At 59.5% G+C, this 55,735-nt stretch carries 56 protein-coding genes (1 of these 56 running past the window's edge); 36 read left to right on the forward strand and 20 right to left on the reverse strand.

Annotated features, from left to right (window positions below; all coding sequences use genetic code 11):
* The first annotated feature begins 187 nt into the window (after positions 1–187).
* Positions 188–4,252 carry a pullulanase-type alpha-1,6-glucosidase gene (pulA, locus tag G5332_RS08730; protein ID WP_421249521.1) on the forward strand — a complete coding sequence of 1,355 codons (4,065 nt, stop codon included), beginning with the start codon at positions 188–190 and terminating at the stop codon, positions 4,250–4,252.
* Positions 4,253–4,462: 210 nt separating this feature from the next.
* Here the strand turns inward: pulA and G5332_RS08735 are convergent, their stop codons facing one another.
* Positions 4,463–6,910, reverse strand: a complete 2,448-nt coding sequence (locus tag G5332_RS08735; RefSeq protein ID WP_421259345.1) for a zinc/cadmium/mercury/lead-transporting ATPase — start codon at positions 6,908–6,910, stop codon at positions 4,463–4,465.
* A 184-nt stretch (positions 6,911–7,094) separates the two neighbouring features.
* Here G5332_RS08735 and tpx point away from each other — a divergent pair, with 184 nt between their 5' ends.
* Positions 7,095–7,595 (forward strand): thiol peroxidase, encoded by a 501-nt coding sequence (gene tpx / locus G5332_RS08740; RefSeq protein ID WP_421249523.1) that lies wholly within the window; start codon positions 7,095–7,097, stop codon positions 7,593–7,595.
* A 58-nt stretch (positions 7,596–7,653) separates the two neighbouring features.
* Here tpx and G5332_RS08745 read toward each other — a convergent pair whose 3' ends face one another.
* Positions 7,654–8,481, reverse strand: a complete 828-nt coding sequence (locus tag G5332_RS08745; RefSeq protein ID WP_421249524.1) for an ABC transporter substrate-binding protein — start codon at positions 8,479–8,481, stop codon at positions 7,654–7,656.
* A gap of 144 nt (positions 8,482–8,625) precedes the next feature.
* On the opposite strand from G5332_RS08745, the gene G5332_RS08750 reads away from it, so the two are divergent.
* Positions 8,626–9,846: a DEAD/DEAH box helicase gene (locus tag G5332_RS08750; RefSeq protein ID WP_421249525.1), complete on the forward strand. Its 1,221-nt coding sequence runs from the start codon at positions 8,626–8,628 to the stop codon at positions 9,844–9,846.
* A 2-nt stretch (positions 9,847–9,848) separates the two neighbouring features.
* On the opposite strand, the gene G5332_RS08755 is transcribed toward G5332_RS08750, so the two are convergent.
* The 3 genes from G5332_RS08755 to G5332_RS08765 all read right to left on the reverse strand — a co-directional run bounded on the left by G5332_RS08755 (position 9,849) and on the right by G5332_RS08765 (position 12,976).
* The gene (locus G5332_RS08755; RefSeq protein WP_421249526.1) at positions 9,849–10,634 is read right to left on the reverse strand and encodes a hypothetical protein; all 786 of its coding nucleotides are present in this window, start codon (positions 10,632–10,634) and stop codon (positions 9,849–9,851) included.
* Positions 10,631–11,947 (reverse strand): sphingomyelin phosphodiesterase, encoded by a 1,317-nt coding sequence (locus G5332_RS08760; RefSeq protein WP_421249527.1) that lies wholly within the window; start codon positions 11,945–11,947, stop codon positions 10,631–10,633. Before G5332_RS08760 ends, G5332_RS08755 begins: the two co-directional genes overlap by 4 nt.
* Before the next feature lie 198 nt (positions 11,948–12,145).
* Positions 12,146–12,976, reverse strand: a complete 831-nt coding sequence (locus tag G5332_RS08765) for a CPBP family intramembrane glutamic endopeptidase (protein WP_421249528.1) — start codon at positions 12,974–12,976, stop codon at positions 12,146–12,148.
* Positions 12,977–13,096: 120 nt separating this feature from the next.
* Between G5332_RS08765 and G5332_RS08770 the strand changes: the two genes are divergently transcribed.
* Complete coding sequence (locus G5332_RS08770) at positions 13,097–13,834, forward strand: substrate-binding periplasmic protein (protein WP_201974995.1); 738 nt, start codon at positions 13,097–13,099, stop codon at positions 13,832–13,834.
* 67 nt (positions 13,835–13,901) lie between these two features.
* Here G5332_RS08770 and G5332_RS08775 read toward each other — a convergent pair whose 3' ends face one another.
* Together G5332_RS08775 and G5332_RS08780 are read right to left on the reverse strand one after the other, a co-directional pair.
* Entirely contained in the window at positions 13,902–14,198 is a 297-nt protein-coding gene (locus G5332_RS08775; RefSeq protein WP_005348860.1) for a hypothetical protein, read from the reverse strand.
* 66 nt (positions 14,199–14,264) lie between these two features.
* Positions 14,265–14,639, reverse strand: coding sequence for a YacL family protein (locus tag G5332_RS08780; protein ID WP_031227767.1), 375 nt, complete (start codon positions 14,637–14,639; stop codon positions 14,265–14,267).
* Positions 14,640–14,848: 209 nt separating this feature from the next.
* On the opposite strand from G5332_RS08780, the gene G5332_RS08785 reads away from it, so the two are divergent.
* The 7 genes from G5332_RS08785 (at position 14,849) to G5332_RS08815 (ending at position 22,276) form a co-directional block, all read left to right on the forward strand.
* Positions 14,849–15,964 (forward strand): sugar diacid recognition domain-containing protein, encoded by a 1,116-nt coding sequence (locus G5332_RS08785; RefSeq protein WP_127006978.1) that lies wholly within the window; start codon positions 14,849–14,851, stop codon positions 15,962–15,964.
* 118 nt (positions 15,965–16,082) lie between these two features.
* Positions 16,083–17,345, forward strand: a complete 1,263-nt coding sequence (locus G5332_RS08790; RefSeq protein WP_005340326.1) for a GntP family permease — start codon at positions 16,083–16,085, stop codon at positions 17,343–17,345.
* A gap of 9 nt (positions 17,346–17,354) precedes the next feature.
* The gene (locus tag G5332_RS08795; protein ID WP_368152914.1) at positions 17,355–18,488 is read left to right on the forward strand and encodes a glycerate kinase; all 1,134 of its coding nucleotides are present in this window, start codon (positions 17,355–17,357) and stop codon (positions 18,486–18,488) included.
* Positions 18,489–18,720: 232 nt separating this feature from the next.
* Entirely contained in the window at positions 18,721–19,284 is a 564-nt protein-coding gene (locus tag G5332_RS08800; protein WP_042084306.1) for an NnrU family protein, read from the forward strand.
* A gap of 58 nt (positions 19,285–19,342) precedes the next feature.
* Entirely contained in the window at positions 19,343–19,879 is a 537-nt protein-coding gene (locus G5332_RS08805; RefSeq protein ID WP_227341895.1) for a glutathione peroxidase, read from the forward strand.
* Positions 19,880–19,961: 82 nt separating this feature from the next.
* Positions 19,962–20,897 carry a LysR family transcriptional regulator gene (locus tag G5332_RS08810; protein ID WP_042053315.1) on the forward strand — a complete coding sequence of 312 codons (936 nt, stop codon included), beginning with the start codon at positions 19,962–19,964 and terminating at the stop codon, positions 20,895–20,897.
* Positions 20,898–21,079: 182 nt separating this feature from the next.
* Positions 21,080–22,276, forward strand: coding sequence for a NupC/NupG family nucleoside CNT transporter (locus G5332_RS08815; RefSeq protein WP_227341896.1), 1,197 nt, complete (start codon positions 21,080–21,082; stop codon positions 22,274–22,276).
* 101 nt (positions 22,277–22,377) lie between these two features.
* Here G5332_RS08815 and G5332_RS08820 read toward each other — a convergent pair whose 3' ends face one another.
* The 5 genes from G5332_RS08820 to G5332_RS08840 all read right to left on the reverse strand — a co-directional run bounded on the left by G5332_RS08820 (position 22,378) and on the right by G5332_RS08840 (position 25,373).
* The gene (locus G5332_RS08820) at positions 22,378–22,797 is read right to left on the reverse strand and encodes a DUF4426 domain-containing protein (RefSeq protein WP_005340339.1); all 420 of its coding nucleotides are present in this window, start codon (positions 22,795–22,797) and stop codon (positions 22,378–22,380) included.
* A 43-nt stretch (positions 22,798–22,840) separates the two neighbouring features.
* Positions 22,841–23,143 (reverse strand): DUF167 family protein YggU, encoded by a 303-nt coding sequence (gene yggU, locus G5332_RS08825; RefSeq protein ID WP_005340341.1) that lies wholly within the window; start codon positions 23,141–23,143, stop codon positions 22,841–22,843.
* On the reverse strand, positions 23,143–23,694 hold the full coding sequence (locus tag G5332_RS08830) for a YggT family protein (protein ID WP_421249529.1): 552 nt from the start codon (positions 23,692–23,694) through the stop codon (positions 23,143–23,145). The genes yggU and G5332_RS08830 overlap by 1 nt, the downstream gene beginning before the upstream one ends.
* Before the next feature lie 11 nt (positions 23,695–23,705).
* Positions 23,706–24,530 (reverse strand): pyrroline-5-carboxylate reductase, encoded by an 825-nt coding sequence (proC, locus tag G5332_RS08835; RefSeq protein WP_421249530.1) that lies wholly within the window; start codon positions 24,528–24,530, stop codon positions 23,706–23,708.
* A gap of 141 nt (positions 24,531–24,671) precedes the next feature.
* Positions 24,672–25,373, reverse strand: coding sequence for a YggS family pyridoxal phosphate-dependent enzyme (locus tag G5332_RS08840; RefSeq protein WP_100654584.1), 702 nt, complete (start codon positions 25,371–25,373; stop codon positions 24,672–24,674).
* A gap of 39 nt (positions 25,374–25,412) precedes the next feature.
* Here G5332_RS08840 and tapT point away from each other — a divergent pair, with 39 nt between their 5' ends.
* The 4 genes from tapT (at position 25,413) to G5332_RS08860 (ending at position 29,026) form a co-directional block, all read left to right on the forward strand.
* Positions 25,413–26,447 carry a type IVa pilus ATPase TapT gene (gene tapT / locus G5332_RS08845; RefSeq protein ID WP_005340354.1) on the forward strand — a complete coding sequence of 345 codons (1,035 nt, stop codon included), beginning with the start codon at positions 25,413–25,415 and terminating at the stop codon, positions 26,445–26,447.
* Between the two features lie 28 nt (positions 26,448–26,475).
* A complete protein-coding gene (tapU, locus tag G5332_RS08850; RefSeq protein WP_227342977.1) occupies positions 26,476–27,585 on the forward strand; it encodes a type IVa pilus ATPase TapU in 1,110 nt (369 codons plus the stop codon).
* 47 nt (positions 27,586–27,632) lie between these two features.
* Entirely contained in the window at positions 27,633–28,406 is a 774-nt protein-coding gene (yaaA, locus tag G5332_RS08855) for a peroxide stress protein YaaA (protein WP_201937767.1), read from the forward strand.
* A gap of 194 nt (positions 28,407–28,600) precedes the next feature.
* Positions 28,601–29,026, forward strand: a complete 426-nt coding sequence (locus G5332_RS08860) for a hypothetical protein (RefSeq protein ID WP_005340360.1) — start codon at positions 28,601–28,603, stop codon at positions 29,024–29,026.
* A 359-nt stretch (positions 29,027–29,385) separates the two neighbouring features.
* Here G5332_RS08860 and G5332_RS08865 read toward each other — a convergent pair whose 3' ends face one another.
* Both G5332_RS08865 and arfB read right to left on the reverse strand, forming a co-directional pair.
* The gene (locus G5332_RS08865; RefSeq protein ID WP_227341897.1) at positions 29,386–29,877 is read right to left on the reverse strand and encodes a methylated-DNA--[protein]-cysteine S-methyltransferase; all 492 of its coding nucleotides are present in this window, start codon (positions 29,875–29,877) and stop codon (positions 29,386–29,388) included.
* A 25-nt stretch (positions 29,878–29,902) separates the two neighbouring features.
* A complete protein-coding gene (gene arfB / locus G5332_RS08870; RefSeq protein ID WP_139430011.1) occupies positions 29,903–30,319 on the reverse strand; it encodes an alternative ribosome rescue aminoacyl-tRNA hydrolase ArfB in 417 nt (138 codons plus the stop codon).
* Between the two features lie 201 nt (positions 30,320–30,520).
* Between arfB and glnK the strand changes: the two genes are divergently transcribed.
* The 5 genes from glnK (at position 30,521) to G5332_RS08895 (ending at position 35,916) form a co-directional block, all read left to right on the forward strand.
* Positions 30,521–30,859 carry a P-II family nitrogen regulator gene (glnK, locus tag G5332_RS08875; protein ID WP_005341406.1) on the forward strand — a complete coding sequence of 113 codons (339 nt, stop codon included), beginning with the start codon at positions 30,521–30,523 and terminating at the stop codon, positions 30,857–30,859.
* Positions 30,860–31,117: 258 nt separating this feature from the next.
* Positions 31,118–32,125: a Fe(3+) ABC transporter substrate-binding protein gene (locus tag G5332_RS08880; RefSeq protein ID WP_021230948.1), complete on the forward strand. Its 1,008-nt coding sequence runs from the start codon at positions 31,118–31,120 to the stop codon at positions 32,123–32,125.
* Positions 32,126–32,164: 39 nt separating this feature from the next.
* The gene (locus tag G5332_RS08885; RefSeq protein WP_421172264.1) at positions 32,165–33,790 is read left to right on the forward strand and encodes an ABC transporter permease; all 1,626 of its coding nucleotides are present in this window, start codon (positions 32,165–32,167) and stop codon (positions 33,788–33,790) included.
* Positions 33,791–33,872: 82 nt separating this feature from the next.
* The gene (locus G5332_RS08890; RefSeq protein ID WP_421311231.1) at positions 33,873–34,907 is read left to right on the forward strand and encodes an ABC transporter ATP-binding protein; all 1,035 of its coding nucleotides are present in this window, start codon (positions 33,873–33,875) and stop codon (positions 34,905–34,907) included.
* 103 nt (positions 34,908–35,010) lie between these two features.
* A complete protein-coding gene (locus G5332_RS08895; protein WP_201990763.1) occupies positions 35,011–35,916 on the forward strand; it encodes a Dyp-type peroxidase in 906 nt (301 codons plus the stop codon).
* A gap of 89 nt (positions 35,917–36,005) precedes the next feature.
* On the opposite strand, the gene argR is transcribed toward G5332_RS08895, so the two are convergent.
* Positions 36,006–36,476 carry a transcriptional regulator ArgR gene (gene argR, locus G5332_RS08900; RefSeq protein WP_005340378.1) on the reverse strand — a complete coding sequence of 157 codons (471 nt, stop codon included), beginning with the start codon at positions 36,474–36,476 and terminating at the stop codon, positions 36,006–36,008.
* Positions 36,477–36,677: 201 nt separating this feature from the next.
* On the opposite strand from argR, the gene G5332_RS08905 reads away from it, so the two are divergent.
* From G5332_RS08905 to G5332_RS08930, 6 genes are all read left to right on the forward strand, one after another.
* Entirely contained in the window at positions 36,678–37,418 is a 741-nt protein-coding gene (locus G5332_RS08905) for an ATP-binding cassette domain-containing protein (RefSeq protein WP_160881760.1), read from the forward strand.
* A 24-nt stretch (positions 37,419–37,442) separates the two neighbouring features.
* Complete coding sequence (locus tag G5332_RS08910) at positions 37,443–38,180, forward strand: transporter substrate-binding domain-containing protein (RefSeq protein ID WP_019445594.1); 738 nt, start codon at positions 37,443–37,445, stop codon at positions 38,178–38,180.
* Positions 38,181–38,183: 3 nt separating this feature from the next.
* A complete protein-coding gene (gene artQ, locus G5332_RS08915; RefSeq protein WP_139741551.1) occupies positions 38,184–38,834 on the forward strand; it encodes an arginine ABC transporter permease ArtQ in 651 nt (216 codons plus the stop codon).
* A 3-nt stretch (positions 38,835–38,837) separates the two neighbouring features.
* Positions 38,838–39,500, forward strand: a complete 663-nt coding sequence (gene artM / locus G5332_RS08920) for an arginine ABC transporter permease ArtM (RefSeq protein WP_005348902.1) — start codon at positions 38,838–38,840, stop codon at positions 39,498–39,500.
* Between the two features lie 221 nt (positions 39,501–39,721).
* A complete protein-coding gene (gene mdh, locus G5332_RS08925; RefSeq protein ID WP_005340384.1) occupies positions 39,722–40,657 on the forward strand; it encodes a malate dehydrogenase in 936 nt (311 codons plus the stop codon).
* 395 nt (positions 40,658–41,052) lie between these two features.
* On the forward strand, positions 41,053–41,637 hold the full coding sequence (locus tag G5332_RS08930; protein ID WP_103251390.1) for a tetratricopeptide repeat protein: 585 nt from the start codon (positions 41,053–41,055) through the stop codon (positions 41,635–41,637).
* A gap of 99 nt (positions 41,638–41,736) precedes the next feature.
* Here the strand turns inward: G5332_RS08930 and hmpA are convergent, their stop codons facing one another.
* Positions 41,737–42,930, reverse strand: a complete 1,194-nt coding sequence (gene hmpA, locus G5332_RS08935) for an NO-inducible flavohemoprotein (RefSeq protein ID WP_201990764.1) — start codon at positions 42,928–42,930, stop codon at positions 41,737–41,739.
* A gap of 111 nt (positions 42,931–43,041) precedes the next feature.
* Here hmpA and G5332_RS08940 point away from each other — a divergent pair, with 111 nt between their 5' ends.
* On the forward strand, positions 43,042–43,512 hold the full coding sequence (locus tag G5332_RS08940) for an Rrf2 family transcriptional regulator (protein WP_005340388.1): 471 nt from the start codon (positions 43,042–43,044) through the stop codon (positions 43,510–43,512).
* Between the two features lie 40 nt (positions 43,513–43,552).
* On the opposite strand, the gene G5332_RS08945 is transcribed toward G5332_RS08940, so the two are convergent.
* Both G5332_RS08945 and G5332_RS08950 read right to left on the reverse strand, forming a co-directional pair.
* Complete coding sequence (locus tag G5332_RS08945; protein ID WP_005348906.1) at positions 43,553–44,833, reverse strand: HlyC/CorC family transporter; 1,281 nt, start codon at positions 44,831–44,833, stop codon at positions 43,553–43,555.
* Positions 44,834–44,875: 42 nt separating this feature from the next.
* On the reverse strand, positions 44,876–45,667 hold the full coding sequence (locus G5332_RS08950; RefSeq protein ID WP_227341902.1) for a cytochrome C assembly family protein: 792 nt from the start codon (positions 45,665–45,667) through the stop codon (positions 44,876–44,878).
* A gap of 205 nt (positions 45,668–45,872) precedes the next feature.
* Between G5332_RS08950 and ffh the strand changes: the two genes are divergently transcribed.
* From ffh to rplS, 5 genes are all read left to right on the forward strand, one after another.
* Positions 45,873–47,249 carry a signal recognition particle protein gene (gene ffh, locus G5332_RS08955; RefSeq protein WP_005341384.1) on the forward strand — a complete coding sequence of 459 codons (1,377 nt, stop codon included), beginning with the start codon at positions 45,873–45,875 and terminating at the stop codon, positions 47,247–47,249.
* A gap of 182 nt (positions 47,250–47,431) precedes the next feature.
* Positions 47,432–47,680: a 30S ribosomal protein S16 gene (gene rpsP / locus G5332_RS08960; protein WP_216952849.1), complete on the forward strand. Its 249-nt coding sequence runs from the start codon at positions 47,432–47,434 to the stop codon at positions 47,678–47,680.
* Positions 47,681–47,704: 24 nt separating this feature from the next.
* A complete protein-coding gene (gene rimM, locus G5332_RS08965; protein ID WP_005340394.1) occupies positions 47,705–48,226 on the forward strand; it encodes a ribosome maturation factor RimM in 522 nt (173 codons plus the stop codon).
* A gap of 34 nt (positions 48,227–48,260) precedes the next feature.
* On the forward strand, positions 48,261–49,010 hold the full coding sequence (gene trmD, locus G5332_RS08970) for a tRNA (guanosine(37)-N1)-methyltransferase TrmD (protein WP_005308699.1): 750 nt from the start codon (positions 48,261–48,263) through the stop codon (positions 49,008–49,010).
* 32 nt (positions 49,011–49,042) lie between these two features.
* Complete coding sequence (gene rplS, locus G5332_RS08975; protein ID WP_005308701.1) at positions 49,043–49,390, forward strand: 50S ribosomal protein L19; 348 nt, start codon at positions 49,043–49,045, stop codon at positions 49,388–49,390.
* 101 nt (positions 49,391–49,491) lie between these two features.
* Here the strand turns inward: rplS and G5332_RS08980 are convergent, their stop codons facing one another.
* Complete coding sequence (locus G5332_RS08980) at positions 49,492–49,815, reverse strand: isoamylase early set domain-containing protein (protein ID WP_227341903.1); 324 nt, start codon at positions 49,813–49,815, stop codon at positions 49,492–49,494.
* An 80-nt stretch (positions 49,816–49,895) separates the two neighbouring features.
* On the reverse strand, positions 49,896–50,570 hold the full coding sequence (gene mutH, locus G5332_RS08985) for a DNA mismatch repair endonuclease MutH (RefSeq protein ID WP_421172262.1): 675 nt from the start codon (positions 50,568–50,570) through the stop codon (positions 49,896–49,898).
* A gap of 733 nt (positions 50,571–51,303) precedes the next feature.
* On the opposite strand from mutH, the gene rppH reads away from it, so the two are divergent.
* The 4 genes from rppH to thyA form a co-directional block, all read left to right on the forward strand.
* Positions 51,304–51,831 carry an RNA pyrophosphohydrolase gene (gene rppH / locus G5332_RS08990; RefSeq protein ID WP_005340421.1) on the forward strand — a complete coding sequence of 176 codons (528 nt, stop codon included), beginning with the start codon at positions 51,304–51,306 and terminating at the stop codon, positions 51,829–51,831.
* A gap of 14 nt (positions 51,832–51,845) precedes the next feature.
* Entirely contained in the window at positions 51,846–54,125 is a 2,280-nt protein-coding gene (ptsP, locus tag G5332_RS08995; RefSeq protein ID WP_005340422.1) for a phosphoenolpyruvate--protein phosphotransferase, read from the forward strand.
* A gap of 67 nt (positions 54,126–54,192) precedes the next feature.
* On the forward strand, positions 54,193–55,017 hold the full coding sequence (lgt, locus tag G5332_RS09000) for a prolipoprotein diacylglyceryl transferase (protein WP_031227775.1): 825 nt from the start codon (positions 54,193–54,195) through the stop codon (positions 55,015–55,017).
* Positions 55,017–55,735, forward strand: the 5' portion of a protein-coding gene (gene thyA, locus G5332_RS09005) for a thymidylate synthase (protein ID WP_421172261.1). It continues 76 nt past the right edge of the window; the window shows 719 of its 795 coding nt (coding positions 1–719); its start codon is at positions 55,017–55,019; its stop codon lies off the right edge, out of view. Before lgt ends, thyA begins: the two co-directional genes overlap by 1 nt.

A 55,735-nucleotide genomic window follows, 5' to 3' on the forward strand; every position in this document is an offset into this window, starting at 1 on the left:
CCAAATGGCCGCGAGGTCTGTGAGCCGGATCGAAGTTTCAGTCTGAAAACGTTATCTTGTTGAAACTGGATGGTTTTTTTGCCCTCTCGCTCACATTTGAATCGATTGCCGCTGATTAATATGGCACCGCCTGGCAATGACCGGGTGCTCGACTATCGAGACTAACTACAGCGGGAATTATAAAAATATGGATATGAAAAAGACCAAAGTGGCGCTGGTAACAGCCTCACTGCTCGCGCTTTTGTCTGGCTGTAATGACAACAGCTCTGATGCCTCCGGTGTGAACCCCGTCCCCCCTACACCGCCTACACCTGAAGTCACCGATGGGCCTGTCGCTCGTCTGCCCAAGATGGATCCCCCGAAAGAGTTGCTGGTTGCCGGCGACAATCAGGTGGTCATTGCACTGGTGGATACCCAGTCGGCAGCCAAAGGCGCCAAGGCACCGTTTGACAGCTACAGCCTGCACCTTTGGAACAACGACGCCTGCCAGGCAACGGCAGATAGCGGCCTGAATACCGGGTGGGATGACAAGAGCAAGACACCGGCCACCGCCGACAGCTTTGGTCCGGCCTGGGTCGTTCCGCTCAACAAGGTGGAAGGGTGCATCAACTTTATCGCCCGCAACGGCGATCTGGCCAACCTGACCGGCAGCGATATGAAGGTGATCTTCAGTGAGCACCCGGATCGCACCGTGGCCATTGTCGCGGGCAAGAAAGATCTGTTTGGCAGCCGTGCCGAAGCCTTTACCGCCGCCTTTGGCGTGGCGGGGGCCAGCGCTCATTTGATCGATGGCAATACCCTGATTTGGCAAGGGGGCAAGGACAAGCCCCACGTTCGCCTCTATTACACCGACTCGGGCACCATCAAGGCCAATGCCGATGGGGTGTTCGATTTCCCCTATATCAGCCTGACCGCGACCAGCCTGACTGCCGAGCAGCAGGCCAAATATCCGCACCTCAAGGATGCGGCCGCCTTTGCCCTGCCTGCCGGGAAAGATCTCAAGCCCCTGCTCAAGGGTGAGCTGGTGGCTATCGGCACCGATGCCGACGGTATCCTGCAGGGGGCGACCCTGGTGCAGAGCGCCGGCGCCCTCGATGCGCTCTATGCTCCCGAGGCGACCAAGCTGAGCTATGGCGCCGTGGTGGAGGGTAACCGGGTGACCTTCCGCCTCTGGGCGCCGACCGCCAAGTCGGTCAAGCTGGCCCTCTACAACGCCAGCCACCAGAAGAGTGGTGAAGTGGCGATGACCTTCGACAGCGCCAGCGGCAGCTGGAGTTACGAAGGGGGCAGCGAGCTGATCGGCCAGTTCTACCGCTACGACATGGAGGTCTACCACCCGCTGAGCCGCAAGGTCGAGCACTACGAGGTGACCGATCCCTACTCCCTGAGTCTGGCGATGAACTCCGAGTTCAGTCAGGTAGTGGATCTCGACGATCCGGCCCTGAAACCGGAAGGATGGGACAGCCTCAAGGCGCCCCACAGCCAGCAGAACCCCGCCGATATCACCATCTATGAGGCCCATGTTCGTGACCTGACCGGTAACGATGCCTCCACCGATGAAGAGAAGCGCGGCAAGTTTGTCGGCCTGACCCAGCCCGACTCTGTACCGGTCAACCATCTGAAAGCGCTGGCAAAGAGCGGCGTCAGCCACCTGCACCTGCTGCCGGTGTTCGATATCGCCACCGTCAACGAGGATCCGGCCAAGGTGGCCAATCTCGGCGATGACTTCAGCAAGCTCTGTCAGGTCAATCCGGATGTGAAAACATCCAGATTTGGCGGCTACTGTGGTGGCGGTCAGACCGTGGGAGATGTGCTGGCCGACCTGCAAGGGGGCGACAGCAAGGATAATCCGCAGGTGCAGGAGCTATCCGGTTACCTGCGCGGCGTCGACTCCTTCAACTGGGGTTATGATCCCTACCACTACACCACGCCGGAAGGCTCCTACGCCACCAACGCCGAGGGCACCAAACGTATTCTGGAGTTCCGCGAGATGGTCAAGGCCATCAAGCAGAACATCGGCATGAACGTGGTGATGGATGTGGTCTACAACCATACCAACGAATCCGGGCTCGGCCCCAAGTCGGTGCTCGACAAGATAGTGCCTTGGTACTATCAGCGCCTCAATCCGGAGACCGGCTCGGTGGAGAACTCCACTTGCTGCTCCAACACGGCGCCGGAACACGCCATGTTTGCCAAGCTGATGGATGACTCCCTGGTCACCTGGGCGCGCGACTACAAGATCGACGCCTTCCGCTTCGACCTGATGGGCCACCATCCGAAAGATCAGATGGTGCAGGCGCTGGCCGCGGTGAAGAAGGTCAATCCCGAGATGTACTTCTACGGCGAGGGGTGGAACTTCGGCGAAGTGCAGGATGACAAGCGCTTCGTGCAGGCTACCCAGAAGCATCTGGGCGGTACCGGTATCGGCTCCTTCTCCGATCGCTTGCGCGATGCGGTGCGCGGCGGCAGTCCGTTCGACGGTGGCGATACCATTCGCAAGACCCAGGGCTTTGGCAACGGTGCCTTCGTCGATCCTAACGAAATGAGCAAGGTGGATCTGGCGACGGCCTTGCACCAGTCCGATCTGGTGCGGCTCGGCATGGCGGGCAACCTCAAGGAGTTCGTGCTGACCGACAAGGATGGCATGCCGAAGAAAGGCGCCGAGATCGACTACAACGGTCAGCCTGCCGGTTATGCCCAGGATCCGGTGGAAGTGCAGAACTATGTCGACAAGCACGACAACCAGACCCTGTTCGACAACCTGATCTACAAGGCGCCTGCCGGAGCCGATCTGGTGCGGATGCAGGGGGTCTCGCTGGCGACTGCCATGCTGGGTCAGGGCATTCCCTTCACCCACGCCGGTGTCGAGCTGCTGCGTTCCAAATCCATGGAGCGGGACAGCTATGACTCGGGCGACTGGTACAACAAGGTCGACTACACCCTGGGCGACAACAACTTCGACAAGGGGTTGCCGCGCAAGGACAAGGATGGCGACAACTATCCGCTGATTGAGCAGGTGCTCGGCAAGCATGCCAAGCCGGGCTCGGCCGAGATGGCGCAGATGGTGAGCTTCTATCAGGAGCTGGCGGAGCTGCGCAACTCCTCCCGCCTGCTGCGTCTGGGCAGTGGCGCCGAGGTGATCAAGCGGGTCGACTTCCGCAATACCGGCCCGGATCAGGTGCCCGGCCTTATCGTCATGACGGTGGATGATGGCGTCAGGGCCGGGGCGGATCTGGATCCGGCCATCGACGGCCTGGTGGTGATGATCAACGCCAGCAACCAGAGCCAGAGCATCGGTGACTTCCGTGACGGTAACGATCAGCCGATCGATCTGAGCGGTATGGTGCTAAGCAGCAAGCATCGCGCAGTCGACAGCATCGCCAGCGGCGCCGCCTATGATAACGGCCAGCTGACGCTGGGGGCCTGGTCTGCCGCTGTGTTCGTCAAGCCGCAGTCTGGTGCACAGGGCGCGGGCCTGCCGGTCAGCAAGAAGACCGACCTGAGCACCCTGCCACCGTTTGGCGACACCGATGTTTATCTGAAGGGGTTCCTCGATGAGTGGGGCAACACCAACCAGATGACCTTCAGCGGCAACTTTATGTACGAGTTCACTACCGAGGTGAGCACCGACAAGCTGGGTACCACCAACGTCAAGATCGCTGACGCCAGCTGGGGGCCGGTCAACTACGGCAGCTGTAACGCCGGTGACAAGCTGGTGGTTGGCACTCCGCTGACCCTTTGCAAGGGGGGAGAAACCGGCAATATCGGTGTCGATCTGGCCAAGGCAGGCAGCTACAAGTTTGTCTTTACCGCCATGAACAAGGACAAACCGACCCTGAGCGTCAGCTTCACCGAGCCTGTGCAGAGCTGCAAGGTGCTGGATACGGTGGCGGGCAATCCGCTTGGCTACAACCTCTTCGTCAAGGGTGAGCTCTCCGGCTGGGGAGCCCAACCTCAGTACCAGCTGAGCTACAAGGGGATGGACGGCGATCTCGCCATCTATCAGGCGGCGTTCAACTACGCTGGCAGCACCGAGTTCAAGGTCGCCAACGAGGACTGGAGCAAGGAGTACCTGCTCAACGGTGGCGGCGCGGTGAACGCTGAAACCGGCTATTCGTTCGCCTTCTCCAAGGGGGGCAGTGCCAATAACAGCATCACCTTGCCGCAGGGGCTGTGGAGTGTGCTGGTGAAGGTTGACCCGGCTGGCGTCAAGGCAGGTACTGCCGTCATTCAGGAGTGCAGCGTCAAGTAAGCAAGCCATTGAGTCCGGGGGATGGCTCGGCGCCCCCGGGTTGAATTCCACCTTGCCAAGGGTGGGATAACTCCGAGAGAGTAAGCAAAGCGCGACTGCCGACCGGCAGGCGCGCTTTTTCTTTTACGGGGTGCCGTGAGAGAAATGAGAGGAAAAAGAAAAGCCGTCCCGGTTGGGGGACGGCTTTTGGCTGGGATGCCATTGGCTGGCTTAACGCTTGCGCAGCAGCCGCAAGGCGTTGGCGGTCACCAGCGCGGTGGCGCCGGTATCGGCCAGCACCGCAATCCACAGTCCGGTGATGCCGAGCAGGCTGGTGACCAGGAAGATGGCTTTAAGCCCCAGCGCCAGCGCAATATTCTGGTGAATATTGGCCAGTGCCGCCCGCGACAGCCGGATCATCGCGGCAATACCGCCGAGCTGGTTGTGGGTCAGCGCCGCATCGGCGGTCTCCAGCGCCACATCGGTGCCGCCCCCCATGGCGATGCCGATACTGGCCCGCTTCATGGCGGGGGCATCGTTGATGCCATCGCCGATCATGGCAACCTTCCGGGTGCTGGCCAGCTTGGCGATCTCTTCTACCTTGTTCTCCGGCAGCAGACCGGCGCGCCAGCCCATGCCCAGCTCGGTGGCGATCGCCTCGGCGGCACGGGGGTTATCGCCGGTCAACATAATGCTGTTGAGCCCGAGCCGGTTGAGCTCTTGCAGCGCAGCCGCCGCCTCCGGCCGGATCTGATCCCGCAGCGCCAGCAGGGCGACCGGCAGCGCCTGGTCGCCGCTGCTCTGGCATAGCACGACCACCGTCTTGCCCTGTTGCTCCAGCGAAGCAATCCGGGTTTGCTGTTCCATATTCAGGGCCGCCACCCGGCTCGGTGCCAGCAGTTGCCACAGTTCACCGTTGATGCGTCCCTCAACCCCCATGCCCGGCAGTGCGCGCAGGTCGCGGGCCTCCGCCAGCGTCAGCCCCTGTTCGGTCGCGTTGGCGACCACGGCGCGGGCCAGCGGGTGGTGGGAGCCCTGCTCGATGGCAGCCGCCAGTGCCAGCAACTCGGTCTCCGGTTGGCCATTGAGGCTGACCAGCTCGGTCAGTTGCGGCTTGCCCAGGGTCAGGGTGCCGGTCTTGTCAAACGCCACGGTATCGATATGGGCCAATCGCTCCAGCGCGGCCCCCCCTTTGATCAGCGCCCCCTGACGGGTGGCGGCGGCCAGTGCCGAGGTAACCGCTGCCGGGGTGGAGATGACCAGCGCGCAGGGGCAACCAATGAGCAGCAGTGCTAGGCCACGATAGATCCACTCGTCCCAGCTCTGGCCGAAGGCAAGGGGCGGCACCAGCACCACCAGCAGGGCGACCAGCATCATGGCCGGGGTATACCAGCGGCTGAAGCGGCCGATAAAGCGCTCGATGGGCGCGCGCTGGCTTTCGGCCTCCTCGATGAGGTGCAGAATGCGGTCGATGGCGTTGTTGCCGGGTTCGGACACCACCTCAAGGCGCAGCACTCGATCGGCAGCCAGACTGCCGGCCGGCACCTTGTCCCCCTGGCGACGTTCCACCGGAATGGATTCGCCAGTCAGGGCGCTCTCGTCAAACGCACCGAGCTCATCGAGCAGGCGGGCGTCGGCAGGCAAGCGGGCACCCGGAGCGATTTCGATAATGTCGCCGGGACGCAGCTCATCGGCGCCGACCTCTTCCCGCACCTCGCCCTCGGCAGTGGCACAGATCCGCAGCGCCTTCTCAGGCACCAGCGCCATCAGCGCGGTCACTCCGGCCCGGGCGCGTCCGGCGGCGTAGGCCTCCAGATGTTCACCCAGCATAAAGAGCAGCAGCACCATGGCCGCTTCGGCGGTTTCGCCGAGGAACAGGGCGCCCACGGCGGCGACCGTCATCAGGGTCTCGATGGCGAAGGGGGAGCCGCTCTTGGTCAGCGCCCACGCCTTGCGGGAGATGGGCCACAGACCCCAGAGGGTCGCCAGGGTAAAGAGTGGCTGACCGAGCTCTTTCGGCAGCAGGGCGGCAACCAGCATCAGACCCGCCAGTGACAGGGGTTGCCAATATTTGCCCAACAAGTTACCGAATAGATTTCCTTGCAGGGGCTGTTGTGAAGCTTGCTTACGGCCAGCTGCCTGCTTGTCAGCACTTTCCCCCTTGAGCTGGAAACCTGCGGCCAGCACGGCGGCGGTGACGGGATCGGGGGAGAGGCCGGGGGCCAGATCCACCACCAGCTTCTCGGTGGCAAACAGCACGCGCGCCTGCTGCACGCCGCTCACCCGGCTGACGGCTGTCTCGATCTTGCGGGCGCAGCTGGGGCAATCCATCCCCAACACCTGCCAGCTGTGGCGGCTGTTGCCTTGCGCAGGCGCAACCAACGGGTCTGCAGGTGGCATATCGTGCTCGTGATCATGTTCATGATCGTGAGCCGGCGATAAGGGGGCGCTGCAGCACGCTTGATCGTGACAGCTTTCTCGGGGAGGCTCTTCATCCCCGGGGGATTCATTGCCGTCACGGGATGCGTGCTCATGAGGCGTCGGGGTTGAACCGCAACTGACGGGCGTGGTGTTGTCGCAGCAGTGGCTATCGTGGTGATGTTCACTCTGGCCGGGGGCCGCCTTGCTGACGGCCTTGATGGGGGCAGCGTGCTGATGATTGCAGCAGGATTTGCTCATGATGAGTCCCTCTTGATGGATCCCGCCCCTGCGAGATCCCTGATTACCGAGAAGGAGTCTAAACCTTGGTGTTAAGTCCAAGGTCAACCCCTTTATATCCCTTGTCTTCGCGGGTGTTTGTCTGGTCCCGCCGCCCCTATACTGATCACCCGGATTTTTACTACACCAATAAAGGACATAACACATGAGCAACTCAGTCACTCTGCAAGGCAACCCGGTTTCCGTCGCTGGTCACTTCCCGGTCGCCGGTGAGCAAGCCAAGCCCTTCTCCCTGGTGGCCAAGGATCTCTCCGACGTGACCCTGGCAAGCTTTGCCGGTCAGCGCAAAATCCTGAACATCTTCCCGAGCGTCGATACCCCGACCTGCGCGACCTCTGTGCGCAAGTTCAACAAGCAGGCCAGCGCGCTGGATAACACAGTTGTACTGTGCATTTCCGCCGATCTGCCGTTCGCCCAGTCCCGCTTCTGCGGCGCCGAAGGTCTGGACAAGGTTGTGACCCTCTCCACCCTGCGCGGTGCGGCCTTCATGGAAGATTACGGCGTTGCCTTCTCTTCCGGTCCGCTGGTCGGTCTGACCGCTCGCGCCATCGTGGTGCTGGATGGTGACAACAAGGTGCTGCACAGCGAGCTGGTCGCCGAAGTGGCCGACGAGCCGAACTACGCTGCGGCGCTGGCCGTGCTGTAAGGCAGCAAGCCATAAAAAATCCCGCTTCGGCGGGATTTTTTATGCGGGAATTGTCCGTTCAGGGCGTAGCTGGCGGGGTGGTCGCCGGTTCAGCCTTGGCGGTTGGGGAGGGTTGCCACTCCACATAGGGGCGGTGGATCTTCTCGTAGATCTCGGCCAGTTTGCCGGTGGCGGCCAGCTTATCGATGGCTTGCCGGAGAAATTCGTCCATCTCATCACCTGCTGCCCCTTTCTGGATGATGAAGACATCCTCGAAATCTCCGAAAAATTCTCGCCTGATATTGGTCAGCCCCAGCTGCTTGAGCATCAGGTCAGCCTCCTCTTGCGCCCAGACAAAGGCGTCGATACGGCCGCGTGAGAGCTTGCGCAGTGACTGCTCGATACTCATCGATCGCTGCACCGGGAAGGGCATATAGTCGGGAACCGCCTCGATTAGCAGGTCCCGTTTGGTGGGCACTATGCCGTAGGCCATATCTGTGGTGACCGGATAGGCGGTATTGCTGTAAATCACATGGGCAACTTTGCCAAAACTGCGGGTGCTGAAGCGATAAGCCAGCATATCGATATCCTTTAGGTTGCGGATGGCGGGCAGCCCCAGATCAGCCTTGCCGGAGATCACCCCAGCCATGGCACGGGCGATGGGGTAGATGGTGATCTTGATGGTCACATCGGGGTAGAGATCATCGATGGCGTGCACCAGGTCGACAAAGGGGCCTGTCTTGTCGGCATTGATCAGCCCCGGAAGCTCGCCAAGGTGGGCATTGAGGATGCGCGCCGGTTTAGGCGGCTCGGGGGCAGCGTCGTTCTTCGGAGTCTGCGACAGGCCGAGGGTGGCGCTGCCGAGCAGGGTGACCACGAGCAGCAGAAGGGGGATGTGTCTGGTCATGGCGGGTCTCTCTTGGTGATGGGTCAGCTAAAGTGTAGTCAGCCGGTCGCCAGCGTCCCTCGGCCAGGCCATCATGGATAGGGTTTTACTTCTCGGCCCCCGCTCACTAGACTTCGCCTCCCACTTCTTTGTTGACGTAGCGCCATGACCTTTAGCGAACTTGCCCTTCATCCCGCTCTGCTTGCCTCTTTGCCCGTCACCTTGCAGACGCCGACCCGCATCCAGCAGCTGGCCATTCCGGCGGCGCTGGCGGGGCAGGATCTGCTGGCACTGGCCCAGACCGGCAGCGGCAAGACCCTGGCGTTTGGCTTGCCGCTGCTGCAACGGCTGGATCCTGCCTCCAGTCAGGTGCAGGGTCTGGTGCTGGTGCCAACCCGCGAGCTGGCGACTCAGGTCACTGCCGCGCTTGAAGAGGGCGCCGAGGCGCTGGGGCTGCGCATCGTGACGTTGTGTGGGGGCGTTGTGCAGGAGCGGCAACAGGCCGAGCTGGCGCTGGGGCCACAGCTGCTGGTGGCGACGCCGGGGCGGCTGCGGGATCTGCTGACCCAACAGGTGCTGGGGCTGGATGGTTTGCAACTCTTGGCGCTGGATGAGGCGGATCGCCTGCTGGAGATGGGCTTTGCTCCCGACATCAAGGCGCTGCTCGGCTTTATTCCGGCGGATCGCCAAACCCTGCTCTTCTCCGCCACCTTGCCTGCCGAGCTGGAGGCGCTGGCCAACGGCCTGCTGTGCGAGCCCACCCGTATCGAGGCCAATCCCCTCAACAGCGTGGTGAACGAGATCGAAGAGCGACTCTATCTGGTCAACAAGAGCAGCAAGGTGCCAGCGCTCATAAGCCTGCTCAAGGAGCAGGAATGGCCGCAGGTGCTGGTCTTTATCAGTGCGCGGGATGATGCCGACGGGGTGGCCAGAAAGCTGGCCAAGGCGGGCATTGCGGTGGCCGCCCTTCATGGCGAGAAGGAGCAGGCGGTTCGCGAGCAGGCGCTCGGCGATTTCAAAGAGGGCAAAATTCGGGTGCTGGTGGCCACCGACCTGATGGCGCGCGGCATCCATGTGGAGGCGCTGCCGGTGGTGATCAATCTGGATCTGCCCGCCAGCGCCCCTGTCTATGTACACCGCATTGGTCGTACCGCCCGGGCTGGCCGCGAGGGGCTGGCCATCTCGCTGGTTTGTCATGGCGAGAGTGACATGCTGCAAGCCATTCGCACCCTGACCGGCCGCGAGCTGTCGTTGGGCGATCTGGCGGGATTCCCGGTCACTGACCAGCCTGCCAGTGGGGGGGGCAAGCGCCCCCCTCGTGACAAGCAGGCCAATCGCCGTACTCAGGCCAAACGCAGCGTCAAGCAGTTCAAGGGCAAGCGCTGACCTCAGGGTTTGCCTTGCTCCCGCGCGAAGAAGTCACGACGCCACTGGCTCAACACCTCCTCCTTGTGTTGTTGCCACAGCGCAGGATCCATCTGCTGTTGGCTGGTCGCCAGTTGCTGCTCCAGCTCGGCCAGCTCTCGCTGGTAGCGGCTGCGTTGAGCCAGCTGTTGCTGGCGCGCCCCGGCAAACGCCAGCGTGGCTTCGGCCTGCTCTGCGGGCAGGAAGTGATGGGCCAGGGTGGCCAGCTCCTCATCTCCCCAAAGCTGACGAGCTTGCTGCAGGCGGGCATCCGGGTTGAACAGATCCACCGCCAAATCCGGATGATCCGCCGCCCACCGATCCTGCAAGCGGCTGAGGGCGTCCAGCCGCTCGGCCAGCGGTAACTGCTCGCTCTCCTGTGCCAACTGATCCAGCGCCAGGGCATAGCGCCCCTGTAACCGGATCAGACTCTCCCCCTCGCTCAGCCACCCGGCCTCTGTTGCTTCCAGATTGCTCACGCGCTGCGCCAGCGGCAACTCGCTGTCGCTGATCTCGCTGGCAAGCTGGTTGATCAGTTCATCCGGCATCGCCTGCCAGCTGCTGGGCACTTCTTTGCTTTTGCCATCCATCCCCTCAGCGTTTGGTATGCGGGGAGGCGGGCTCCCCGGTTCTGCTGGCAACTGCACATCGGCCGGAGAGGGCGTCTCCGACCGTTCTGGTGATATCGGGGACGGCTCTTCCTGCCAGCCCAGATTCACCAGCAAAAGGGTCAGGATAGCCAGCGCCAGTATCCCGTAACGGCGAGTCATCGGCTGATCTCTCCCTTGACCGGGAAGTGGTCTGAGAGGTTACTGGCGGGCCAGAGGCTGCCATCGCTGCTTCGCGGGATCCAGACCGTGTTGAGGTTGTGGCTGGCGCTGCCGTATTCCCGGCTTACTACCAGATAGTCCAGATACTCGACGTTGGCGCCACCGGAGAGCGGGCCACCGGCATAGGGGTTGATCCTGGGATCGAAGGTGGCTTCGGTATAGCCGCCATAGGCGGGTTCATGGGCGTTCAGATTGGCCAGCATGTTGGCGTAGTCATCGGCAAACTTGCGTTTGTTGACGTTGAAGTCACCGCCGTAGATGACGGTGTCGCTGGCGGGGATCTTGAGGCTGGCTGCCAGAGAGCGGATCTGACCGAACTGGATCTGCCGCAGCTTGCGCGCTTCGTCGGTGTCAAAGCTGGCGGTGTGGGTGGCGAACAGGTGCCACGCCTTGCCCCCCTTGATCACCTCGGCGTACATCACTCCCTTGTCGGCGAAGCAGTCGGTACCGGTGCATTGGGGATAGACCAGCTGGGCCTCCCGCACTATGGGATAGCGGCTAACGATCACCACGCCGCCGTCATGAATGTTGACCCCGGGCTTGTCGAGTACCTTGGTCTGGTAGGGGTACTCTTTCGCCAGCGCCTGCAAAAAGCCCTCGCGGCGGCCATCGAATACCTCTTGCAGCAGCAGGGCGTCATAACCCTTGAGATAATCAGGCAGCAAGGTCAATCGCTCGCCGATGCTGGAGGCGATCACCGGCAGCGCCCAGACGTTGTAGCTGGCCACCTTGAGCCTGTGTTCTGCCGGTTCCGGTTGCTCCCGTTTTGGGGGGGGCGTGATCATATAGTGCAGATCGTCGTAGCGGCCGGTGAATTTGGCGGCAAAGGCCAGCTCCTGTGGCCCGGCAACGCGGTGGATCGCCCGATCGTTTTGCCAGCCGGATGCGCTGGTCGGCGTTTCGCCACCGTGCTGCAAGGTGGTGTTCCACCAGGTTCCCTCCATCAGCTGGTTGAGCCGATAGACGTCGCCACCCGTTGTGGTCACGCGGGTTTCGAACAGATAGCTCTTGCCCGCCTTGACCCCCTCATAGCGATTGAAGCTGAGTACCATGGCGCTCTCCCACGGGCCCAGCTCGGTGCGGTGCTGGCTCCACTGACTGCCGGGTTGCAACTGGCCGCTGCCGCTTTGGCGGATGTCGATCTGAAGCGGTTCAGGACTGTTGTTGGTGAGATAGACATCGGTATCGGCCAGTGCAAGTTGCGGGAACTGGCTGACCAGCAGCAGGGCGGCATAACTGAGGGTTTTCTGCATCACAGGATCCTTTTGGTTGCAGGGCAATGGAAAGTGACTGTTATGGCGAATGCAGAGGTCAGCTTGTTTACATTTTGGTTACAAGTAAATGAATTGGTTTTGTTTGGAGCTTTGTGGAGGTGTAAAGCGAGCGAGGCAGCACGCTTAAAGAGAGAGGGAAGAGCGAGGGAAGGCGCCCGTGTCAGGCGCCTTCAGGAGTTAGCGGTGGGCCAGCGGGTAGGTGAAGAGCGCCAGATGAGCGAAGTTGAAGGCGAAGTGGATCAGGATGGCCACGGAGAGCCGCCCACTGAGCTGGAATGCCAAGCCATAGCAGCAGCCTGCCAGGGTCGCAAACAGCGCCAGCAGCGGGCCACCGGGCAGGTGGATGGCTCCGAACAGTAGCGCAGCCACGACGATGCCAATCCAGGGGCGGTAACGTTCGGTCAGCCCCTGCTGGATCGTGCCGCGAAACAGCGCCTCTTCCGCCACGCAGGTGAACAGCAGGTTGTTGAGTGCAAACAGCCACCACCAGTGGGGCAGACCCACTTCCGGTTTCAGTGCCCCCAACTGCCAGGCGATGACCAGCAGGGCACCCAGCGGCAGCAGCAACAGGGCCAGCGGGCGCCAGCGGATGGCACCCCCCTTACCCAGCAGCATCGGGCAGGCCAGCAGCAAGCCAAAGAGCAGCAGCGGCTTGTCGAGGTTCAGATACATGTTGAACGGCACGCTGGCGGGGCCTGCCAGCGCCTGATCCAGCACCTTGAGATTGCTGAAGCCGGGGATGAGGTGCAGGGTCAGCGCAATCGCCCAGAGGATCAGCACCACTCTGGCCGCCATCGCCCAGCGGGCGGGGAGGGTTGGCGTACGCCACGCAAGCAGTAATCCTGCGACCGAGACCAGCAGGGCGGGTAGCGTCATTCGCTCAAGCCACAGTGCCAGCAGCAGGGAGAGTCCCAGCAGAGCAAAGGCGGGAAGACGCTGGCGGAAGAGGGCAAGCAGCACGGCCAGCGCCAGCGCGCCCCAGATAAATGAGTCGGGGAGGGGTAACATTGGATCTCCTTGATCGAGGCAGGCGGCAACCTTAACAAGTGGGCGTCAGCAGGACAACCGCGCAGGAGGTGGTCGGATCCCTTCTCTATACTCATCAACAGGGTAAAGGGAGAGCAGCTGATGAAGCACTGTCTGTGGTTGTTGTGTTGTTGGTGTGTCTGGCTGCAGGCGGCACCCTTGCTGCTGGTGACCGGTGAGTTCACCCCCTATACCGGCAAGGCCCTGCCTGAAGGCGGCGAGAGCACCCGGCTGGTGACGACCCTGCTGCAAGAGGCCGGGTATCGGGAGATCCAGGTCGACTACCTGCCCTGGCCCCGCGGCTATCAGTTGACCCGTAATGGGTTGGTCGCGGCCACCTTCCCCTACGCCTGGACTGCCGAGCGGGCCAAGCTCTTCCACTACAGCGCTCCCATTCATATAGATCGCCTCTCCTGGTTTACCTATCGGGGGAGCGAGGCTATTCAGGCTGGCCGCTGGCAAGGGTTGCGTGTCTGTATTCCGCTGGGGTGGAGTACCAGCCATGCCGACGGGGTGATCAAGCGTTTCGGGCTGGATCTGCAGCGCCCCAAGACCCTGGCACAGTGTCTGCAATTGCTGGATCGCAAACGGATCGATCTGCTGCCGATGAACGAGACGGTGACCCGGGATGCCAGCCGTCAGCTGTTTGGCGACCCCTGCCATCTGCAGGCATTGCCCCACTTTCGTCAGAGCGACACCTTTTACCTGATCATTTCACGGCAGTACCCGGAGGCCGCGAACCTGCTTGAGCGCTTCAATCATGCGCTGGCTGCCGCCCGTGCCGATGGTCGCTATGACCAACTGGTCTCCCGAGCCGGAAAGGGGATCGATTGCCGTTGAGAGTACCTAGGCGGAAAACAAAAAGCCGGAGCAGTGGCTCCGGCTTTCTTTATGCCTTCAGGGGCGATTAGCGGCCTGATTCTGCGATCACGCGGGCGATGATATCGGCGCGCTTGCCGGCTTCCAGTTCGCCCAGGGCGATCAGGCCAGCCTTGAAGATGACGTTCTTCGGCAGGCTGACGTCGTCCAGCGTGGCGATCGCTTCAACGTGCATGCCGTTCAGACGGCTGGCATCGCGCGGGCTCAGGTTGACCTGAGTGTTCATCACCTGCTTGCCTTTCTTCTTGGCAGGTGCAGCCGCTTTCTTGGTGGATTCCTGTTCTTCGTCTTCCGGCAGTTCGTCATCAAAATCGTAAATAGACATAGTCAATCCTGTTGAGTTAGGCAAAAGGGCACGTTTGCCCGACATAGTAATCCGACATTGGGTCAATCAGCCCATATCCTCGTTACGGATAAAGGCGCGCCAGGAGCCGAGCACCTGGGCAAAATCTTCCAGCCCGCACATGGCCAGCTGTTCATCATCGTAGTAGGCGAGATCGTCAAGATCCTCACCCAGCTCGATATTGAGGGCGTTGGCTTTCACCTCCGCCTCTTCATGGGTCAGCAGCAGGGAGTAGTCACCGCCGTTGAGCCGGTATTCGACTCGGGTGCGGTTGGAGAGCTGATCAATGATGGAGAAGAGCTCGTCGAGCTTCTCTTCATCCTTGCCAACCTCGTCGATCAGCCACTGACCGATGGCTTCATGGCCCATGGAGAACCGGGCGCGATAGCCACCAAACGGGTCGCGGCGAAATTCATAATCCATAGCACAGTCCAGATCGGAGGGATGGGCCATCACGGGCAGGCGGGTGCAAGCACGCAATTCCTGCTCCATGGCGGGGCACACATCGGGTAAAGTGGCCTATTCTAGCGATCCCCCTCTCGCTTGTCTTGATGATGTGGCATCTTTGCGCCCATGTGCTCTGAATCGACCCATGGTGGCGCCGCCAGTTCAGCCCCTTGTCCGGAGATGTTATGCAGCTAAACGATAACCTTGCCCGCCAGATCGTCGCACGGGCGATGAAGATCCTCTCCTTTTCGGTCAACGTGATGGACGAACACGGCCTCATCATTGCGTCCGGCAATCCGGAGCGGATCCATCAGCGTCACGAAGGGGCCGTGCTGGCATTGACAGAAAACCGGGTGGTGGAGATCAGCGAAGCGACAGCCTTGCAGCTCAAAGGGGTGCGACCCGGCATCAATTTGCCCATCTCCTATCAGGGGGAGCTGATCGGGGTGATCGGCATCTCCGGCGATCCGGAGGAAGTGCGCGCTTACGCCGAACTGGTGCGGATGACCGCCGAGCTGATCCTGGAGCAGGCGGCGCTTACCGAGCAGTTGCAGTGGGACAAGCGCCACAAGGAGGAGTTGGTGTTGCAGCTCATTCGTGGTGAGGGGCGAGTCGATCAATTGCAGCAGGCGGCCCGTTTTCTCGGGCTGGACTTGGCCCAGCCCAGGGTGGTGGCCGTGCTTGCGCTGGAGGAGGCCGATCCGGCGCGTCTGCGAGAGCTGGTTCATCAGCTGGAAAATCCGGAGCGGGACAATCTGGTCGCCATCAACGGGCTCGACGAGATAGTGGTGCTCAAACCGGCACAATTGAGTGATGGCGTCTGGCAATCGGCGCAGGAGCGCAGCCGGATCAAGCAGTTGCTGGCGCGTATTCCTCACTTCAAGGTGCATATCGCGGTGGGCGATTACTTCGCCGGGATCGACGGGCTGGCGCGCTCTTACCAGACGGCGCGAGATACCCTGCGCCGTGGCATGCGGCAGGCGCCGCGCAAACAGGTCTACTTCTTTGAGGACTACCGTTTGCCAGTGCTGCTGGGCAGTCTGGCGGACTCCTGGCAGGCGGATCAGCTGCGCACACCGCTGCAGAAACTAGCCCGGGAAGATGGCAAGGGGGCGCTGCAGAAGACCCTGCGCCACTATTTCTTGCAGGATTGTGATCTGCATCGCTGTGCCGAAGCACTGTTCATTCACCCCAATACCTTGCGCTACCGGCTGGGGCGAATAGAGCAGATAACCGGGTTGAATTTCAACAAGTTAGACGACAAATTTTTGCTCTATCTCGGCCTTAATCTCGACTTGTGATTGTAATTTTAGACAGAAAACCACTTTTACATGACGTGATTTTTGGCTATTCAGCCAAAGCATTCTGATTGCAGATCTCCATAATGGCGGCCATTCACTCCCATTGAAGGTGTCCGTCATGATCCCGGTTACAGCCCTTGGCGCCATCGCGGCGCTCTCCATCGCCATCATCCTCATTTTGAAGAAGGTGCCGCCCGCTTACGGCATGATCGTGGGGGCTTTGGCCGGTGGCCTGATTGGCGGTGCCGATCTGACCCAGACCGTCGCCCTGATGATCGGCGGTGCCCAGGGGATCACCACTGCTGTGATGCGGATCCTGGCTGCCGGTGTGCTGGCAGGCGTACTGATCGAATCGGGTGCCGCCACCACTATCGCCGAGACCATCGTCAAGAAACTCGGTGAAACCCGCGCCCTGCTGGCGCTGGCGCTGGCAACCCTGATCCTGACTGCGGTCGGCGTGTTCGTGGATGTGGCCGTTATCACGGTCGCCCCCATCGCGCTGGCCATTGCCCGCCGTGCCGACCTCTCCAAGGCGGCCATCCTGCTGGCGATGATCGGCGGCGGCAAGGCGGGTAACGTCATGTCCCCCAACCCCAACGCCATTGCCGCGGCTGATGCCTTCCATTTACCCCTGACCTCTGTGATGGCGGCGGGCATCATTCCGGGCCTGTTCGGTCTGGTGATGGCCTACTGGCTGGCCAAGCGGCTGAACAACAAGGGCAGCAAGGTTGCTGCTGATGAAGTGGTGAGCTTTGCCGGTGCCAAGTTGCCGGGCTTTGCCGCCGCCATCAGCGCACCTCTGGTCGCCATCCTGCTGCTGGCTCTGCGGCCGGTCGCCGGTATTGTGGTGGATCCGCTGATTGCACTGCCCCTCGGTGGTCTGGTCGGTGCCCTGATGATGGGTAAATTCAGCAAGGTGAACCAGTTTGCTGTCTCCGGCCTCGCCCGCATGGCGCCGGTCGCCATCATGCTGCTGGGTACCGGTACCCTGGCAGGCATCATCGCCAACTCCGGCCTGAAAGATGTGCTGATCAGCGGCCTGACCGCCTCCGGTCTGCCCTCCTACCTGCTGGCGCCCATCTCCGGTGCCCTGATGTCGCTGGCAACCGCCTCGACCACCGCCGGTACCGTGGTGGCCTCCAACGTATTCAGCTCCACCCTGATTGAACTGGGGATCAGCAGTCTGGCCGGGGCGGCGATGATCCATGCCGGTGCCACCGTGTTTGACCACATGCCCCACGGCTCTTTTTTCCATGCCACCGGTGGCAGCGTCCACATGGGGGTAGGTGAGCGCCTGAAACTTATCCCTTACGAAACTGCAGTCGGTCTGACCATTGCCACTGTCTCCACCCTGATGTTTGGCGTGTTTGGCCTCGCCTAAGGAATTGATATGAAAATTGTTATTGCCCCCGATTCATTCAAGGAGAGTCTGAGCGCCATGGCGGTGGCTGATGCCATCGAGGCTGGTTTCAAACAGGTGTTGCCAAACGCTACCTACGTCAAATTGCCGATGGCCGATGGCGGTGAAGGTACGGTGCAATCGCTGGTGGATGCCACCGGTGGCCGCATCCTGCCGGTCGAAGTGACCGCGCCTCTTGGCAACAAGGTGCAGGGCTTCGTCGGCCTGCTGGGTGATGGCGAGCGCGCCGTCATCGAGATGGCCGCCGCTTCCGGCATCCATCTGGTGGCGCCCGAGCAGCGCAATCCGCTGCTCACCTCCAGCTTCGGCACCGGCGAGCTGATCCTGGCCGCGCTGGAGATGGGGGTGAAGCACCTTATCCTCGGTATCGGCGGCAGCGCCACCAATGACGGCGGTGCCGGCATGATCCAGGCGCTCGGCGGCAAGCTGCTCAAAGCGGATGGCTCTGCCATCGAGCTGGGTGGCGCAGGTCTTGCCGAACTCGCGACCATCGATCTGAGCGGTCTGGATCCGCGTCTGAGCGAGCTGGTTATCGAGGTGGCGTGCGATGTGAACAACCCGCTCTGCGGCCCGAAAGGCGCCTCCGCCGTGTTTGGCCCGCAGAAGGGGGCGACTCCAGAGATGGTGGCGCAACTCGATGCCAACCTCTCCCGTTATGCCGACTGCATTGAGCAGGCCCTTGGCAAGCAGGTGAAGGATATTCCGGGGGCGGGCGCTGCCGGTGGCATGGGGGCCGCGCTGGTCGGTCTGCTTGGTGCCGAACTCAAGCCTGGCATTAAGATCGTGATTGAAGCCCTGAAGCTGGCCGAGGAAGTGGCCGATGCGGATCTGGTTATCACCGGCGAAGGGCGCATCGACAGCCAGACCATCCATGGCAAGACGCCAATCGGTGTCGCACGTTGCGCCAAGCAGTTCGGCAAGCCGGTGATCGGTATCTCCGGTTGCCTGACCGACGATTGCGGTGTGGTACATGATCACGGGCTGGACGCGGTATTCGCCGTGGTCAACCGCGCCATGTCTCTGCCGGAGGCGCTGGAGAGCGCCAGCACCAATATTCAACTCACTGCGCGCAACGTAGCGGCGCTCTATCAGCTCAAGGGCTGATCCGGTTCGGCCGATGCGCCCCATCGGCCACTCAATATCCCCGTTTGGGGCATCTCCCATCCCGAGAGATGTCTGACTGCCCTGGCACTTATTTGCCGATCCATCGTGATCGGCTCTTTTCTTTCTGCTCCTTTGTCTTGCCACACTTTTGACTCCATGGGTAAGCGCGGTTTTGATAGGCGCAAATCTCCCTTTACGGCATAGTGGTCGTACCAAGTACAAGGAGAGACTCATGTTCCTGCTGACCCTGGGGGTTGCGCTGTTTACCCTGATCCATCTCTATCCCTGTTTTGCGGTGGCCCATCGGGCACGACTGAGAGAACGGCTGGGTGAGAATCGCTACAAGGGGCTCTTCTCCCTGCTGGTGTTTGTCGCCATAGCCTGCATCATCGCCGGTTGGCGGTCGGCCAGCTCGCTGCCGCTCTACTTCCTGCCGGAGTGGGGGCCGATGACCATGACGGTGATGATGCCCTTTGCGCTGATCCTGTTCTTCTCCGGCCAGGGGCCCAACCATCTGCGCCGCTGGCTGGTGCATCCCCAACTGCTCGGTACCCTGCTCTGGGCGGTGGCCCATCTGCTGGTCAACAGCGAGGCGCGCTCTCTGGTGTTGTTTGGCGGCATCGGGCTGTGGGCGCTGGTGAGCATGGTCTGGATTTCGGTGCGGGACTGGCAGCGATATCCCCGTCCGGCGGCTAACTGGACGGGCACCGGCATCAGCGTCGGGGCGGGCCTGGCTGCCACCGCGCTGCTGGTGTTCTGGGGCCACGGCTGGCTGACCGGCATTCCATTGCATTGAGAGTGAACTGCGGCTCTGGTAACCGCGTATGATGGACAAAACAAAAGGAGTCTTGGCGATGAAATGGTTCACTCTGTTGCTGTTATTGGGGGCCGGTGCGGCCTCTGCGGCGTGCCCAGATTATTTCAATGTGGAGATGCGGGAGCTCAACAATGCCCAGCGCCACAACCTCTGTCAGCTGACCGAGGACAAGGTAGTGCTGGTGGTCAATACCGCCTCCTATTGCGGCTACAGCGGCCAGTTCCGAGATCTGGAGAAGCTCTACCAGAGCTACAAGGATAAAGGGCTGATTATTCTGGGCTTCCCCTCCAACGACTTCTGGCAGGAGGCGGGCAACGAGACCAAGACCGCCGAGGTATGCCGCCGCGACTATGGCGTCACCTTCCCGATGTTCAATCGGGTAGCGGTGCGGGGCTCCGATGCTGTGCCACTGTTCAAGGGGTTGGCGGCGGCCGCTGATGGGGATGAGCCGAACTGGAACTTCCACAAGTATCTGGTGGGACGCGATGGCAAGCTGATCGCCAGCTACGGCGCCAACCAGAATCCGGCTGACGACCCCCTCAAACTGCAGATCACCCGGGCGCTGGGGCTCTGACCCTACCCCTTGGCGGGCGGCTCTGGAATAATGGGCTACCGCCACTCAATCCGGTTATCCTGTGCTGCAACGTCTTCCTCAAATGGTGATCTTCGATGCGCTGGTGCGCGAGCAGGGGATCTCTGCCGCCGCCCGTCGTCTCGGGGTCTCCAAATCCCATATCAGCAAGCAGCTGGCGCTGCTGGAGACCACCCTTGGCGCCCAGCTGGTGCAGCGCACCACCCGCCGCTTCGTCCTGACCGAGCTGGGTCAGGAGTATGCCCGTCACTGCCATGCGCTGGTGGCGGTGGCGCAGGAGGCTGACTCCATGATCGCCGAGCGGCGTGGCAAGGTGAGTGGCGTGCTCCATCTCGGGGTGGGCCAATCTTTTGGTCGTCTGCACGTCATTCCTCATCTCAAGGCGTTTCAGGATCGCTATCCCGAGCTGGAGCTGGAGGTCTCGCTGTTCGACCACAGAACCAATCTGGTGGATGAGGGGCTGGATCTCTGGCTCACCACCTATGAGGACAAGCCGGAAGGGCTGGTGGGACAGCGGCTGGCCGACATTGGCTTCGTGGTGGCGGCTTCGCCGGATTACCTGCTGAGCCACGGTACGCCGCTCCATCCCAAGGATCTGGCCCAGCACAACTGCATCACTTACCAGAGTCGGGAGCGGCGCTATCACCAGTGGTCGTTTCGCCAGGGCAAGGAGCGCCAGACGGTGCAGGTGGCGGGCAACTATCGGGTGGATATGGCGGAGGCGGTGCGGGATGCGGCACTGGCCGGGCTCGGCATCGCCTATATCGCCAACTACTTGCTGGACAAGGAGTTACAGAGCGGCAAGCTAATCCCGGTGTTGCCAGGATGGCGACCGAACCAGCAGATGGCGGTACACGCCGTTTATGCCAGGCGCGAACATCTGGATCCCAAGATCCGTCTCTTCATCGATTTCCTCAAGGCCAGATTTGGCCCCGAACCCTATTGGGAGCAGCGACTGGTCCCCTGGCTCGGGGGTAAATTGTCCGGCAGTGAGGAATGATTGTTTCCATATAAAAACTCTCGATTTCTCCTGATACTAAAACCGAACCAAATCAGCCAGTTGGCGCAACCGATATCGTGCAAACGTTTTTTCTAACAGGCTTGTAACCAAGCGGACTTGCAGTGACGGGGTGAGAGGCGCAGAATCCGCGCCCATCTTTTGCCCCACCTGATGGAGTCCCTATGATTGCCCTGCTCGGCATCCTGAGTATCCTGGCGCTTGCCGTCATCTGCTCTGATAATCGTCGTCGTATCCCATTGCGAACAGTTGGTCTTGCCCTCTGTCTGCAAGTCATGTTTGCCGGTCTGGTGCTCTGGCTGCCTGCCGGTCAGCACGTGCTGAACGGGGTCAGCGAGAGCGTAAGCAGCGTGATCGGTTATGGTCAGGAGGGGATCGCCTTCCTGTTCGGCGATCTGGCCAAGTTCAAGCTGGGCTTCATCTTTGCCTTCAACGTGTTGCCGGTCATCATCTTCTTCTCCGCGGTGATCGCCATCCTCTACCACATCGGCATCATGCCGCGGGTGATCGCCCTGCTGGGTGGTGGCTTGCAGAAATTGCTGGGCACCGGCCGTGCCGAGAGCCTCTCCGCGACCGCCAACATCTTCGTCGGCATGGTGGAAGCGCCGCTGGTGGTCAAACCCTACCTCTCCAAGATGTCCGATTCCCAGTTCTTCGCGGTGATGAGCTGTGGTCTCGCTTCCGTCGCCGGTGGCACTCTGGTGGGCTATGCCAGCCTCGGGGTTGAGTTGAAATACCTGATCGCTGCCGCCTTCATGTCGGCCCCTGCCGGTCTGGCGATGGCCAAAATCCTGGTGCCGCCGGGAGCTGAAGAGGTCGATCACCATCAGGATGTTGAGATCCCCCGTGCCACCAACGTGATTGAAGCGGCGGCCGATGGCGCCATGTCCGGCCTCAATATTGCGGTGGCGGTCGGTGCGACCCTGCTGGCCTTCGTTGGTGTGATCGCCATGCTCAATGGCCTGCTCGGCTGGGCTGGCGGTCTGGCAGGGCTGGATCTGAGCTTCCAGATCATTCTGGGCTGGCTGTTTGCCCCCGTCTCCTGGCTGATCGGTGTGCCCTGGGATCAGGCACAAGCCGCTGGCGCCCTGATCGGTACCAAGATCGTGGTCAACGAGTTCGTCGCCTTTATCGGCCTGGTGCAGGATCAGACCCTGAGCGAGTCGAGCAAGGCCATCGTGACCTTCGCCCTGTGCGGCTTTGCCAACATCTCCTCCATGGCGATCCTGATCGGCGGTCTGGGCTCCATGGTGCCGGAGCGCAAATCCTTCATCGCCCGTTACGGCATGCGCGCCATTCTCTCCGGCGTGCTGGCGAACCTGATGAGCGCCTGTCTGGCCGGTCTGTTCCTCGCCCTGTAACAGTCGCGGTACGGAATAGATGTAACAAGGGCGCCCTGATGGCGCCCTTGTCATATGGATAAAATGAAGCCCCGGCCTTGGTCGGGGCTTCTTGTTGCTGCTCAGTCGACGTAGAAGGTCTGCTGGAAGCTGAGGTTCTGTTGCTGCCCACCGCCCATGATCTTCAGGGTGAACTGATAGGTATCTTCGTTGCGGTAGGGGAGGGTCGCCAGATAGTAGATGGCATCGCCCTCTTTTACCTCCTGAAAGTTCAGGGTGCGGATGGTGCCGGTCAGGTTCTTGGCCTCACCGGTGATCCCCACGGCTTGCGCCACTTTCTGCTTGTCCTGTACCGCGATATTGATGATGGCGTTGTAGCGACTGCGCTCCAGTCCATACGCTTTGGCGACCTCCGGTGTGAGGAAGCTGGAGTTGAAGGCGTTGTAGTGTACCAGCCAGGGCCCCAGCTCCTTCATCTGTTCTGCCTTGAGCGGCAGGGTCATCAGCAGTGCCAGCAGGCCACTCATCCAGGCTGTTTTCATCTGTCATCCCTCTCATATCTACGGTTGGCGCAGGCCGATTCATTCAACCTTGCGTGTCATTCAGCAGTGCACTCACTTCTTGCGGCAACTGTTTGGGACTGTCGATGGCGACGGTTTTGTGCCGTCCAAGCTCGCCCCGCACTATGGTGATCTGTCCCTTGGCCACCTTGAACTGCTTGGCCAGAAACTTGATCAGATGGCTGTTGGCTTGGCCATCGACGGGCGGCGCCGTGATGGCCACTTTCAGCTCTTCGCCATGCAATCCGATGATCTGATCCCGACTCGCCTTGGGCTGGATCACCAGATGCAGTACCAGTTCATCCCCTTGTTGCAGGACGGCTGGCATCAAATCATCCACCACAGCTGGCCAAACAGGTCACCCAGCAGGTAGTTGATGGCTTGCAGGCCGATAAAGGCGACCAGCACCGAGAGATCCAGCCCGCCCAGTGCCGGCAGTACGCGGCGGATAGGGGCGAGGAATGGCTCGGTCAGCTGATGCATCACGTATTCGATGGGGTTGCGGCCCTGGCTGACCCAGCTCAGGATGGCGCGGATCAGCAGTACCCAGAAGATCATCGAGCCGGCTTTCTTCAGCACGGTCAGCGCGGCAAACAGGCTGATGTTGAGCCAGTCCGCCAGCAGTACGTTCATGCTCTTGAGCAGGGCCAGCTTGGCGAAGGCGATGGCCAGCGCCAGCACCACGGAAGCGAGATCGATGCCGCCCAAGCCCGGGATAACGCGGCGCAGCGGGATCACCAGCGGATTGGTCAGCTTGACCACCATCTGGCTCATCGGGTTGTAGAAGTCAGCGCGGGCCCACTGCAGCCAGACGCGCAGCAGGATCACCATCAGGTAGAGATCGAAAACGGTGTTAATCAGAAAGTAAGCAGTGTTCATCTGGGCTCCTGTTAGAAGAGGGTTTCCATTTCGGTGGCACGAGCAACGGCCGCCTGCATGGCTTGCGCAGTCAGCGGCATCAGCCCCTGCTGCTGGAATGTCTTGATGGCTTCGGCTGTGGTGCCGCCCTTGCTGGTGACCTGCTCACGCAGGGTTTGCAGCGACAGCCCAGGGTTCTGCTCCACCATGGCGGCTGCGCCCAGCGCGGTCTGCTGCACCAGCAGGCGTGCCTGATCGGGCGAGAAACCCATCGCTTCGGCCTCTTCGGCGATGGCCTGCATAAAGAGGAAGAAGTAGGCCGGAGCACTGCCCGCCGCGGCGATGACGCCGTTGATGCCAGACTCCTGCTCCACCCAGAGGGTCTTGCCGACCGCCTGCATCATCTGCTCGGCAAACGCGCGATCACTGGCTCCAATATGCTCGGGGGCGTAGAGGCCGGTCATGCCCAGACCCAGCAGGGCAGGGGTATTGGGCATGGTGCGGATGATGCGGTCGTGGCCACCGGCCATCTCGCCAAGGCGCGCCACCTTGATACCGGCCGCGATGGAGATGAGCAGCTTGCCTTCAAGGGAGCCCAGCTCTTCAACCAGTGCTGCCAGCATGCCGGCCATCAGCTGCGGCTTGACTGCCAGCACGATCACTTCGGCGTCGCGGGCCGCCTCGGCATTACTCTGGGTGATGCGAATGCCATGTTCGCTCGCCAGCGTCTCCAGCTTGGGCAGACTGGGGTTGGCGGCCGTGATCTGCCCGGCGGGATAACCCGCCTTGACCAGTCCGGCGATGATGCTGCGGCTCATGTTGCCCGCGCCTATAAAGGCCAACGTTCTATGCTGCATCAGATGCTCCTGTAGCACATGGGGTCGCGGCGGGGTTGGCGCTGCCTGCACCACCTGACGCCAGAATTCGGTGTTCCATCAAACGCTCCTGTTGATGAAGTCGGGCAAGAGGCGGACGTATGGGTTATCCGCTGGCCTTGCCTATGAGTAGTCACGGGCGCCGAAGATGGCGGTGCCGACCCGCACCATGGTGCTGCCGTGGGCGATCGCCAGTTCAAGATCCTCGGTCATGCCCATCGAGAGGGTATCCACCGTGGGGTATTGTCGCGCAAGCTCGGTGAACAGAGTCTGCATGCGGGTCATTTGGGCGGCCAGTACGCGCTCGTCACTGGTGTGCTCTGGAATGGCCATCAGTCCCCGCAGCACCAGTCGCTCACTTTGAGAGACCTGCTCGGCAAGGCGGAAAATCTCTTGTTCCGACGTTCCGGATTTGCTGCTCTCTCCGCTAATATTGATTTGCAGACAAACATTTAGCGGTGCCATTGTAGTTGGGCGCTGGTTGTTGAGGCGGTCGATCAGCTTGTCCCGATCCACGCTCTGCACCCAGTCGAACCGTTCGGCGACCAGTTTGGATTTGTTCGATTGCAAAGGGCCGATAAAGTGCCACTCTATGTCGCTATATTCCGGCTGCTGGCGCAAGGTATCGATCTTGGCCGCTGCTTCCTGAGCGTAGGATTCGCCAAAGCAGCGCTGACCTGCGGCATGGGCGGCCATGATGGCCTCGACCGGCTTGGTCTTGCTCACGGCCAGCAGGCGGATCTGCTGCAGGTTGCGGCTAGCCCGTTCGGCGGCCTGGGCAATACGTTCCTTTACCTGAAACAGGTGCTGGGCAATCTGGTTCATATTTCGTTAGTGATCTTGTGATGGGAGAATGACAAGTCTATGGATATCACAGAGTTATTGGCTTTCAGTGTAAAGCATAAAGCCTCGGATCTACACCTCTCGGCCGGGGTTCCCCCGATGATCAGGGTTGATGGTGAGGTTCGCAAGATCAATTTGCCCGCCCTGGAACACCGGGAAGTGCATGCCCTCATTTACGACATCATGAACGACCATCAGCGCAAGGAGCTGGAGGAGAACTTCGAGGTCGATTTCTCGTTCGAGGTGCCCAATCTGGCCCGTTTCCGGGTCAACGCCTTCCAGCAGGCGCGCGGTTCGGGCGCGGTATTTCGTACCATCCCCAGCACTGTGCTGAGCCTCGAAGATCTCGATGCGCCGGAGATCTTCCGCAAGATTGCCGAGTTCCCGCGGGGTCTGGTGTTGGTGACCGGCCCGACCGGTTCCGGTAAGTCGACCACCCTGGCGGCCATGGTCAACTACATCAACGAGAACTTCCATCACCACATCCTCACCATCGAGGACCCCATCGAATTCGTCCACGAGAACAAGCGCTGCCTGGTGAACCAGCGGGAAGTACACCGTGATACCAAGAGCTTCAGCAACGCCCTGCGCTCGGCACTGCGGGAAGACCCGGACATCATTCTGGTGGGCGAGATGCGCGACCTTGAGACCATTCGTCTGGCCATGACTGCCGCCGAAACCGGCCACTTGGTGTTTGGCACTCTGCACACCTCGTCGGCGGCCAAGACCATCGACCGTATCATCGACGTCTTCCCTGGTGCGGAGAAGGACATGGTACGCTCCATGCTCTCCGAATCCCTGCGGGCGGTCATCTCCCAGACCCTGCTCAAGCGCATTGGTGGCGGTCGGGTGGCAGCGCACGAGATCATGATGGGCATTCCGGCGGTGCGTAACCTCATTCGGGAGGACAAGATTGCCCAGCTTTACTCGGTGATCCAGACCGGGATGACCCACGGCATGCAGACCATGGATCAGAGCCTCAAGCAGCTGGTGAGTCGTGGCGTGGTGGCATCCCTCGATGCCAAGGCCAAGGCCGTTGATCCCAACAGCATTTAAGCGACTTGTACCCAGGGAGGGATAAATGATGAATCTGGATGATCTGCTGAGCGAGCTGGTCGAGCGAAAGGGATCGGATCTGTTTGTGACGGTGGGCTCGCCGCCCACCCTCAAGGTAAATGGCCATCTGGTGTCGCTGGGGGGAGACGCGCTCGACAAGAAAGGGGCGCTGACGCTGGTCAGGGATACTCTCAGCAGCGATCACTTCGAGCGCTATGTCCGCACCAAGGAGGCCAACTACGCGATTTACCGCGAGGCGCTGGGTCGCTTTCGGGTCAGCGCCTTCTGGCAGCAGGAGCTGCCCGGTATGGTGATTCGTCGTATCGAGACCCGCATTCCCACCTTTGAAGATCTGCAGCTCCCCAGGATCCTGCAGGAGGTGGCGATGGCCAAGCGCGGGCTGGTGCTGTTTGTCGGTGCCACCGGGGCGGGTAAATCGACCACTCAGGCGGCGATGATCGGCTATCGCAACCAGCATGCCGATGGTCATATCCTGACGGTGGAAGACCCGGTGGAGTTCGTCCATCAGCATGGCCGTAGCCTGGTGACCCAGCGGGAGGTGGGGATCGACACCGAGTCGTTCGATGTAGCACTGAAAAGCTCGCTGCGTCAGGCACCGGACGTGATCCTGATCGGCGAGATCCGAAGTCAGGAGACCATGGAGTTTGCCCTTCAGTTCGCCGAGACTGGCCATCTCTGTCTCGCCACTTTGCATGCCAACAACGCCAACCAGGCGCTGGATCGCATCCTCCATCTGGTGCCGCAGGAGAAACATCGCCAGTTTCTGTTCGATCTCTCCTTCAACCTCAGAGCCATTGTCGCCCAGCAACTGGTGCCGAGTGTCGATGGTTTGCGGCGCAGTGCGGCATTCGAGATCCTGCTCAATACCCCGCTCATCACCGACATCATCCGCAAGGGAGAGATGCACCGTCTCAAGGAGGTGATGACCAAATCTGCCGAACTGGGCATGCAGACCTTCGATCAGGCGCTTTTCAGCCTGTTCTGCGCCGGCCAGATTGGCTACAGTGAGGCCCTCGCCCATGCCGACTCGGCCAACGACCTGCGGCTGCTGATCAAGCTCTCCGGTCGCGAGCAGCTGGGGTCCGGCACACTGGAAAATGTGACGCTGGATGAATGAAACATGGGGCCGATCCGCTGTTCGGCCCCTCGCCAGAAAGGAACGTTATGCTGATTGTGGTTTCCCCGGCCAAGACGCTGGATTACGAGTCACCGCTGGTGACCCCCCGTTTCACCCAACCCGAGCTGCTGGATCACTCCGCCGAACTGATTCGCCGGGCCCGCCAACTGAGCCCTGACCAGATCGCCACTCTGATGAAGATCAGCGACAAGCTGGCCGGTCTCAATGCCGCCCGTTTTGCCGAGTGGCAGCCAGATTTCACCCCCGCCAATGCCCGTCAGGCGCTGCTGGCTTTCAAGGGGGATGTCTACACCGGTTTGGCGGTGGAGGATTTTAGCGAGGCCGATTTTGACTTCGCTCAGGCACACCTGCGGATGCTCTCCGGCCTCTACGGCGTGCTTCGCCCCCTCGACCTGATGATGCCCTATCGACTGGAGATGGGGACCAGGCTCAACAATAGTCGCGGCAAGGATCTCTACCAGTTCTGGGGGGAGGTGATCACTCACCATCTCAATGACGCGCTGGCTGCGCAGGGGGATGAAGTGCTGATCAATCTGGCCTCCGACGAGTATTTCAAGTCGGTACGACCCAAGAGCCTGAAAGGGCGGATTGTCACACCGGTGTTCAAGGATGAGAAGAACGGCCAGTTCAAGATCATCAGCTTCTACGCCAAGAAGGCGCGCGGCATGATGGCTCGCCACATCATCAAGCACCGTCTGACCGAGGTGGAGCAGCTGACCGGTTTCAACGCCGAGGGCTACTACTTTGTGCCGGAAGAGTCGGACGCCAATACCCTGATGTTTAAACGCGCCGAAAATTAATTACAAAAAGAGGGAACCAATCTTTCGACCCGCGGGTCTGAATATTTGAATCCTCTGTTGTAAGCACTTTTTATTCGCCGACGTTTGATACGTCGGCTTTTTTATTGCCGTTTTTATTGTCCATCGATTGCCTTCGCCGGGACTATGTGGTTCAGATAGACTCAAGACAGGGAGCGAGTTGTCGTGAGGTGAATATGGAACAGAAAAATGCCATTCGGCAGGTTGCCGTCCCTTGGGCTCCGTCCCGCCAGCTCCCGCCCGGTCTGGTTGTGGCCGAGTTGCATCAGGATCTCTGGAGCGACTCCCTGACCATCATGCTGGGGCGGGCGCGCAGCATCGATCTACCCCCGCAAATCCTCTGCAGGGTCTATTTTCGCCATATTTATGCCCTGCGGGTCATCGAGGATTGCGATCTGGCTGAGGGGAAGGATAGCCACGCCATCGAAGAGCAGATCCAGCTCATCACTCCATCCCGTTTTGCCAGCTGGTTCCATCAGGAGTCGGACGGCCTGCATCTGGATGAAGATCTGCAGCACTATCGCATCTCCACTTGGGATTACTGCGCCGATGTGCTGACCTCTTCTGCGCCAGAGCTGCAGTTCCTGCCCCAGAGCGAGTAGCCAGCGATAACGCCAGAGGCCAAGGGGGATCCTTCGCCTCTTGTCTTTGTGGAGGTGCAGAGCGTGCGATGCTCAGGTCACTCAGTCAGAGGGTGGCCTGTTGTGTTGCCACAAAAAAAGCGCCTCAGAGGAGGCGCGGGGAAAAAGACAGATTGGAAGCGTCACATGGGTGCTACTTGAATCAGCGAATGAGCCGTGCCATTCAAGTATGGAGCCATCATGCCAAGCTCAATCTGAAGTAGTTCTGAGGCGATTCTTCATCTTCTGTTCATCTTGTCAGCAAGGCGTGGCCACTGATTGAAAGCCTTTTCATTCTGGTCGCGATATTGTCCCGTTCCTCTCCGGGGACGCTCATTGTCTCATGGGGCCAGCTCGAATGTTGTGCCTGCCTGTTCCAGTGCCAGCAACCAGCGCTTGATGGGAATGCCGCCAGCATAGCCGGTTAGATCGCCGCTGCGTCCGATCACCCGATGGCAGGGTACTATGATGCTCAGCGGATTGCGGCCATTGGCAGCGCCTACTGCTCGCACTGCCTTGGGATTGCCGATAGCCTGGGCAATCTCGAGATAGCTCACGGTCTCGCCATACGGGATATCACACAAAGCGTTCCACACCGTTTGCTGGAACGGGGTGCCCTTCGGTGCCATGGGCAGATCGAACTGCTGCAATTTTCCGGCAAAATAGGCGGTGAACTGCTCGACGAAAGGAGCAAGAGCCAGGTCATCACGCTGCCACTCATTGGTCGGAGTTACCGGCTGCTCCCCCCGCACGAACTCCACATAGCGCAGACCATCCTGATCGATGGCGACCAGCAGGGGGCCGCGGGCGCTGTCGCAAAAACTGTATCTCATCGGCTGACATCCTTTGGGGGCTGGCTCAGTCCAGAACCGGTTTGCCGCGGGCGGATTTGATATCCCCCTTGCGCTTTTTGGCATCGACCCGTTTGCGCTGGGAGCTGCGGGTCGGCTTGGTGGCATGGCGAGCCTTGGGGCGCCAGGCTGCTTTCTTCAGCAACTCCACCAGACGGTTCATCGCCTCCTTGCGGTTCATGTCCTGGCTGCGATGGCTCTCGACCCGGATCAGGATAAAGCCATCGTGTACCCGGCTGTCGCTCAGCTTGTCGAGACCCTCCTTGTAGAGGGGCGTCAGGCTGGGAGAGTTGCGGTAATCGAAGCGCAGCCAGACGGCGGAGTCGGTCTTGTTGACGTGCTGTCCACCGTTGCCCTGTGCCCGCATGGTCTGAAATTGCAGCTCATGCCAGGGAATCGTGACGCTGTTGGAGATAACTAACATGCTGTTTTGCTCTTGTTTGGTGCATACCCGCTGACCGCTGCAGCATGGTGCCTCATTATGGGGCGTGCTGGCCGGTTATGGGGATGTGCCTGACGAATGGCGCAGGCATTAAACTCTATCTATATGAAATAAAACAATAAAAATACTTGGCATAAGAATTGAAACCCGATTCATGACACACCATGGATTGGGAGCAACCAGATGAAGCTGATTAGTGCGATTATCAAACCGTTCAAGTTGGACGATGTCCGCGAGGCTATTGCCAACCTGGGGGTGGAAGGGCTGACCGTGTCCGAGGTCAAGGGATTTGGCCGCCAGAAGGGACACACCGAATTATACCGGGGAGCCGAGTATCAGGTCGACTTCCTGCCCAAGGTGAAGCTGGAGATTGCTACCGCCGATGATAACGTGGAAGGGGTGATCGAGGCGATCTGCAAGGCGGCCTATACCGGCAAGATCGGCGACGGCAAGATCTTTGTCTATGACTTGCTGCAGGCGGTGCGCATCCGCACCGGCGAAAGTGACGACGAGGCGCTGTGATGAACCGCATCCGTGACGTACAGATCTGTTGACCTCCCGATCTCGGGGAATCCCGATGGAGTGAGCGCTTATTGAAGCCTGATCAACATAACGTTTTGCTCAGAAGAGGCCGAATGGGATTCCATCCGGCCCTTTTCAATTATGGGCGATTAAATATGTGATGTGGCGACGGCGAGCTTTCTTGATCCGCTTATAAGATGTATGCAGAATGCAAACGGAAATCGTTATCACTATGTATAGCTAATCAAGGAATGGATGATGAAAATGAAGATGTTGGCACTGGCTTTCTCTGCGTTGGCAGCTCAGTCGGCATTGGCGGCCGGGGAAGTGAATGTCTACTCCAACCGGCAGGATGAGCTGATCAAGCCCATCATCCAGCAGTTCGAGAAGGAATCTGGCATCAAGGTGAACGTGGTGTTCGCCAAAGAGGGATTGAACGAGCGTCTGGAGCGGGAAGGCAAGCTCTCTCCGGCCGACCTGATGCTGACCGTCGATATCAGCCGTCTGACCGATCTGGTGGACAAGGGGCTGGTGCAGCCGGTAGACAGCAAGATCCTGCAGGAGAACATCCCCGCCATCTATCGTGATCCGGAGAATCGCTGGTTCGCCCTGACCACCCGGGTTCGCGCCATCTACTCCAGCAAGGATCGCCTCGGCAAGCTCGAGACCATCAGCTACGAAGACTTGGCCAAGCCTGAATTCAAAGGAAAAATCTGCACCCGCAGCGGCAAGCATGAGTACAATGTGGCGCTGGTCTCCTCCATGATTGCCCATCACGGTATGGCCGAGACCAAAACCTGGCTGGAAGGGGTCAAGGCCAACCTGGCGCGCAAGCCGCAGGGCAACGACCGGGATCAGGTCAAGGCGATCAAGGATGGTATCTGTGACGTGTCACTCGGCAACAGCTACTATCTGGGCGCCATGTTGAAAGATCCGGCGCAGAAGTCCTGGGCGGATGCGGTCTATATCAACTTCCCGAACCAGGCTGACCGCGGTGCCCACGTCAACGTGAGCGGCGTGGCCATGACCAAGTATGCCAAGAACAAGGCCGAGGCCCAGAAGCTGATGGAGTTTCTGGCTGGCGACACCGCCCAGCACATGTATGCGGACGTGAACGCCGAATATCCGGTCAAGGCCGGAGTCGAGCCTTCCGCCATGGTCAAGTCCTGGGGCAGTTTCAAGTCTGACGCACTACCGGTCAGCGATTACGCCAAGCACCGCAAGGACGCCTTGCAGTTGCTGGATGAAGTGAAGTTCGATTTGTAATCAGATGGGGCCAACGGCCCCATCAACATCTGTGGTCTCATGAAAAATTTTGGATGGATGACCGGCAGCTGGGCCATCGCCCTGCTGCTGGGTTTACCGGTTATAGCCCTGCTTTTCTCTGCCTTCTCGGCTGAGGGGGAGCTGTTTCGCCACCTCGCCGATACCGTGCTGCTCGATTATCTCGGTAATACCCTGGGGCTGGTGGTCGGCGTAGTATTGCTAAGCCTGCTGTTTGGCGTACCCACCGCCTGGCTGGTGGCCATGTGTCAGGTGCCGGGGCGCCGTGCCCTGCAGTGGGCCTTGATGCTGCCAATGGCCATGCCCTCCTATATCGTCGCCTACGTCTATACCGACTTGCTCGACTACTCGGGCCCGCTACAGGCCGGGTTGCGAGCACTCTTTGGCTGGAACAGCCCTGCCGATTACTGGTTTCCTGCCATTCGCTCCCTTGGTGGCGCCGCCTGGGTGCTGGCGCTGGTGCTGTTCCCCTATGTCTATCTGCTGACCCGCGCCTCTTTTCTCGAGCAGTCAGTCAGCCTGATCCACTCCAGCCGCCTGCTCGGCTGCACCCCGTGGCAGAGCTTTCGTCGCCTCAGTCTGCCGCTGGCGCGCCCCGCCATCATGGTGGCGGTATCGCTGCTGGCCATGGAGACGCTGGCAGATTTTGCCACCGTCCACTTCTTTGCCATCAACACCCTGACCACGGCGGTCTACGACACCTGGCTCGGCTACGGTAGTCTGGCCACCGCGGCCAAACTCTCCTGCCTGATGCTGCTGGCTGTGGTGCTGCTGATCGCGCTGGAGCGCCGCTCGCGCAGTCGGCAGCAGGTGTTCCAGAAGTCCATGGGCCATGAGCAGCCGCTGCGCTATCCGCTCAAGGGGATTGGCCGTTGGTTGGCCGGTCTCTGGTGCTGGGGGCTGGTGCTTGCCGGTTTCGGCCTGCCGTTCGTCATCCTGCTCGATTACGGGGTGCGCTACTTCGAGTTGTCGTGGACACCGGAGTTTGTCCGCTTCGCCGGCAACAGCTTGGCTATCTCGGCGCTAACCGCCCTGCTGGCGATGGGCATCGCCCTGCTGCTCGGCTTCTTCCGCCGCCTCGATGGCGGTATAAAGAGTCTGTTGCCCCTGCGCATCGCCGCCATGGGTTACGCCATGCCGGGCACCGTGCTCGCCATCGGGGTGCTGGTGCCGCTCACCGCCCTCGACTTTGCCATCAACGATCTGGCCGAGTGGCTCGGGCGTCAGGGGCCGGGCTTGCTGCTGACCGGCACCATTACCGCCATCGTGTTCGGCTATTTGGTGCGCTTCGTGGCCATCGCCATCGGCTCGGTGGAGAGCAGCATGGGCAAGATCTCCCCCAGTCTCGACATGGCAGCCCGCTCCTTGGGGCAGGGGGATGGCGGCATGCTGCGGCGGGTCCATCTGCCGCTGGTGCGCCGAGGTCTGTTTGCCGGTGCCATGCTGGTATTCATCGAATCCATGAAGGAGCTGCCCGCCGCCCTGCTGCTGCGGCCGTTCAACTTCGATACTCTGGCGACCCACGTCTACCAATTCGTCTCGGACGAGATGCTGGAGCGCGGCGCGCTGGGGGCCATCGTCATCGTGCTGGTGGGGCTGTTGCCGCTGATCTGGGTCAACCGCAGTCTGGACAGTCCGGGCCACTGAGTCGCCACGTCGGCCAATGAAATTGCATGCGGTGCGCTGAACCAAAAGGCTGCGCGCCGCCAGAAACGAGAGGAAGTCAGCCTTGTCCTGTTTGCAGGTTGAAAATGTCAGCTGCCGTTACAACGGCCGCAATGTGCTGGAACAGCTCTCCCTGACGGTGGCAGACAACGAGATCGTCTGCCTGCTGGGAGCCAGTGGCTGCGGCAAAACCACGCTGCTCAAGGCCATCGCCGGGCTGCTGCCGCTGGCCGATGGCTCGATTCGCCTCGGCGATACCCTGCTCGACGGGCCGGGTGCCAGCGTGCCGCCCGAGGCGCGCAACATCGGCATGATCTTTCAGGATTACGCCCTCTTCCCCCACCTGACGGTGGCCGACAACGTCGGTTTCGGTCTGACCAAATTCGATCGCCGCGCCCGCCAGCAGCAGGTTGACGAGGCGTTGGCGCTGGTCAATCTGCAGGGGCTGGGGGATCGTTATCCGCACCAGCTCTCCGGCGGCCAGCAGCAGCGGGTGGCCATCGCCCGGGCGCTGGTGTGCAAGCCACGGCTGATGCTGCTGGATGAGCCCTTCTCCAACATCGATACCCAGGTGCGGATGAAGCTGATCCTCGAGATCCGCGCCCTGCTCAAGCAGCAGGGGATCGGCGCCATCTTCGTCAGCCACAGCAAGGAGGAGGCGTTCGCCTTCGCCGATCGGCTGGCGCTGTTTCGCGCCGGTCACATCGAACAGGTGGGCCAGCCGGAGCAGCTCTATCGCCGCCCGCAAAACCGCTTCGTGGCGGAGTTTCTCGGCGGGGTCAACTATCTGGCCGCCGAGGTGGTGGACAGCCACTGTGTACAGACGGCGCTCGGGGTCATCTGTGGCAGCGAGCCTCATGGCCGGGCGGTGGGCGAGCAGTTGCAGCTGATGCTCAGACCCCAACAACTGCTGCTGGAGAGCGCCGCAGATGGGGAGGTCAAGGTGGTGGAGCAGCAGTTCCTCGGCCACCACTGCCGGGTGCTGTTCGAGTGTGGCGAGCTGCAGCTGGAGGCGAGCATTGGCGAGCCCCTTGATGGGATGCGGGCACGGATCAAGGTTGCCCCCCATGGGCTGGTGTTGTTTGACCCTTTGCCCTGAACGCGTGATATCGTCGTGAAATCAAAGAACTGGATCCACTCTGGTTTATAATCGCGCAACGCAAATAGCCCGTAACGCTAACGCCTACTCAGGGGAGAGATATATGAAAGCCCAAGCCGGGATCTGCGCAGAGCCGAATCTGCACGCCCTCTATCTGATGTTCAATCGCACCGGCGATGCCGCCGAACTGGTCGGCCGTTTGGCCAAACTGCCCGCCCTGTGGCAGGCGGTCGCCGCCGATTTCCCCGATGCCGGTTTCAGCGGTCTGGTTGCTGTTGGCGCCGACGCCTGGGATGGTCTCTACCCTGCCGCCCGTCCGCCCCAGTTCCGCAGCTTTATGGCGCAATCCGCCAACGGTCAGGAAGCCCCCAACACCCCGTTTGATCTCTTTATTCAGCTGCGCGCCGATCGGGTGGATGTGCTGCACCACGCCGGTCACCGTGTGATGGCACTGCTGGCCGGACTGGTCGAGCTGGCCGAAGAGGTGCGCGGTTTCCGCAACCTGGATTGCCGTGACCTGACCGGTTTCGTTGATGGCACCGAGAACCCGCAGGATGAGCACCGTGCCGAAGTGGCGCTGGTGGCGGAAGGCGAGTTTGCCGGTGGCTCCTACATTCATGTCCAGCGCTGGGTCCATGCCATGAGCGACTGGGAGAAGCTGGCGCAAAAAGAGCAGGAAGACATTATCGGTCGCACCAAGCCCGATAACATCGAGTATGAGTCTGCCGCCAAACCGCTGACCGCCCACATCAAGCGGGTCAATCTCAAGACTCCGAAGGGAGAGTCCATGGAGATCCTGCGCCAGAGCATGCCCTGGGGCACCATGACCGAGCAGGGGCTCTACTTCATCTCCTGCTGCCGCACTCCTCAGCACTTCAACGCCATGCTGGCCAGCATGTACAAGGGGGAGGGCAGCCACTTCGACCACCTGCTGCGCTTTACCAAGGCGGTGACCGGCGCGGCTTTCTTCGCCCCATCGGAAGGTTTTTTGATGGCGCAGGGCAAATAAGCCCGCCTGACGAAGACTCAGAAAACAAAATCCCGGCCTTGGCCGGGATTTTTCGTTCTGGCGTGACCGCTATGACGCGGTGGCGGCCATTACGGCGTCTGTTCGAACAGCTCGAGGGCGGAGAGGTAGAGCTCTTCGATATCGGTGTCGCTGGTCGGGGTGATGAAGATAGTGTCATCACCGGCGATGGTACCGAGGATCCCCTCTGCCTTGCCAAGGGAGTCGAGCAGGCGGGCGATCAGCTGGGCTGCGCCCGGGCTGGTGTGGATCACCACCAGTGCGCCGTTGTGATCGACGTCCAGTACCAGATTCTTGAGCGGGCTGGAGGTGGTGGGCACACCCAGTTCCACCGGCAGGCAGTAGACCATCTCCATCTTGGCATTGCGAGTGCGAACGGCGCCGAAGCGGCTCAGCATGCGCGATACCTTGGACTGGTTGATGTTCTCGAAGCCCAGCTCTTGCAGGGCGGTGACGATTTCTGCCTGGGAGCCAAAGCGCTCTTCTTTCAGCAAGGCTTTAAAGGCCTTGGCCAGTTTTTCTTGCTTGTCGTTGTGTTTCATCTTGGTCTCACGAATGAGGAGGTGTGGCGGCCTGTGCGATACAGGCGGCAGATACGAACAGCGGGGCCATTTTGCATTCATATGCCGTTTTTTGCAAGGAAGCGGCGCTTGTTCTGCATATTGATTCAAAAATGGCTTGCATCAACCTTTATTAGGGATAGAATCGGGATGAAATTTTGAAAACTTATTCAATTGGGCTGTATGGGTATTGAATTAATAGGTATCGAGAAGTCCTGGCACAAGGTGCCGGTTCTGCAACAGGTCAGCTTTCGGACATCCCCCGGTGAAACCTTGGTGTTGCTGGGCCCGAGCGGTGCTGGCAAGAGTTCCCTGCTACGGATGATGAACCTGCTGGATACCCCGGATGCGGGTGTTCTGCGGATTGGCGAAAGTGAATTTTCTTTCCCGATCTCCCTCTCTGCTGCCGAATTCAACCGCCAGTCCCAACTGCTGCGTCGCAAGGTGGGGATGGTGTTCCAGCAGTACAATCTCTGGCCACATCTCACTGTGATGGAGAATCTGATTGAAGCGCCGGTCAAGGTGCTTGGCATGAGCAAGGAGGCCGCCATCGAGAAGGGGGCCTATCTGCTGGCCCAGCTGCAACTGGCCGACAAGCGCGATGCCTGGCCTGCCCGTCTCTCTGGCGGCCAGCAGCAGCGGGTGGCCATTGCCCGTACCCTGATGATGGACCCGGAAGTGCTGCTGTTTGACGAGCCGACTGCTGCCCTCGATCCCGAGATCACCAAGGAGGTGGCCGAGATCATCCGCAACCTGAGCCAGACCGGCATTACCCAGGTGGTGGTGACCCACGAGGTCGACTTTGCCCGCAAGGTGGCCAGTCAGGTGATTTATCTGGAGAAGGGGCGGATCATCGAATCCGGCACCGCTGCCATTTTCCAATCCCCGCAAACCAGCCGGTTTGCCGAATTCTTGATGCATTGATATTGAATCGATAAGGAAGCTGTCATGAAAAAGAGTCTGTTGTTGGTTGCTGCCATGGGCCTGTTGAGTACCTCCGTCATGGCCAAAGAGATCAAGTTCGCCACCGAGGCCACCTACGCGCCGTTCGAATACCTGGATGACAAGAACGAGTTTCAGGGTTTTGACATCGATCTGGCGCGCGCCATCTGCGAGCAGGCCAAGCTGGAGTGCAGCTTCCATAACCAGGCCTTTGACAGCCTGATCCCCAGCCTCAAATTCCGTCGCTATGATGCCGCCATTGCCGCCATGGACGTGACCCCGGAGCGCTCCGCGCAGGTCGATTTCTCCGACATCTATTACGAGAACTCGGCAGTATTCGTCGCCAAGAAAGGGGCCTTCAAGGGGCCGGAAGAGATGGTCGACAAGACAGTCGGCGTGCAGAACGGTACCTCTCACCAGTCCTATCTGGTGGATAACTGGGTGAGCAAGGGTCTGCTGACCGTGCCGTACGCCAGCTACCAGAGCGCCTTCCTCGACATGATGAATGGCCGTACCGACGGTGTCTTTGCCGATACTGCCGTTGCTGCCGACTGGCTGAAGCAGCACAAGGAGTATGCGGTGGTGGGTGCGCCGGTGACGGATGCCAAGTACTTCGGTACCGGCTTTGGCATCGCGGTCGCCAAGGGCAATCAGGAGCTGCTGACCCAGCTGAACAAGGGGCTGGCCGAGATCAAGGCCAACGGCACCTATCAGAAAATCTTCGACAAATACTTCGCGCAGTAAGCCATGTTGAGCCTGTTGTTGGATGCAGCCTGGATGACCCTCGGGCTGGCCTTGGCATCACTGGTCGGGGGCATGGTATTGGCACTGGCGTTCAGTGCCGCCGAGCTCAGCAAGAAGCGTGCGCTGGTGTGGCCGGTGGCCACCCTGACCACGCTGATCCGTGGCCTGCCCGAGTTGCTGGTGGTGCTGTTCATCTACTTCGGCTCGACCCAGGTGCTGTTCCTCATCACTGGCGAGTATGTGGAGTTCAGCCCGTTCGCCTGTGGCGTGCTGGCGCTCTCCCTGCTGTTCGCCAGCTATGCGACCCAGACCCTGCGGGCGGCGCTCAATGCAGTGCCTTCAGGTCAACGGTTGGCGGCGCTGGCGTTGGGTTTGAGCAAGAGCCACATCTTCTTTCGCATCGTGTTGCCGCAGGCGTGGCGCCATGCCCTGCCGGGCCTCGGCAACCAGTGGCTGGTGTTGCTGAAAGATACCGCGCTGGTGTCGCTTATCGGGGTCAACGAGATGATGCGTCAGGCCCAGATGGCCTCGGCCAGTACCTATCAGCCCTTCACCTGGTATGCCGCTGCGGCTCTCATCTATCTCGCTATCAGTCTGGTGAGTGAATATGGCCTCGGGCTGGCTGCCCGCTACACCCGCCGCTACGGAGGCTAACTGATGCAAGAGTATCTCGTTACGTTGCTGGGCGGTCTTGTCACCACGCTGGAGCTGACCCTGTTCAGCCTGCTGCTGGGGATTGTGCTGGCGGCCCTGATGACCTGGGTGCTGGAGCTGCGCCTGCCGGTGGCGACCCAGCTGGTGCAGCTGTGGGTGCTGCTCTTTACCGGTACGCCGCTGCTCATTCAGATCTTCCTGATTTACTACGGACCGGGCCAGTTCGAGTGGCTGAAAGCCAGCCCGCTTTGGCCGCTGCTCAAGCAGCCCTGGTTCTGCGCCGTGCTGGCGCTGGGCCTCAACACGGCGGCCTATTCCACCCGGTTGTTCAAGGGGGCGCTCGATGCCATCCCGGCTGGTGAGGTGGAGGCGTGTCGTGCGCTTGGTTTTAACGGCCGCCAGACCTTGTGGATGAAGGTTCGCCACGCCGCCCGTCATCTGGTGCCTGCCTACTCCAACGAGGTGATCCTGGTGCTCAAGGGGAGCTCCCTCGCCAGTACCATCACCATCATGGACATCATGGGGCTGGCGCAGGGGTTGAACGCTCAGACCTACGATACCCTGGCGGTGTTCGGGGTGGCTGGCGGGCTTTATCTGGCGATGAACGGATTGTTAACAATTGGTTTTCGCTGGTGTGAAAAACGGGCGCTGGCATTCCAATCATGAGACCTTCAAATCTACCTCTTTATGGTAAGGGGAAGTGCAGAAAAACTGTGCTTCTCCTCCAACTTTTTGTATTTCCCTCCAATTTTTGCTCCCGCGTGTTTCGTGGCTCACAGAACCCGTGACTGCAACTGTTATCAGATTGTTTTTTATGGGGGGATCCATTAAGGTTGGGCGCACAACAACAAACAACCTTAAACCTACGCTTAAACATGGAGTTGATCATGAAAGTTGCCGTTCTGGGTGCCGCTGGTGGCATCGGTCAAGCCCTCGCTCTGCTGTTGAAAAACCGTCTGCCGGCTGGCTCCGAGCTGAGCCTGTATGACATCGCCCCGGTTACCCCGGGTGTGGCCGTTGACCTCAGTCATATTCCTACCGACGTCGCCATCAAGGGCTTCTGCGGTGAAGATCCGACTCCTGCGCTGGTTGGGGCCGATGTGGTGCTGATCTCCGCCGGTGTGGCACGCAAGCCGGGGATGGATCGCTCCGACCTGTTCAATATCAACGCCGGTATCGTCAAGAATCTGGTCGAGAAGTGCGCGGCCACTTGCCCGAAAGCACTGATCGGCATCATCACCAACCCGGTCAACACCACCGTTGCCATCGCCGCCGAAGTGCTGAAGAAAGCCGGTGTCTATGACAAGCGTCGCCTGTTCGGTGTCACCACCCTGGACGTGATCCGCGCCGAGACCTTCGTGGCCGCTGCCAAAGGGTTGAACATCGACAAGGTACGCGTCAACGTGATCGGTGGTCACAGTGGCGTCACCATCCTGCCGCTGCTCTCCCAGATTGAAGGCGCTTCCTTCACCGCTGAAGAAGTGGCAGCCATGACCAAGCGCATCCAGAATGCCGGTACCGAAGTGGTGGAAGCCAAAGCCGGTGGCGGTTCTGCGACCCTCTCCATGGGTCAGGCGGCTTGCCGTTTCGGTCTCTCCCTCATCAAGGGTCTGCAGGGCGAAGCCAACGTTGTTGAGTGCGCCTACGTTGAAGGCAACGGCGAGCACGCCACCTTCTTCGCACAGCCGGTACTGCTGGGCAAGAATGGCGTCGAAACCGTACTGGATTACGGCAAGCTGAGCGCGTTCGAGCAGGAAGCGATGGAAGGCATGCTGGCTACCCTGAAAGCCGATATCCAGCTGGGTGTCGATTTCGTCAAGTAAGCGGGTCAACCGTGCCAACAAGGGAGCTTCGGCTCCCTTTTGTATTGATGAGATCCGCCCGGCAGGCTAAGGGGATGGGGCTTGGTGCCGATAACAGAGTGCAGCAGGAGATCCTTATGATGAAACCCCTTACCCTTCTCATTCTTGTCGGTACATTCACCGCGCCCCTCTATGGTGCCGAGGCGGTATCGGCTGCCGTATCGAGCGATGTGCCTGCAGCAAGTGCATCGGCACCGACAGCAAGCAGTGCTGCGGTGTCAACGGCCCCTGTCTCTGCTGCTACGCCAGCGCCCTCTGAGGCAGTCCCCGTCTTGCTCCCGGCCGAGCCGGTCACCCCCGTTGCCAGCAGTGGCGAGGGGGCCGCGCCGCTGCCAAAACCGGTGGAACCTGCTGCTGTGGTGGCGCCTCCCGCACCTCTGGCCGCTGGCGAGTTGCAGGCGGTGCCACTCTATCGTCAGGACGAGTTGCTCAACTGGATTGAGCAGGGGCGTCACCTCACTCAGGTGAAGCAGGATCGCTGTCAGCTGACTCAGGATATCGAAGCGCGCGCCTCGGTGATGAAGATCCCGGCCTATCAATTCCTCTGGGGGGATATGCTGGCGTGGGGTGTCTGTACCAAATCCAATGCCGAACTCGGGGTGCAATATATGTGGGAGGCGGCCAATCAGGGGTTGGCGCCAGCGCTGGAGCAGCTGGGGCGCTACTACTGGAAAGGAACTTTGGTGCAGAAGGATTTGGTGCGAGCCGAAACTCTGATGCGCGAGGCGGCCAGCCTCGGTTTTCTGCGGGCTCGCATCGAGTGGGTCGAGATGCTGTTGCAGGGGATGGGCAGTCCGCTTGATTATGAGGACGCCTATCGCTGGCTCCATGGCTCCGTCATAGGTGACAAGGCGCTGCACCAGAAGGCGGCGAGTCTGCTCAGCCGTCTTGGCAACCGGATGCCGGCCAACGTGGTGGCCCGCGCCAAGGCGATGCACTGATCCAAAAAAATGACCCACAGATCTGCACCTGTGGGTCCGGTTCCAGCCGCCGTGCCATGACAAGCCGGAACCTCCCTCTGTTATATGGCTGCCTGCGCCTTAGAGATCTTGGTGGGGGCCAAAAACTTCGTAATGGAGCTGCCCGGCTGACACCCCAGCCGCCAGCAGCTGCCGCTTGATCTCTTGCATGAAGCCGACAGGGCCACAGAAGTAGTAGTGGGCCTGCGGCGTGATGCGCTCTTTCACGGCAGTCAGATCCATGGTGCCGGCCAGGTCATAATCTTCACCCTGTACATCGCTGGCCTCCGGCTCCCGATACCAGACCCGGCTCAGCAAGTTGGGATGCTGGCGGGATTTTTGCTGAATATCCTCCCGGAAGGCGTGTACAGCGCCCTGTTCGCAGGCGTGCAGCCAGGTGATCTCGGCCTGATGAGCACTTTCCAGCAGCTGGTTGAGCATGCTCATCATCGGCGTCACGCCGACACCGGCTGAGAGCAGTACCACCGGGGTCTGGCTGTCGGCTTTCAGGTAGAAATCGCCGGTAGGAGGCATCACCTCGATCTTGTCACCCGCCTGCAGGTGATCGTGCAGCAGGTTGGAGACCTGACCCTGCGGCTCACGCTTGACGCTGATGCGGTAATCCTGCCCGTTGGGGGCATCGGAGAGGGAGTACTGGCGGATCTCCTGATATTCCAGCTCGGGGTGAACCAGCTTGATGCTGAGGTATTGGCCCGGTTTGAAGGTCAGTACCGGCTTGCCATCTTCCGGTGCCAGCAGGAAGGAGGTGATGAGGTCGCTCTCGGCTCGCTTCTCCTTGATGATGAAGGTGCGGGTACCTTGCCAGCCGCCATCCTGACTTGCCTTCTCCTGATAGATCTCCCGCTCGCGGCCGATGAAGATGTCTGCCAGCACGCCATACGCCTTGCCCCATGCCTCCAGCACCTCGTCGGTGACCGCACTTCCGCCCAATTCTTTGAGCGTGGCCAAGAGATGACTACCTACAATGTGATATTGTTCTGGCTGGATCAGGAATCCGGTATGTTTGTGCGCAATCCGCTCGACCGCACCGGCGAGCGCTCCCAGATTGTCGATATTCTTTGCATACGCGGCGACTGCATTGAACAGGGCCAGCGGCTGGCCGCCACTGCGTTGGTGGGCCAGGTTGAAGATATCTTTCAGCTCCGGGTTATGGCTGAACATCCGTTGGTAGAAGTGCTGGGTGAGGGCAGGACCTGCCGATTCGAGCAGCGGAATGGTGCTTTTGATGACGGCAACGGTGGTTTGATCTAGCATAGGGGCCTCGTTCTAATTGAACATATAAAATGTCATTTAATAAGTGGCATCCTAGATGTTTATTTGATTTGAATCAATACTCCACTTTTCGCATCGCGCTAATCAGGTTTTATGAGACTAACCAGTTATACAGATTTCGGATTGAGAGCCCTGCTCTATCTTGCCACCCTGCCGGAAGGGGAGTTGTCGAGCGTTGCCAAGGTATCAGCCCTGTATGGTGTTTCCCGCAACCACATGGTGAAGGTGGTCAATCAGCTGGTGAAGCTGGGCTATCTGCAATCCCAGCGGGGCAAGAATGGCGGTATTCGCATGGCTTGCGATCCCGCTACCATCAATATCGGGCAGGTGATAAGGGCGCTGGAAGGCAATCTGGACGGCATTGACTGCGGCTCGCCCGCTTGCCACATCGTCTCTGTCTGTCTGCTCAAGAGTGCGCTGAAAGAGGCGATGGATGCGTTTCTGGCGGTGATGGACAGCTATACGCTGCAAGACCTGCTGGCCAACCGTGACGAGCTGCAACGGGTCTTCGGCGAGTTGATCCCGACGCTGGTGCTGGAGCCGGATGATGAAGATGAGCAATGACTATGAGCAATAGAAAAGGGCTGCCACTGGCAGCCCTTTTTCAATCTTGCGAATCCGATTCCGCCCGGTACGATGCCGGCATAATCCGCGCCATCTTGACCATGTTGTTCTCCACATCGAGGATCTCGATAGGATAACCGGCCAGCCGGATCCCGATGTTGGGCTGGGGGATCTCCTCCAGATATTCGAGGATCAGGCCGTTGAGGGTACGCGGGCCATCGATGGGCAGATGCCAGTTCATCTCCTTGTTCAGCTCACGAATATTGGCTGAGCCTTCGACCAGATAAGAACCATCTGACTGGGGATGGATCTCGTCGCTCGGCGCTGGCGTCATGGAGGTGGTAAAGTCGCCCACGATCTCTTCCAGAATGTCGTCCAGAGTGATTAGCCCCTGAATATCGCCGTATTCGTCGACGATCAGGCCAATTCGCTCCTTGTTGCGTTGGAATTTGGCCAGTTGCACGTTGAGCGGCGTTCCTTCCGGAATGAAGTAGATCTCGTCCACTTCCCGCAACAGGCTCGATTTGTTGAACTGATCCCTGGCTACCAGTCGCAGGGCATCGCGCGCGTGCAAAAAGCCGACAACGTCGTCGATATTGTCGCGATAGAGCAGAATCTTGGTGTGAGCGCAGTGGGCCAGCTGGCGCTGGATGCTCTTCCAGTCATCGTTGATGTCGATGGCGTAGATATCGCTGCGTGGCACCATGATGTCCTCGACCAGCATCTTGTCGAGATCCAGAATGCTCAACAGCATCTCCTGATGACGCTGGGGGATCAGGTTACCCGCCTCATTGACTATGGTGCGCAGCTCCTCGGTGTTGAGGGAGTCATCCTTGTTGGGATTGATCTTCAGCATCTTGAGCAGGCCGCTGGTGATGCCGTTGATCAGCCAGACCAGCGGTGAGAGCGGCACCATCAGCCCCTTGAGGATCCAGGAGGCGGGATAGGCGATCTTCTCCGGAAACATGGCGGCCAGGGTCTTGGGGGTCACTTCACCGAATACCAGTACCACCAAGGTCAGCCCGAAGGTGGCGATGGCGACCCCGAGATCACCAAACAGCCGGATACAGACGATGGTGGCGATGGCGGAGGCGAGGATATTGACCAGATTATTGCCGATCAGGATCAGTCCCAGCAGGCGATCGGGGCGGGCGAGCAGTTGCTCGACGCGACGTGCGGCTTTGTGTTTGGTCTGTGCCAGATGCCGAAGTTTGTAGCGGTTGATGGACATCAGGCCGGTTTCGGCACTGGAGAAAAAGGCGGAAAGAAGGATCAAGATAACGAGAACAATCAGTAATGTACTCGTTGAGATGCTGTCCAAAAAGGGCTCCTGTTGGATGGTATGGCTAAAAGAGTATAGGTGTCAGCTCAACAGCACTTCTTTGACGAAGCGACTGCCAAAATAGGCAAGAGTCAGGATGAAGCTGCCGATCAGACTGAGAGTGATGACTTTACGGCCGCGCCAACCATAGGTGTGATGGCCCCACAACAGCAGCACATAGACACACCAGGCCAGAATGGAGAGTACCGCCTTGTGTGATTTGCCCTGGGCGAACATGTCTTCGAGGAAGAACAGGCCGGAGGCAATGGAGAGTGTCAGCAGGAACAGACCCGCCGAGATGAGCTGGAACAGCCGCTTCTCCACCGTCATCAGTGGCGGCATGGCTGGCAGGTTGCTGATTTTTCGAGATTTAAGCTGCTTGTCCAGACAGGCAAGCTGCAACGCAAACAGGCAGGCGATCATCAATACCGCATAGGCCATCAGGGCTAGGCCGATGTGCAGCAACAGCTGGGGATGGGCCTCCAGATGGGTGATGTAGCGACCCGGGATCAAGGCGCTGGCAGCCAGCAACAGGGCCGAGAAGCTATAGACTACCGGCAGCAGGATCCAGCCGTTGAAGCGACGGGTGACGCAGGTCATGAAGCAACTGATGATCAGGCTCACCAGCGAGGCGACGTTGAGCATGCTCAGGTTTTGACCGGAATGGGTCACCATTACTTCGCTGGCAACAGATGCACCATGGGCTACCAGTGCCAGTCCCACGCAAGCGAACAGGGGGGTGTACCCGACTTGTTTGGCATTGAGCAGCAGGTGCAGTGAGGCGATGATGGCCAGCAGATAAAACGCCAGGGCCAGAACAGAGATCACGATCATAACCAGGTCGTTGTTACACAAGCATTTAGGGATATAAGAGGAGCAGTATACCTTGCACAAGATGTGCTCGCCAGTTGTGCAATGGCCGATCCGCCCATATATAGGGACGAAGCATAGATGAGCGACGGTGCGGTGAATAATCGTCCTCGCGGCTGCTCTGGGTTATAATGCCCCCTATTTATTACGCCAAGAACCGGAATGCGTCATGTTTGAGAATTTGACTGAAAGACTCTCGCGCACCTTGCGCAATGTCAGTGGCCGTGGTCGGCTGACCGAAGAGAACATCAAAGAGACCCTGCGCGAAGTCCGCATGGCGCTGCTTGAGGCGGACGTCGCCCTGCCGGTCGTGCGTGATTTCGTGGCGCGCGTCAAGGAGCGTGCCGTCGGGCAGGAAGTGGCCAAATCCCTGAGCCCGGGTCAGGCATTCATCAAGATAGTGCACGGCGAGCTGGTCACCGTGATGGGGGAGGCCAATGAACAGCTCAATCTGGCTGCCCAGCCGCCCGCCATTATCCTGATGGCCGGTTTGCAGGGGGCCGGTAAGACCACCACGGTCGGCAAACTGGCCAAACTGCTCAAAGAGCGCAACAAGAAGAAGGTGTTGGTGGTCAGTGCCGACGTCTATCGCCCTGCGGCGATCAAACAGCTGGAGACCCTGGCGGGTGACATCGGCGTCGACTTCTTCCCGAGCGATGCAAGCCAGAAGCCGGTTGCCATCGCGACTGCCGCTATCGATCAGGCGCGCAAGAAATTCTATGACGTGGTGATCGTCGATACCGCCGGCCGTCTGCATGTTGATAGCGAAATGATGGCCGAGATCCAGGATCTGCATGCCACCATCAAGCCGGTCGAGACCCTGTTCGTGGTGGATGCCATGACCGGTCAGGATGCCGCCAACACCGCCAAGGCGTTCAACGAAGCGCTGCCGCTCACCGGTGTCATCCTTACCAAGGCGGACGGCGATGCCCGCGGTGGTGCCGCCCTGTCGGTGCGCCACATCACCGGTAAACCGGTCAAGTTCATCGGTATGGGCGAGAAGACCGATGCGCTGGAGCCGTTCCACCCTGATCGCCTCGCCTCTCGCATTCTCGGCATGGGCGATGTGCTCTCTCTGATCGAAGAGGTGGAGCGTAACGTCGATAAAGAGAAAGCGGCCAAGCTGGCCAGCAAGGTCAAGAGCGGTAAAGGCTTCGATCTCGAGGACTTCCGCGAGCAGTTGGCCCAGATGCGCAACATGGGCGGCATGATGGGCATGCTCGACAAGCTGCCGGGCATGTCCGGCCTGCCGGACAACATCAAGGATCAGATGGATGACAAACTCACCGTGCGGATGGAGGCCATCATCAGCTCCATGACGCCGAAAGAGCGTGCCCATCCCGACCTCATCAAGGGCTCTCGCAAGCGTCGCATCGCTGCAGGTTCCGGCATGCAGGTGCAGGACGTGAACAAGCTGCTCAAGCAGTTCACCGAGATGCAGCGTATGATGAAGAAGATGTCCGGCAAGGGCGGCATGCGCAAAATGATGAGCCAGATGAAGAACATGCTGCCACCGGGATTTGGTGGCGGTCGCGGTCCGTTCTGATTATCCGGAGTTAGGTATTGAGCGAGGGTCTGCGAGTTGCAGGCCCTTTTCATTGCAGCCCTGCGCAAAAAATGGCTGGCTTGGTTGCAATTATTACGAATCCAAGTAGAATTATGCGGCTTATTTTAAGCTAGGGTCCGCGTGTTTGCGGGCCTTGTTCATTAGATGTTAATGAGGACGATATGGTAACCATTCGTTTACAACGTGGTGGCGCGAAAAAGCGTCCGTTCTACCAGGTAGTAGTTGCTGACAGCCGTAACGCCCGCGACGGTCGTTTCATCGAGCGCGTTGGTTTCTTCAACCCGGTTGCTTCTGGTCAGGCTGAAAAGCTGAACCTGGACCTGGCTCGTATCGAGCATTGGGTTGCTACTGGTGCCGCTGTTTCTGAGCGCGTTGCCAAGCTGATCAAAGACGCTGCCAAAGCTGCTTAATCAGCCAAACGGTAAGGAGTTAAGGTGGAAAAACCTGTAGTTCTGGGCACCCTGGGGACCGTTTACGGCATCAAGGGCTGGCTTAAAGTGAACTCCTTCACCGATGTTGCCGAAGCGATTTTCGATTACAACCCCTGGCTGATTAATCAGAACGGGGCGTGGCGTGAAATTCGGGTTTCATCCTGGAAACGTCACAACAAGGGTCTGATCTGCAAACTCGATGGTATCGATGTGCGCGAAGATGCCCTGGCATTGACCAATGTCGAGATTGGCGTACCCGCCGATCTGTTGCCTGCGTTGCCTGAAGGTGAGTTCTACTGGCGTGACCTGATTGGTTGCTCCGTGGTGACCACCAAGGGATACGACCTGGGCAAGGTGACCGAATTGATGGAAACCGGCTCCAACGATGTGTTGGTGGTTGAGGCCAATGTAAAAGATGCCTTTGGTGCAAAGGAGCGGTTGATTCCGTTCCTGGAAGAGCAGGTGATCAAGAACATTGATCTGACTGCTCGAACAATCGAAGTTGATTGGGATCCTGGTTTCTAGTTTCCCGCGCTAACACGGGTGCCGGAGGTTTCTTATGTGGATTGGGGTGATTAGCCTCTTCCCTGAAATGTTCCGAGCCATTACCGAGCACGGGGTAACGGGTCGGGCCGTCAAGAGTGGCCTGCTGCAGATTGAGTGCTGGAACCCCCGGGACTTTACCCACGACAAACACCGTACGGTCGATGATCGTCCTTATGGTGGTGGGCCCGGCATGTTAATGATGGTTCAGCCGCTGCGTGACGCGATTCATGCAGCCAAGCAAGCGGCGGGAGACGGGGCGAAAGTCATCTATCTCTCCCCTCAGGGACGCAAGCTGACTCAAGCTGGCGTAACCGAGTTGGCGACGAATCAGAAACTGATTCTGGTAGCCGGTCGATACGAAGGTATCGATGAACGCGTGATACAAACCGAAGTCGACGAAGAGTGGTCTATCGGGGATTACGTGTTAAGTGGTGGCGAGTTGCCTGCCATGACCCTGATCGATGCGGTTTCGCGTCTGGTTCCAGGAGTCTTGGGTGATCAGGCCAGTGCTGAGCAGGACTCCTTTACGGATGGCTTGCTGGATCATCCCCACTACACTCGGCCGGAGGTGTTGGATGGATTGGCGGTGCCCGAGGCGCTGACAAGCGGCAATCACGAAGTGATTCGGCGCTGGCGTCTCAAGCAATCTCTCGGACGAACCTGGCAAAGAAGGCCGGAACTTATTAACAACCTAGCTCTGACTGACGAGCAAGAATCACTTCTTGCCGAGTATGTCCGCGAAGTGCGTGACAGCGTTAAGTAGAGTTTTCAGTTTATCCTAGGTAAGGAAAGACAATGAGCAAGATTATTCAGCAGCTTGAACAAGAGCAAATGCGTACCGACATCCCGGCTTTTGCCCAGGGCGACACCGTACGTGTTCAAGTTCGTGTTAAAGAAGGTGGTAAAGAGCGTCTGCAGGCTTTCGAAGGCATCGTTATTGCCAAGCGTAACCGCGGTCTGCACTCTGCTTTCACCGTTCGCAAGATCTCCAACGGCGAAGGTGTTGAGCGTGTATTCCAGACTCACTCTCCGCTGATCCACAGTGTAGAACTGAAGCGTCGTGGTGATGTTCGCCGTGCCAAACTGTACTACCTGCGCAACCTGTCCGGTAAAGCTGCTCGTATCAAAGAGAAGCTCAACTAATTCGATTCGAATTGGTGTCGGTATGTCGGCTAAAAGCTCGACAGGTAGTGAAAAGGCTCGCCAATGGCGAGCCTTTTTTGTATCCGGAATTCGGTCACTGCTTACTGGCTGACTCGTACCACCGAGTTGTCGCGGCCGTAGGGGCTGGGTACGTAGGCATCGGCTTGCCAGTCATTCTCGTAGAGGGTCTCTCCCTCAGGAGTGATGAACTGGTAGCAATACTCGAAACTCTCCGGCCCGTCGGTCGGCAGATTGAGGGTGGCCTTGAACTCACCGCTCTTCATGCGTTTCAGCTCGACCGGTTGCCACTGGGTGAACTCGCCGATCAGCATCACCTGTTCTGCCCCTGCTGCGGCCTCCTTCTCTACGGCGAAGGTCACCTTGACCTCGGGTTTGGACTTGAGAAACTGCTTGGTAAGTGGCATGACGCCTCCTTGTCTGTGAGTTAAAAATGGATCCTGTCTATTTTTATACCACCATATGACAAAGATGTTGATAAGGCAGATCAAGTCGGCAAGGCAAAATAGCGTTGCAGCAGACTGTGGGTGAAGTCGATCTTGAGATAAAAGCCGCGGGGCAGGGTCATGATGGGTTGACCATCGCGGCCGATGGCGCGAGTCAGCGCTTTGTTGTTGGCTGCCTTGGGGCGCAGTTGCATCACCTGGCCGTGGCGCGCGCTGATCTGCTCCACCTCTCCCAGCACTATCATATCCATCAGCTCCTCCCAGTCCTGACGCAGCAGCCGATCTTCCTCTTCATTCGGGCTCCACATCAGCGGCATGCCGACCCGTCGCTCGCCAACCGGGATCTCCCGACTGCCTTCCACCGGGATCCAGAGCACCCGGGAGAGCTTGTTGCGCACGTTTGACTCCTCCCAGCGCTGGCCGCTGACGCCGATTAGCGGGGCGACGCAGACGAAGGTGGTTTCCAGCGGTTTGCCTTGAGGATCCACGGGGATCGTCTTGAGTTCGATCCCCAGCTCTGGGAAGTCTTGTTCCGGCTTGCTCCCTGCGCTGGCTCCCAGTTGCAGCTCGATCAACTGACCGACCCACCCCTTGTCACGGCGCAGATCTTTGGGCACCACGACGCCGGCCTCGGCGGCTATCTGCGCCAGGGTGAAGCCGGCCATGGCATTGGCGCGGCTTAATAACTCCTGCTCGGATTGGGGATTGCTTGGCATAGTTGGTTCCATCTTGCTCGCCATATTCTAACAGGGGAGGATCCCGAGAAGGATCGTTGTTTTTATAACCGATCCTGAGTGGATAAGATCAAACATGGATAAGTTGAGTGTTATGTGTGCATCATCATGATTTTAAAGGTTTTTGTATGTTTTATCGAGCACGGTTCCTAGCGGTGCTTGAGCTTGAAATAGTTGTCCAAGGGTTTGCTCGCGATGTTACACACAGTTATCCACAGAAATCTTGGATAAGTGGATGAAAGTGGAAGGTATGGCCGATATGTTACAAAAAATTGTGAATCCTCCCCCATTTTTGCCGAGCAAGCAGGGTAGATAATGTGCCGTGCTTGTGGATAATCTGTCCTGGGTGGATCTTTGACCAGTTGAACTTGTTCACAATCAGTCTCAGGGAGCACGCTACCGGAAGAGCATGGATCCAGATCCAGTATTATGCATTTAACTTATTGTATATAAAGTGATTTTTATATTGTGTGTCGTGTGGTGACATGAATGTCTTCTTTTCACTACTATTGAAAAAGTACTGTATATACCCGTTTGCTAACAGCTTTATGCACAGCCTGGGTGGGCAACTTGGAGGCGCGGATCCTTGGATTTGTTTATAAGTATGTTTGAAATCGAAAGTTATTCATGAAACAGGGGATTCACTCCTTGTTTGCTGCCACGGAGTGAATGTGGAACAATCTCCTTATAGATTCAGCCTTTATAAGGTGATCACGTGATTGATGGCGACGGATTTCGTCCCAATGTCGGTATCGTGATCTGTAACCGTGAAGGACAAGTGTTGTGGGCTAAACGCTATGGGCAGCACTCCTGGCAGTTTCCGCAGGGGGGGGTTGATGATGGTGAAACGCCAGAGCAGGCCATGTATCGAGAGCTGTATGAGGAGATTGGCCTCAAGCCCGAAGATGTGACCATCATGGCCACCAGTCGTAACTGGCTAAAGTACCGTTTACCCAAACGTCTTGTCCGCTGGGACAGTTCACCGGTCTGTATTGGCCAAAAACAAAAATGGTTCTTGTTACAGCTGAATTCGGGCAAGGAGTCGCGGATCCAGTTCGGCTGTCATGGCCATCCCGAATTTGACGACTGGCGTTGGGTCAGCTTCTGGTACCCGGTGCGTCAGGTCGTTTCGTTCAAGCGGGAGGTTTACCGCCGGGTCATGAAAGAGTTTGCCCCGCTGGCGATGCCGGTGCCGGCAGTGCAGGTCAACAAGAAGGATGGGCGGCGCAATCGCGCCCGTTAAGGAGCACAGATTAGTTGTTAACGGAACTGAGACGTATCGTCGAGAGCATGGCCGAGGCCAATACCCTCGAGCAGGCCTTGCAAGCATTGGTGAGCCAGACCCGGCACGCCATGGCAGTGGACTGCTGCTCCGTCTATGTCTCGGAACCCGAGGTGCGCCGCTATCGCCTGGCGGCTACTGACGGCTTGGCCCCGTCCGCAGTCGGCAAGGTGACCCTGCCTTACGAGCAGGGCATCGTCGGTCTGGTGGGTCAGCGGGAAGAGCTGATCAACCTGGCTGATGCCCCCGCGCATCCCAGTTTCAAATTCCTGCCCGATGTGGCCGAAGAGGCGTTCCGCTCTTTCCTCGGCGCTCCCATCATGCATCAGCGTCAGGTGGTCGGCATTCTGGTGGTGCAGCAGAAGGAGAGCCGCCGCTTCGATGAGGGGGAAGAGTCCTTCATGGTCACCCTGGCGGCCCAGCTGGCGGCGCGGATCGCCCAGGCGCAGGCCAAGGGGTGGTTGCAGAAGACCGACTGGAGCAAGCCGCTGCGCGGTATTGCCGGTGCCAGCGGCATCGCCATGGCCAAGGCCTGGGTGTGGCGGCCCCGCAAGGCGCTCTCGTCCATTACCCCGCGCAAGGATGAAGACCATGCCAGCCAGCTGGCGCGGCTGGAGCTGGCGGTTGAGGAGGTGCGCCACGATCTGGAGAGTCTGGCGCTGCGTTTTCGCGAGAGCTACAGCCAGGATTCGGTGGCGATTTTCGATATCTACCTCCATCTGCTGAACGATCCCGGCTATATCAAGCCCATTCGCAACAAGGTGAGCAAGGAGCACTGGACTGCGGTATCTGCGGTCAAGCTGATCAGTGATCGCTTGATCGAGCAGTTCAAAGGGATGAAGGATCCCTACCTGCAGGAGCGCTCCACCGACGTGAAGGATATTGCCCAGCGGCTGATCAGCCGACTGGTGCAGAATGAACCGGAACATATCTCCATCGGCGAGCCGGTGGTGCTGGTTGCCGATGAAGTGACCGCCACCATTCTGGCGGAAGTGCCCCGCGAGTATCTGACCGGGGTGGTCTCACTCAAGGGGGGGACCAACTCCCACGCCGCCATTCTGGCCCGCGCCATGGGGGTCGCCGCCATCATGGGGGTCGATCTGCCCCTCGGCGACATCGGCGGTCGCATGCTGGTTGTCGATGGTTACAGCGGCGATCTCTTCATCGAACCCAATCAGGTGATTCTGACCGAGTATCGTCAGCTGCTGAGCGAAGAGCGGGCGCTCGATACCTTGGTGCGCAGTGTCGACAACTTGCCATCCGAGACGGCCGACGGCACCAAGGTCTCCCTGCTGCTCAACGCCGGTCTCAGTGCCGATACCGAGATCTCCCTCAATCAGCTGGCGGACGGGGTCGGTCTCTATCGCACCGAGATCCCCTTTATGCTGCAGGAGAGTTTTCCCTCAGAGTGGGAGCAGACAGCCCGTTATCGCGGCATTCTGGAGACCTACCGCAACCGGCCGGTCTGCATGCGGACGCTGGATGTGGGCGGCGACAAGCCGTTGCCCTATTTCCCCATCGTCGAGGAAAACCCCTTCCTTGGCTGGCGGGGGATCCGGATCACCCTGGATCACCCCGAACTGTTTCTGGTGCAGCTCAAGGCGATGCTGCGGGCCAGTGAAGGGCTGGACAATCTGGCCATCATGCTGCCGATGATCAGCAGCGTCAGCGAAATCAAAGCCTCCCGTCGTCTGCTGGATCAGGCATGGCGGGAAGTGTCGGAAGAGGCGGCGAGCCGCGATGCAGTGATCCGCTACCCCAGCCTCGGGGTGATGATCGAGGTGCCCTCAGCCCTCTTTATTTTGCCGGAGATGGCGCCGCTCATCGACTTCTGGTCTGTGGGCAGCAATGACCTTACCCAGTACCTGCTGGCGGTGGATCGCAACAATTCCCGGGTTGCCAACATCTATGATGCTTTCCATCCTGCGGTGATCCGCGCCCTGCAACAGCTGGTTGATGCTTCCCACCGCTACCAGAAGCCGGTGTCGGTCTGTGGCGAGCTGGCCGGTGATCCGGTCGGTGTACTGTTGCTGCTTGCCATGGGCTATCGCCGCTTCAGTATGAACACCCACAACATCGCCCGGATCAAGTACGTGCTGCGTCAATCCACCCTGAGCGAGTTGACCGAACTGATGGCCGATGGCCTCAAACATGACAACCCCCACGTACTGCGCGGCCTGTTTGCCCGCTATCTGGAGGAGCATGGTTTGGGCGGTTTGCTGCGAGCCGGTCATAAATCGAAACAGAGTGATTGATAATCATGCCTTGTCCCTGCTGACGAATGATCGGAAAATGCGGCTTTTATTTTGACTGGGGCCGCATATGCAGCACGATGGATATTGGGTTTTCTCGCAGATTGATCCCGTAGCATTCAGTTTGGGACCACTATCGGTACGCTGGTATGGTCTCATGTACCTGTTCGGTTTCGCGTTTGCCATGTGGCTTGCCGGCCGTCGCGCCGATGCGCCGAACAGCGGCTGGACCCGCAACGAGGTGTCGGATCTGCTGTTTTACGGCTTCCTCGGGGTGATCCTCGGTGGCCGTGTCGGTTACGTGCTGTTCTACAACTTCGATCTCTTCCTCGCGGATCCCACCTACCTGTTCAAGATCTGGACCGGCGGTATGTCGTTCCACGGTGGTCTGATCGGGGTGATCACCGCGATGATCTGGTTTGCCCACAAGACCAAGCGCCACTTCTTCACCGTGGCCGACTTTGTGGCACCGCTCATTCCGTTCGGTCTCGGCGTCGGCCGGATCGGCAACTTTCTCAACGGCGAGCTGTGGGGCCGGGTCACCGATGTACCCTGGGCCATCATCTTCCCGGAGGCCGGCCCCGAGCCGCGTCATCCCTCCCAGCTTTACCAGTTCGCACTGGAAGGGGTGGTGCTGTTCATCATCCTCAATCTCTTCTGGCGCAAGAATCCGCCGCGCGGTGCCATCTCCGGCATGTTCCTGCTGTTCTACGGCCTGTTCCGCTTCCTGGTGGAGTTTGTGCGCCAGCCGGACAGCCAGCTTGGTCTCTATTTCCAGGAGATCAGCATGGGCCAGATCCTCTCCACCCCGATGATTATCGCCGGTGCCCTGATGATCTGGGCCGCCTACAAGCGTCCGCAGTTGTTCGGTAATGCCGTGAAGGAGGCGAAATAATGCGAGCTTATCTCGACCTGATGCAGAAAATCCTCGATGAGGGCACCGTCAAGTCAGACCGTACCGGCACCGGTACTGTCTCCCTGTTCGGCCATCAGATGCGCTTCAATCTGGCGGAAGGTTTCCCGCTGGTGACCACCAAGAAGTGCCACCTGCGCTCCATCATTCACGAGCTGCTCTGGTTCCTCAATGGCGATACCAATACCGCCTATCTGAAGGAAAATGGCGTCAGCATCTGGGATGAGTGGGCCGACGAGAATGGCGATCTGGGGCCGGTTTACGGCGCGCAGTGGCGCTCTTGGTCTGCGGCCGACGGCTCTGTCATCGACCAGATCCAGAAGGCGGTGGATGACATCAAGCACAACCCGGATTCGCGCCGCATCATCGTCTCCGCCTGGAACGTGGGCGAGCTGGACAAGATGGCGCTGGCTCCCTGCCACGCCTTCTTCCAGTTCTATGTGGCGGACGGCAAGCTCTCCTGCCAGCTCTACCAGCGCAGTTGTGATGTGTTCCTCGGCCTGCCGTTCAACATCGCCAGCTACGCCCTGCTGACCCACATGATGGCCCAGCAGTGCAATCTGGAAGTGGGTGACTTTGTCTGGACTGGCGGTGATGTGCATCTCTACTCCAACCACATGGAGCAGACAGCTCTGCAGCTCTCCCGCGAGCCGCGCCCGCTGCCGACCCTGCTGATCAAGCGCAAACCTGACTCCATCTT

The organism is Aeromonas sp. 603757, from assembly GCF_049171255.1.
GTDB classification, from domain to species: domain Bacteria; phylum Pseudomonadota; class Gammaproteobacteria; order Enterobacterales; family Aeromonadaceae; genus Aeromonas; species Aeromonas veronii_A.

What these genes read in the sequence shown, in the direction of transcription:
- pulA (WP_421249521.1), top strand. Translation starts at nt 188, where the DNA reads ATGGATATGAAAAAGACCAAAGTGGCGCTGGTAACAGCCTCACTGCTC.
- G5332_RS08735 (WP_421259345.1), bottom strand. Translation starts at nt 6,910, where the DNA reads ATGAGCAAATCCTGCTGCAATCATCAGCACGCTGCCCCCATCAAGGCC.
- tpx (WP_421249523.1), top strand. Translation starts at nt 7,095, where the DNA reads ATGAGCAACTCAGTCACTCTGCAAGGCAACCCGGTTTCCGTCGCTGGT.
- G5332_RS08745 (WP_421249524.1), bottom strand. Translation starts at nt 8,481, where the DNA reads ATGACCAGACACATCCCCCTTCTGCTGCTCGTGGTCACCCTGCTCGGC.
- G5332_RS08750 (WP_421249525.1), top strand. Translation starts at nt 8,626, where the DNA reads ATGACCTTTAGCGAACTTGCCCTTCATCCCGCTCTGCTTGCCTCTTTG.
- G5332_RS08755 (WP_421249526.1), bottom strand. Translation starts at nt 10,634, where the DNA reads ATGACTCGCCGTTACGGGATACTGGCGCTGGCTATCCTGACCCTTTTG.
- G5332_RS08760 (WP_421249527.1), bottom strand. Translation starts at nt 11,947, where the DNA reads ATGCAGAAAACCCTCAGTTATGCCGCCCTGCTGCTGGTCAGCCAGTTC.
- G5332_RS08765 (WP_421249528.1), bottom strand. Translation starts at nt 12,976, where the DNA reads ATGTTACCCCTCCCCGACTCATTTATCTGGGGCGCGCTGGCGCTGGCC.
- G5332_RS08770 (WP_201974995.1), top strand. Translation starts at nt 13,097, where the DNA reads ATGAAGCACTGTCTGTGGTTGTTGTGTTGTTGGTGTGTCTGGCTGCAG.
- G5332_RS08775 (WP_005348860.1), bottom strand. Translation starts at nt 14,198, where the DNA reads ATGTCTATTTACGATTTTGATGACGAACTGCCGGAAGACGAAGAACAG.
- G5332_RS08780 (WP_031227767.1), bottom strand. Translation starts at nt 14,639, where the DNA reads ATGGATTATGAATTTCGCCGCGACCCGTTTGGTGGCTATCGCGCCCGG.
- G5332_RS08785 (WP_127006978.1), top strand. Translation starts at nt 14,849, where the DNA reads ATGCAGCTAAACGATAACCTTGCCCGCCAGATCGTCGCACGGGCGATG.
- G5332_RS08790 (WP_005340326.1), top strand. Translation starts at nt 16,083, where the DNA reads ATGATCCCGGTTACAGCCCTTGGCGCCATCGCGGCGCTCTCCATCGCC.
- G5332_RS08795 (WP_368152914.1), top strand. Translation starts at nt 17,355, where the DNA reads ATGAAAATTGTTATTGCCCCCGATTCATTCAAGGAGAGTCTGAGCGCC.
- G5332_RS08800 (WP_042084306.1), top strand. Translation starts at nt 18,721, where the DNA reads ATGTTCCTGCTGACCCTGGGGGTTGCGCTGTTTACCCTGATCCATCTC.
- G5332_RS08805 (WP_227341895.1), top strand. Translation starts at nt 19,343, where the DNA reads ATGAAATGGTTCACTCTGTTGCTGTTATTGGGGGCCGGTGCGGCCTCT.
- G5332_RS08810 (WP_042053315.1), top strand. Translation starts at nt 19,962, where the DNA reads ATGGTGATCTTCGATGCGCTGGTGCGCGAGCAGGGGATCTCTGCCGCC.
- G5332_RS08815 (WP_227341896.1), top strand. Translation starts at nt 21,080, where the DNA reads ATGATTGCCCTGCTCGGCATCCTGAGTATCCTGGCGCTTGCCGTCATC.
- G5332_RS08820 (WP_005340339.1), bottom strand. Translation starts at nt 22,797, where the DNA reads ATGAAAACAGCCTGGATGAGTGGCCTGCTGGCACTGCTGATGACCCTG.
- yggU (WP_005340341.1), bottom strand. Translation starts at nt 23,143, where the DNA reads ATGCCAGCCGTCCTGCAACAAGGGGATGAACTGGTACTGCATCTGGTG.
- G5332_RS08830 (WP_421249529.1), bottom strand. Translation starts at nt 23,694, where the DNA reads ATGAACACTGCTTACTTTCTGATTAACACCGTTTTCGATCTCTACCTG.
- proC (WP_421249530.1), bottom strand. Translation starts at nt 24,530, where the DNA reads ATGCAGCATAGAACGTTGGCCTTTATAGGCGCGGGCAACATGAGCCGC.
- G5332_RS08840 (WP_100654584.1), bottom strand. Translation starts at nt 25,373, where the DNA reads ATGAACCAGATTGCCCAGCACCTGTTTCAGGTAAAGGAACGTATTGCC.
- tapT (WP_005340354.1), top strand. Translation starts at nt 25,413, where the DNA reads ATGGATATCACAGAGTTATTGGCTTTCAGTGTAAAGCATAAAGCCTCG.
- tapU (WP_227342977.1), top strand. Translation starts at nt 26,476, where the DNA reads ATGAATCTGGATGATCTGCTGAGCGAGCTGGTCGAGCGAAAGGGATCG.
- yaaA (WP_201937767.1), top strand. Translation starts at nt 27,633, where the DNA reads ATGCTGATTGTGGTTTCCCCGGCCAAGACGCTGGATTACGAGTCACCG.
- G5332_RS08860 (WP_005340360.1), top strand. Translation starts at nt 28,601, where the DNA reads ATGGAACAGAAAAATGCCATTCGGCAGGTTGCCGTCCCTTGGGCTCCG.
- G5332_RS08865 (WP_227341897.1), bottom strand. Translation starts at nt 29,877, where the DNA reads ATGAGATACAGTTTTTGCGACAGCGCCCGCGGCCCCCTGCTGGTCGCC.
- arfB (WP_139430011.1), bottom strand. Translation starts at nt 30,319, where the DNA reads ATGTTAGTTATCTCCAACAGCGTCACGATTCCCTGGCATGAGCTGCAA.
- glnK (WP_005341406.1), top strand. Translation starts at nt 30,521, where the DNA reads ATGAAGCTGATTAGTGCGATTATCAAACCGTTCAAGTTGGACGATGTC.
- G5332_RS08880 (WP_021230948.1), top strand. Translation starts at nt 31,118, where the DNA reads ATGAAAATGAAGATGTTGGCACTGGCTTTCTCTGCGTTGGCAGCTCAG.
- G5332_RS08885 (WP_421172264.1), top strand. Translation starts at nt 32,165, where the DNA reads ATGAAAAATTTTGGATGGATGACCGGCAGCTGGGCCATCGCCCTGCTG.
- G5332_RS08895 (WP_201990763.1), top strand. Translation starts at nt 35,011, where the DNA reads ATGAAAGCCCAAGCCGGGATCTGCGCAGAGCCGAATCTGCACGCCCTC.
- argR (WP_005340378.1), bottom strand. Translation starts at nt 36,476, where the DNA reads ATGAAACACAACGACAAGCAAGAAAAACTGGCCAAGGCCTTTAAAGCC.
- G5332_RS08905 (WP_160881760.1), top strand. Translation starts at nt 36,678, where the DNA reads ATGGGTATTGAATTAATAGGTATCGAGAAGTCCTGGCACAAGGTGCCG.
- G5332_RS08910 (WP_019445594.1), top strand. Translation starts at nt 37,443, where the DNA reads ATGAAAAAGAGTCTGTTGTTGGTTGCTGCCATGGGCCTGTTGAGTACC.
- artQ (WP_139741551.1), top strand. Translation starts at nt 38,184, where the DNA reads ATGTTGAGCCTGTTGTTGGATGCAGCCTGGATGACCCTCGGGCTGGCC.
- artM (WP_005348902.1), top strand. Translation starts at nt 38,838, where the DNA reads ATGCAAGAGTATCTCGTTACGTTGCTGGGCGGTCTTGTCACCACGCTG.
- mdh (WP_005340384.1), top strand. Translation starts at nt 39,722, where the DNA reads ATGAAAGTTGCCGTTCTGGGTGCCGCTGGTGGCATCGGTCAAGCCCTC.
- hmpA (WP_201990764.1), bottom strand. Translation starts at nt 42,930, where the DNA reads ATGCTAGATCAAACCACCGTTGCCGTCATCAAAAGCACCATTCCGCTG.
- G5332_RS08940 (WP_005340388.1), top strand. Translation starts at nt 43,042, where the DNA reads ATGAGACTAACCAGTTATACAGATTTCGGATTGAGAGCCCTGCTCTAT.
- G5332_RS08950 (WP_227341902.1), bottom strand. Translation starts at nt 45,667, where the DNA reads ATGATCGTGATCTCTGTTCTGGCCCTGGCGTTTTATCTGCTGGCCATC.
- ffh (WP_005341384.1), top strand. Translation starts at nt 45,873, where the DNA reads ATGTTTGAGAATTTGACTGAAAGACTCTCGCGCACCTTGCGCAATGTC.
- rpsP (WP_216952849.1), top strand. Translation starts at nt 47,432, where the DNA reads ATGGTAACCATTCGTTTACAACGTGGTGGCGCGAAAAAGCGTCCGTTC.
- trmD (WP_005308699.1), top strand. Translation starts at nt 48,261, where the DNA reads ATGTGGATTGGGGTGATTAGCCTCTTCCCTGAAATGTTCCGAGCCATT.
- rplS (WP_005308701.1), top strand. Translation starts at nt 49,043, where the DNA reads ATGAGCAAGATTATTCAGCAGCTTGAACAAGAGCAAATGCGTACCGAC.
- G5332_RS08980 (WP_227341903.1), bottom strand. Translation starts at nt 49,815, where the DNA reads ATGCCACTTACCAAGCAGTTTCTCAAGTCCAAACCCGAGGTCAAGGTG.
- mutH (WP_421172262.1), bottom strand. Translation starts at nt 50,570, where the DNA reads ATGCCAAGCAATCCCCAATCCGAGCAGGAGTTATTAAGCCGCGCCAAT.
- lgt (WP_031227775.1), top strand. Translation starts at nt 54,193, where the DNA reads ATGCAGCACGATGGATATTGGGTTTTCTCGCAGATTGATCCCGTAGCA.